This is a genomic window from Parazoarcus communis SWub3 = DSM 12120, assembly GCF_003226565.1.
Lineage (GTDB): Bacteria > Pseudomonadota > Gammaproteobacteria > Burkholderiales > Rhodocyclaceae > Parazoarcus > Parazoarcus communis.
The window spans coordinates 230397-286113 of the sequence record NZ_QKOE01000005.1 but is presented as its reverse complement, the minus strand read 5'-3'; the positions used below and the strand labels follow the sequence as shown (position 1 = coordinate 286113).

General features: G+C 60.6%; 63 protein-coding genes and 1 tRNA gene (2 of these 64 only partly in view). 12 read left to right on the top strand and 52 right to left on the bottom strand.

All coding sequences use genetic code 11. From position 1 onward, the window contains the following. The 10 genes from flgK to flgB all read right to left on the bottom strand — a co-directional run. Window positions 1-1046, bottom strand: partial view of a flagellar hook-associated protein FlgK gene (gene flgK / locus DNK49_RS09895; RefSeq protein WP_207806938.1) — the 5' portion only. The gene continues 316 nt to the left of window position 1, outside the view; the window shows 1046 of its 1362 coding nt (coding positions 1-1046); it begins with the start codon at window positions 1044-1046; its stop codon lies beyond the left edge, outside the window. A 2-nt stretch (window positions 1047-1048) separates the two neighbouring features. Further along, window positions 1049-2065: a lytic transglycosylase domain-containing protein gene (locus DNK49_RS09890; RefSeq protein WP_110524168.1), complete on the bottom strand. Its 1017-nt coding sequence runs from the start codon at window positions 2063-2065 to the stop codon at window positions 1049-1051. Between the two features lie 14 nt (window positions 2066-2079). Beyond that, the gene (locus tag DNK49_RS09885; RefSeq protein ID WP_165843301.1) at window positions 2080-3240 is read right to left on the bottom strand and encodes a flagellar basal body P-ring protein FlgI; all 1161 of its coding nucleotides are present in this window, start codon (window positions 3238-3240) and stop codon (window positions 2080-2082) included. Continuing rightward, the gene (gene flgH, locus DNK49_RS09880) at window positions 3237-3896 is read right to left on the bottom strand and encodes a flagellar basal body L-ring protein FlgH (protein ID WP_110524167.1); all 660 of its coding nucleotides are present in this window, start codon (window positions 3894-3896) and stop codon (window positions 3237-3239) included. The genes DNK49_RS09885 and flgH overlap by 4 nt, the downstream gene beginning before the upstream one ends. Before the next feature lie 4 nt (window positions 3897-3900). Next, a complete protein-coding gene (flgG, locus tag DNK49_RS09875) occupies window positions 3901-4686 on the bottom strand; it encodes a flagellar basal-body rod protein FlgG (RefSeq protein ID WP_110524166.1) in 786 nt (261 codons plus the stop codon). A gap of 13 nt (window positions 4687-4699) precedes the next feature. Then, complete coding sequence (locus DNK49_RS09870) at window positions 4700-5428, bottom strand: flagellar basal body rod protein FlgF (protein ID WP_110524165.1); 729 nt, start codon at window positions 5426-5428, stop codon at window positions 4700-4702. Window positions 5429-5436: 8 nt separating this feature from the next. Further along, a complete protein-coding gene (gene flgE / locus DNK49_RS09865) occupies window positions 5437-6624 on the bottom strand; it encodes a flagellar hook protein FlgE (protein WP_110524164.1) in 1188 nt (395 codons plus the stop codon). 72 nt (window positions 6625-6696) lie between these two features. Continuing rightward, on the bottom strand, window positions 6697-7362 hold the full coding sequence (locus DNK49_RS09860) for a flagellar hook capping FlgD N-terminal domain-containing protein (RefSeq protein ID WP_110524163.1): 666 nt from the start codon (window positions 7360-7362) through the stop codon (window positions 6697-6699). Then, window positions 7362-7790, bottom strand: coding sequence for a flagellar basal body rod protein FlgC (gene flgC / locus DNK49_RS09855; protein WP_110524162.1), 429 nt, complete (start codon window positions 7788-7790; stop codon window positions 7362-7364). Before flgC ends, DNK49_RS09860 begins: the two co-directional genes overlap by 1 nt. Further along, window positions 7790-8146, bottom strand: a complete 357-nt coding sequence (flgB, locus tag DNK49_RS09850; protein ID WP_110524161.1) for a flagellar basal body rod protein FlgB — start codon at window positions 8144-8146, stop codon at window positions 7790-7792. The genes flgC and flgB overlap by 1 nt, the downstream gene beginning before the upstream one ends. 247 nt (window positions 8147-8393) lie before the next feature. Between flgB and flgA the strand changes: the two genes are divergently transcribed. The 5 genes from flgA (at window position 8394) to DNK49_RS09825 (ending at window position 12561) form a co-directional block, all read left to right on the top strand. Then, window positions 8394-9092: a flagellar basal body P-ring formation chaperone FlgA gene (gene flgA, locus DNK49_RS09845; RefSeq protein WP_165843300.1), complete on the top strand. Its 699-nt coding sequence runs from the start codon at window positions 8394-8396 to the stop codon at window positions 9090-9092. Window positions 9093-9204: 112 nt separating this feature from the next. Continuing rightward, the gene (gene lafA, locus DNK49_RS09840) at window positions 9205-10113 is read left to right on the top strand and encodes a lateral flagellin LafA (protein WP_110524159.1); all 909 of its coding nucleotides are present in this window, start codon (window positions 9205-9207) and stop codon (window positions 10111-10113) included. 112 nt (window positions 10114-10225) lie between these two features. Beyond that, window positions 10226-11065 carry a lateral flagellin LafA gene (gene lafA, locus DNK49_RS09835; protein ID WP_110524158.1) on the top strand — a complete coding sequence of 280 codons (840 nt, stop codon included), beginning with the start codon at window positions 10226-10228 and terminating at the stop codon, window positions 11063-11065. A 186-nt stretch (window positions 11066-11251) separates the two neighbouring features. Continuing rightward, window positions 11252-12103 carry a transcriptional regulator gene (locus tag DNK49_RS09830; RefSeq protein WP_110524157.1) on the top strand — a complete coding sequence of 284 codons (852 nt, stop codon included), beginning with the start codon at window positions 11252-11254 and terminating at the stop codon, window positions 12101-12103. Further along, window positions 12091-12561, top strand: a complete 471-nt coding sequence (locus DNK49_RS09825) for a hypothetical protein (RefSeq protein WP_133255101.1) — start codon at window positions 12091-12093, stop codon at window positions 12559-12561. The genes DNK49_RS09830 and DNK49_RS09825 overlap by 13 nt, the downstream gene beginning before the upstream one ends. 16 nt (window positions 12562-12577) lie before the next feature. Here DNK49_RS09825 and DNK49_RS09820 read toward each other — a convergent pair whose 3' ends face one another. From DNK49_RS09820 to DNK49_RS09740, 17 genes are all read right to left on the bottom strand, one after another. Next, window positions 12578-13504 (bottom strand): OmpA family protein, encoded by a 927-nt coding sequence (locus DNK49_RS09820; RefSeq protein ID WP_110524155.1) that lies wholly within the window; start codon window positions 13502-13504, stop codon window positions 12578-12580. Continuing rightward, window positions 13501-14373: a flagellar motor stator protein MotA gene (motA, locus tag DNK49_RS09815; protein WP_110524154.1), complete on the bottom strand. Its 873-nt coding sequence runs from the start codon at window positions 14371-14373 to the stop codon at window positions 13501-13503. The genes DNK49_RS09820 and motA overlap by 4 nt, the downstream gene beginning before the upstream one ends. A 13-nt stretch (window positions 14374-14386) precedes the next feature. Beyond that, window positions 14387-15118: a FliA/WhiG family RNA polymerase sigma factor gene (locus DNK49_RS09810; RefSeq protein WP_207806937.1), complete on the bottom strand. Its 732-nt coding sequence runs from the start codon at window positions 15116-15118 to the stop codon at window positions 14387-14389. A gap of 10 nt (window positions 15119-15128) precedes the next feature. After that, window positions 15129-15605: a flagellar basal body-associated FliL family protein gene (locus tag DNK49_RS09805; protein WP_110524153.1), complete on the bottom strand. Its 477-nt coding sequence runs from the start codon at window positions 15603-15605 to the stop codon at window positions 15129-15131. Between the two features lie 42 nt (window positions 15606-15647). Continuing rightward, window positions 15648-16685 (bottom strand): flagellar hook-length control protein FliK, encoded by a 1038-nt coding sequence (locus tag DNK49_RS09800; RefSeq protein WP_165843299.1) that lies wholly within the window; start codon window positions 16683-16685, stop codon window positions 15648-15650. Window positions 16686-16734: 49 nt separating this feature from the next. Beyond that, the gene (locus DNK49_RS09795; protein ID WP_207806936.1) at window positions 16735-17073 is read right to left on the bottom strand and encodes a hypothetical protein; all 339 of its coding nucleotides are present in this window, start codon (window positions 17071-17073) and stop codon (window positions 16735-16737) included. Next, complete coding sequence (gene fliS / locus DNK49_RS09790) at window positions 17045-17446, bottom strand: flagellar export chaperone FliS (protein ID WP_110524150.1); 402 nt, start codon at window positions 17444-17446, stop codon at window positions 17045-17047. Before fliS ends, DNK49_RS09795 begins: the two co-directional genes overlap by 29 nt. Beyond that, entirely contained in the window at window positions 17446-18780 is a 1335-nt protein-coding gene (gene fliD / locus DNK49_RS09785) for a flagellar filament capping protein FliD (protein ID WP_110524149.1), read from the bottom strand. The genes fliS and fliD overlap by 1 nt, the downstream gene beginning before the upstream one ends. Before the next feature lie 337 nt (window positions 18781-19117). Next, entirely contained in the window at window positions 19118-19564 is a 447-nt protein-coding gene (locus tag DNK49_RS09780) for a flagellar export chaperone FlgN (RefSeq protein WP_110524148.1), read from the bottom strand. After that, complete coding sequence (gene flgM, locus DNK49_RS09775; protein ID WP_110524147.1) at window positions 19561-19836, bottom strand: flagellar biosynthesis anti-sigma factor FlgM; 276 nt, start codon at window positions 19834-19836, stop codon at window positions 19561-19563. Before flgM ends, DNK49_RS09780 begins: the two co-directional genes overlap by 4 nt. 139 nt (window positions 19837-19975) lie before the next feature. After that, the gene (locus tag DNK49_RS09770) at window positions 19976-20410 is read right to left on the bottom strand and encodes a flagellar FliJ family protein (RefSeq protein WP_110524146.1); all 435 of its coding nucleotides are present in this window, start codon (window positions 20408-20410) and stop codon (window positions 19976-19978) included. Continuing rightward, window positions 20407-21741 carry a flagellar protein export ATPase FliI gene (gene fliI, locus DNK49_RS09765; RefSeq protein ID WP_110524145.1) on the bottom strand — a complete coding sequence of 445 codons (1335 nt, stop codon included), beginning with the start codon at window positions 21739-21741 and terminating at the stop codon, window positions 20407-20409. The genes DNK49_RS09770 and fliI overlap by 4 nt, the downstream gene beginning before the upstream one ends. Beyond that, on the bottom strand, window positions 21738-22415 hold the full coding sequence (fliH, locus tag DNK49_RS09760; protein ID WP_110524144.1) for a flagellar assembly protein FliH: 678 nt from the start codon (window positions 22413-22415) through the stop codon (window positions 21738-21740). Before fliH ends, fliI begins: the two co-directional genes overlap by 4 nt. Before the next feature lie 7 nt (window positions 22416-22422). Further along, window positions 22423-23457 (bottom strand): FliG C-terminal domain-containing protein, encoded by a 1035-nt coding sequence (locus DNK49_RS09755; protein WP_110524143.1) that lies wholly within the window; start codon window positions 23455-23457, stop codon window positions 22423-22425. Between the two features lie 15 nt (window positions 23458-23472). Further along, window positions 23473-25128: a flagellar basal-body MS-ring/collar protein FliF gene (gene fliF / locus DNK49_RS09750; RefSeq protein WP_110524142.1), complete on the bottom strand. Its 1656-nt coding sequence runs from the start codon at window positions 25126-25128 to the stop codon at window positions 23473-23475. Between the two features lie 18 nt (window positions 25129-25146). Then, entirely contained in the window at window positions 25147-25476 is a 330-nt protein-coding gene (gene fliE, locus DNK49_RS09745) for a flagellar hook-basal body complex protein FliE (protein ID WP_110524141.1), read from the bottom strand. A gap of 13 nt (window positions 25477-25489) precedes the next feature. Next, window positions 25490-26905, bottom strand: a complete 1416-nt coding sequence (locus tag DNK49_RS09740; RefSeq protein WP_207806934.1) for a sigma-54-dependent transcriptional regulator — start codon at window positions 26903-26905, stop codon at window positions 25490-25492. Between the two features lie 375 nt (window positions 26906-27280). Between DNK49_RS09740 and DNK49_RS09735 the strand changes: the two genes are divergently transcribed. The 7 genes from DNK49_RS09735 to DNK49_RS09705 are packed head-to-tail and all read left to right on the top strand — an operon-like array spanning window position 27281 to window position 33551. After that, on the top strand, window positions 27281-28126 hold the full coding sequence (locus DNK49_RS09735; RefSeq protein WP_110524140.1) for a FliM/FliN family flagellar motor switch protein: 846 nt from the start codon (window positions 27281-27283) through the stop codon (window positions 28124-28126). Window positions 28127-28137: 11 nt separating this feature from the next. Continuing rightward, entirely contained in the window at window positions 28138-28491 is a 354-nt protein-coding gene (gene fliN / locus DNK49_RS09730; RefSeq protein WP_279386413.1) for a flagellar motor switch protein FliN, read from the top strand. Further along, window positions 28488-29231 (top strand): flagellar type III secretion system pore protein FliP, encoded by a 744-nt coding sequence (gene fliP, locus DNK49_RS09725; RefSeq protein ID WP_207806933.1) that lies wholly within the window; start codon window positions 28488-28490, stop codon window positions 29229-29231. Before fliN ends, fliP begins: the two co-directional genes overlap by 4 nt. A 13-nt stretch (window positions 29232-29244) precedes the next feature. Further along, on the top strand, window positions 29245-29517 hold the full coding sequence (locus tag DNK49_RS09720) for a flagellar biosynthetic protein FliQ (RefSeq protein ID WP_110524137.1): 273 nt from the start codon (window positions 29245-29247) through the stop codon (window positions 29515-29517). A 7-nt stretch (window positions 29518-29524) separates the two neighbouring features. Beyond that, entirely contained in the window at window positions 29525-30313 is a 789-nt protein-coding gene (gene fliR / locus DNK49_RS09715) for a flagellar biosynthetic protein FliR (RefSeq protein WP_110524136.1), read from the top strand. A gap of 2 nt (window positions 30314-30315) precedes the next feature. Next, window positions 30316-31458, top strand: a complete 1143-nt coding sequence (locus DNK49_RS09710) for an EscU/YscU/HrcU family type III secretion system export apparatus switch protein (protein ID WP_110524135.1) — start codon at window positions 30316-30318, stop codon at window positions 31456-31458. Beyond that, window positions 31455-33551, top strand: a complete 2097-nt coding sequence (locus DNK49_RS09705; protein WP_110524134.1) for a flagellar biosynthesis protein FlhA — start codon at window positions 31455-31457, stop codon at window positions 33549-33551. Before DNK49_RS09710 ends, DNK49_RS09705 begins: the two co-directional genes overlap by 4 nt. On the opposite strand, the gene DNK49_RS09700 is transcribed toward DNK49_RS09705, so the two are convergent. The 25 genes from DNK49_RS09700 to DNK49_RS09580 all read right to left on the bottom strand — a co-directional run. Then, complete coding sequence (locus DNK49_RS09700) at window positions 33552-33887, bottom strand: PilZ domain-containing protein (RefSeq protein WP_110524133.1); 336 nt, start codon at window positions 33885-33887, stop codon at window positions 33552-33554. A 176-nt stretch (window positions 33888-34063) separates the two neighbouring features. Next, complete coding sequence (locus DNK49_RS09695; protein WP_243632298.1) at window positions 34064-34639, bottom strand: NUDIX domain-containing protein; 576 nt, start codon at window positions 34637-34639, stop codon at window positions 34064-34066. Between the two features lie 37 nt (window positions 34640-34676). Then, a complete protein-coding gene (gene nuoN / locus DNK49_RS09690; RefSeq protein WP_110524132.1) occupies window positions 34677-36146 on the bottom strand; it encodes an NADH-quinone oxidoreductase subunit NuoN in 1470 nt (489 codons plus the stop codon). 37 nt (window positions 36147-36183) lie between these two features. Continuing rightward, entirely contained in the window at window positions 36184-37665 is a 1482-nt protein-coding gene (locus tag DNK49_RS09685; protein WP_110524131.1) for an NADH-quinone oxidoreductase subunit M, read from the bottom strand. Window positions 37666-37741: 76 nt separating this feature from the next. Further along, window positions 37742-39787, bottom strand: coding sequence for an NADH-quinone oxidoreductase subunit L (nuoL, locus tag DNK49_RS09680; RefSeq protein ID WP_110524130.1), 2046 nt, complete (start codon window positions 39785-39787; stop codon window positions 37742-37744). Window positions 39788-39799: 12 nt separating this feature from the next. Further along, complete coding sequence (gene nuoK, locus DNK49_RS09675; RefSeq protein WP_110524129.1) at window positions 39800-40105, bottom strand: NADH-quinone oxidoreductase subunit NuoK; 306 nt, start codon at window positions 40103-40105, stop codon at window positions 39800-39802. Between the two features lie 57 nt (window positions 40106-40162). Then, window positions 40163-40765, bottom strand: a complete 603-nt coding sequence (locus DNK49_RS09670) for an NADH-quinone oxidoreductase subunit J (protein ID WP_110524128.1) — start codon at window positions 40763-40765, stop codon at window positions 40163-40165. A gap of 30 nt (window positions 40766-40795) precedes the next feature. After that, window positions 40796-41281: an NADH-quinone oxidoreductase subunit NuoI gene (gene nuoI / locus DNK49_RS09665; RefSeq protein WP_110524127.1), complete on the bottom strand. Its 486-nt coding sequence runs from the start codon at window positions 41279-41281 to the stop codon at window positions 40796-40798. Between the two features lie 13 nt (window positions 41282-41294). Further along, window positions 41295-42344, bottom strand: coding sequence for an NADH-quinone oxidoreductase subunit NuoH (gene nuoH / locus DNK49_RS09660; protein WP_110524126.1), 1050 nt, complete (start codon window positions 42342-42344; stop codon window positions 41295-41297). Continuing rightward, window positions 42344-44677: an NADH-quinone oxidoreductase subunit NuoG gene (gene nuoG, locus DNK49_RS09655; protein ID WP_110524125.1), complete on the bottom strand. Its 2334-nt coding sequence runs from the start codon at window positions 44675-44677 to the stop codon at window positions 42344-42346. Before nuoG ends, nuoH begins: the two co-directional genes overlap by 1 nt. Further along, on the bottom strand, window positions 44671-45990 hold the full coding sequence (gene nuoF, locus DNK49_RS09650; RefSeq protein ID WP_207806932.1) for an NADH-quinone oxidoreductase subunit NuoF: 1320 nt from the start codon (window positions 45988-45990) through the stop codon (window positions 44671-44673). Before nuoF ends, nuoG begins: the two co-directional genes overlap by 7 nt. Further along, window positions 45987-46466: an NADH-quinone oxidoreductase subunit NuoE gene (gene nuoE, locus DNK49_RS09645; protein ID WP_110524124.1), complete on the bottom strand. Its 480-nt coding sequence runs from the start codon at window positions 46464-46466 to the stop codon at window positions 45987-45989. The genes nuoF and nuoE overlap by 4 nt, the downstream gene beginning before the upstream one ends. Window positions 46467-46533: 67 nt before the next feature. Continuing rightward, complete coding sequence (locus tag DNK49_RS09640; RefSeq protein WP_110524123.1) at window positions 46534-47787, bottom strand: NADH-quinone oxidoreductase subunit D; 1254 nt, start codon at window positions 47785-47787, stop codon at window positions 46534-46536. Beyond that, window positions 47780-48385, bottom strand: coding sequence for an NADH-quinone oxidoreductase subunit C (locus DNK49_RS09635; RefSeq protein ID WP_110524122.1), 606 nt, complete (start codon window positions 48383-48385; stop codon window positions 47780-47782). Before DNK49_RS09635 ends, DNK49_RS09640 begins: the two co-directional genes overlap by 8 nt. Window positions 48386-48399: 14 nt before the next feature. Continuing rightward, entirely contained in the window at window positions 48400-48876 is a 477-nt protein-coding gene (locus tag DNK49_RS09630; protein ID WP_011765130.1) for a NuoB/complex I 20 kDa subunit family protein, read from the bottom strand. A gap of 3 nt (window positions 48877-48879) precedes the next feature. Continuing rightward, on the bottom strand, window positions 48880-49254 hold the full coding sequence (gene ndhC / locus DNK49_RS09625; protein ID WP_110524121.1) for an NADH-quinone oxidoreductase subunit A: 375 nt from the start codon (window positions 49252-49254) through the stop codon (window positions 48880-48882). Window positions 49255-49353: 99 nt separating this feature from the next. Further along, window positions 49354-49438, bottom strand: a tRNA-Leu gene (locus tag DNK49_RS09620). A 65-nt stretch (window positions 49439-49503) separates the two neighbouring features. Continuing rightward, entirely contained in the window at window positions 49504-49869 is a 366-nt protein-coding gene (gene secG / locus DNK49_RS09615) for a preprotein translocase subunit SecG (RefSeq protein WP_110524120.1), read from the bottom strand. A 36-nt stretch (window positions 49870-49905) separates the two neighbouring features. After that, complete coding sequence (gene tpiA, locus DNK49_RS09610) at window positions 49906-50640, bottom strand: triose-phosphate isomerase (protein WP_110524119.1); 735 nt, start codon at window positions 50638-50640, stop codon at window positions 49906-49908. A gap of 141 nt (window positions 50641-50781) precedes the next feature. Further along, complete coding sequence (gene arsH / locus DNK49_RS09605) at window positions 50782-51519, bottom strand: arsenical resistance protein ArsH (protein ID WP_110524118.1); 738 nt, start codon at window positions 51517-51519, stop codon at window positions 50782-50784. Next, window positions 51497-51919: an arsenate reductase (glutaredoxin) gene (gene arsC, locus DNK49_RS09600; protein ID WP_110524117.1), complete on the bottom strand. Its 423-nt coding sequence runs from the start codon at window positions 51917-51919 to the stop codon at window positions 51497-51499. The genes arsH and arsC overlap by 23 nt, the downstream gene beginning before the upstream one ends. After that, the gene (gene arsB / locus DNK49_RS09595; protein ID WP_110524116.1) at window positions 51916-52974 is read right to left on the bottom strand and encodes an ACR3 family arsenite efflux transporter; all 1059 of its coding nucleotides are present in this window, start codon (window positions 52972-52974) and stop codon (window positions 51916-51918) included. Before arsB ends, arsC begins: the two co-directional genes overlap by 4 nt. Window positions 52975-53054: 80 nt before the next feature. Next, window positions 53055-53393, bottom strand: a complete 339-nt coding sequence (locus DNK49_RS09590) for an ArsR/SmtB family transcription factor (RefSeq protein WP_110524224.1) — start codon at window positions 53391-53393, stop codon at window positions 53055-53057. A 65-nt stretch (window positions 53394-53458) separates the two neighbouring features. After that, the gene (gene arsJ, locus DNK49_RS09585; RefSeq protein WP_110524115.1) at window positions 53459-54700 is read right to left on the bottom strand and encodes an organoarsenical effux MFS transporter ArsJ; all 1242 of its coding nucleotides are present in this window, start codon (window positions 54698-54700) and stop codon (window positions 53459-53461) included. A gap of 4 nt (window positions 54701-54704) precedes the next feature. Continuing rightward, a protein-coding gene (locus DNK49_RS09580) for an ArsJ-associated glyceraldehyde-3-phosphate dehydrogenase (RefSeq protein WP_110524114.1) crosses the window boundary here: on the bottom strand, window positions 54705-55717 show its 3' portion. Its footprint extends 31 nt past the window's final position; 1013 of the gene's 1044 nt are visible here — the last part of the coding sequence; its start codon lies off the right edge, out of view — the gene reads right to left on this strand; the stop codon is at window positions 54705-54707.

Genomic DNA, 55717 nt, shown 5'->3' with positions numbered 1-55717 from the left:
CCAACCTCATCGGCTACGCCAGATAAGGCCAGGTCGGCAGCCGACAGCGGCTGAACCGACAACATGCCGGTGATGCTGCTCGGGTCATAGCTGAACAAGGCGGCGCCCGGATTGCCGTTCAAGTCATAACCCGTCGCCAGGGTATCGTTGACCGTTTGGGATAGGGCCGACGCCATATCGTGCAGGTTATTCAGGACGGACTTCAACGAACCTTGCTCGACCCTGTGCAAACCGCCCAGAGCTCCGCCCAGTCGCGATTGCTGCAGCGGAAACTGAGTCGTCGAAAACGCCAGCGACAGCGCCTGATCACCCGATGGCAAGGTGGCGAGTTCCAGCGTGCTGGCCAAACTGCCCGCCACCAGAGGCTGACCATTGTCGAGAGACACCGTGATCGAGCCATCCTGTGCCTCGAGCACCCTGACGCTGGCGTAGGTGCTGAGATCTTGAACCAGGATGTCGCGATGATCACGCAGCGCCTTCGAGTCCCCCCCCACCGACTCGACCTCAACGATCTGCTGATTGAGCGCGGCAACATTGCTCATCAAGCGATTGGCACCATCGACCATGGCCGATCGCTGTGCTTGCAAGGAGCGGACCTGCGCATCGACATTACCTGCCAGAAGATTGAATCTCGCCGCCAGATTTCCTGCCTCGGAGACCACCTGCTGGCGTAGCGCAGTCGACTCGGGCGTTGTACTCAATTCACTCAGCGCAGCGAAGAAGCGATCCAGCCCCACGCTGATACTGGCCCCATCGCCTGCCATCACCCCTTCCAATGCACTGAGGTATTGCTGGGTGTTGTCGTGATACGACTTCTCAGAGGTCGCGCGCCACAGTTGGTGATTGTAGAAGTCGCTGGAGATACGTCGGATGCCTACCACCTGCACCCCCCCACCGGCACTCAGTCCGCCATAGCCCGGCGTTGATCCCATCACTGTCCCGACACGACTGAACCCTGGCGTATTGACGTTGGCAACGTTGTGGGCCGTCCCGCTCAGTGCCAGCTGGGTGGCGTGCAGTCCGGAATAGGCTATCTGGCTCAGCATGGTCATTGCGACAAGTCCTCGGTTACGATGCGCACGCTCTGGGCAAAAGCCGCCGAACGGGGCGCACCGGCATCTGTTCTTGAAGTCAGGGCGACCGAATGCACGCTGGGCTTAAACCGATCAGCAGAAAGCCCGCCACCCAGTGCACGCCTCGCCATATTCGACTCTCCACCCGGCTCAAGCCCCTGACCACGCAGGCCATCCAGTATGCTGCGGGTGTAGTCGCGGGTTTCCTTGAAGGGAATACGCTCGACCCATTCCGCGACGCCGATCGCACCACTGCGCGGATCACCAAAACGCTGCAGCCATTCGTCCACCCGGCCTGGCCCGGCATTGTATGCAGCCACCGCGAGAGGGCCGGCACCCTCATAACGTTCAAGCATCTTACCCAGGTAGGCCGTGCCCAATTGCTTGTTGTATTCACGATCGGACAACAGGCGGGGCTCGTCATACTCCAACCCCAACGCCTGTGCCATTTCGCGCGCAGTGGCTGGCATCAATTGCATCAGCCCGCGCGCCCCCCGCGGAGAAACCGCGTCGATCCGCCCGCCGGACTCATGAGCAATCACACTATCGACCAGTGCCCGAAAAGCACGACTGCCCTGCTCCCAGACCCGCATCGCGCCTTCCGCACCACGCCGCCAGGTGGCTGCCAGTGGCTGTACCACACTGGCCTGCATGCGCGGCATTGTCGCCACTGCGAGCGGAGCGGGTGCCGGCGCCACCGGCGCCCCTTCACCCGTCAGCTGACGCACGATCATGTCGGCTATGCCCGTCTGGCGCCTGACCGCAAGCTCGTCGGCCAGCGCATCGTCCTGCATATCGCGCAAGGTATCGAGCGAACGGCTACGCATCGGATTATCGGCACCCAATACATCACTGGCTTTACGCATCTGTTTGAGCAACTGACGCAAGAACATTGCCTCGAACTGCTCGGCCACTGCCTCCAGCCGGTTACGCCCGACCGACACCTCGCCCTGCAGACGTGCCGGCGCGGCTGAAAGAAAATGCACGTTCATCGCCCGCCCAACTCCTACATCACAATCAGTTCAGCATTGAGCGCACCGGCGCGCTCGAGCGATTGCAGGATGCTCATGATGTCATCCGGGCTTGCCCCCAGGCTGTTTACCGTATTGACGATGGTTTCCAGATTCGCGCCCTCGGGCCACTGAATCATCGGCTTCACGTCCTGACTCACGGATACATCGCTGCGTGGCACCACCGCCGTCTCTCCTTGGCGGGAGAACGGCGCTGGCTGGCTGACCTGCGGGGTCTCACTGACTGTCACGGTCAAGCTGCCATGCGCAACCGCGGCAGCCTTCACCTTTACCCCCTGACCAATGACAACGGTACCCGTCCGGCTGTTGAACACCACACGCGGCCGGCTACGGCCTTGCGCCACCTGCATGTTCTCCAAGAGCGCCATGAAGGCAGTACGCTGCGAACTGTCGTACGGCGCGCGCACCGAGACCTTTGTTGCGTTGAGGGCAACCGCCGTGTCGGCCCCAAAACGCGTGTTGATCTCATCCATGATTGCATTTGCCGTCTGAAAACTTGGTCGCCGCAAGTTCAGCATGACATCCGGACGTTCAGCAAAATCGCTCGGAATCATGCGTTCTATCGTCGCACCGTTGGGAATCAGGCCGGTATTGGAGCTATTGACCGCCACGCTTGAGCCACTGGCACCTGAAGCATTGACCCCGCCCACAACCAGATCTCCCTGCGCCAGTGCATAAATTTCGCCATCCACCCCGCGCAACGGCGTCATCAGCAACTGCCCGCCACGCAAACTCTTGGCATCGCCAAGTGAAGACACGCTCACGTCCAGCGTCTGCCCAGGGCTATATCCTGGCGGCATGGTCGCGGTTACCGTCACCGCGGCCGCGTTCTTGAGATTGGGGTTGATGTTCGGTGGCAGACTGACACCGAACTCACGCAGCATGTTCGCCACTGACTGCCCGGTAAAACGTACCTGACCGCGGTCACCGGTACCATCAAGCCCGACGACGAGTCCGTACCCAACCAGCTGGTTGTCCCGAATGCCCTCGACGTCGACCAGGTCCATCAAGGCCGAGCGGTCGGCCTGCACCGGCGCAGCGCGTGCAGCTGTACGACCGGATTGCGCATGGCTGTTCAAGACAAACAATCCGATGACGATGGTCATCATGACGTGGCGGATGCGATTCGGCTTCATAACGGGAACCACGGACTGTTGAAGAATCGGGTCAGCCAGCCGGCCGCATTGCTGTCGGCCAGGGCACCACGCCCAGCGTAGGACACCCGGGCATTGGCCACCCGCTGCGAGGACACTTGATTGTGGCGATCGATATCGTCCGGACGCACCAGCCCGCTGAGGCGGATGATCTCGTCACCCTGGTTGAGTTGCAGCACCTTCTCCCCCCTAACCATCAGCGTGCCATCCGGCAACACCCTGTGCACCACCACTGAAATGGATCCACGCAACACGTTTTGCTGTGAGCTGCTGGCCGTGCCTTCGAAACCCCGTGAAGCGGATGCCGAACTCTCCAGCCGGTCGTACTGCTTGCCAAGCACGTTCGGAATACCGACAGACAGATCCGAACTCTTATCGAATGAAGTCCCTGCGCTCTTGCTCGATTGCGTCGCTTCATTAAGCAGGACGGTGACGATATCGCCCAGACGGCCAGCGCGGCGATCCCTGACCAGGGAGTTGCCTTGACCGGCGCGCAGCAAACCACCAGCGGTCGCCTGAGGCACTTCGATCCGGGGCTCGGGCGGTTCGTACAACGCGGAGTCGTCTGGGGACAGCAGCCCATAGGGCTGGCACCCCCCCAGCAACAGCGACACCATCAGCAATACGAAAACCTTCATTTCATCAGACCGTCTGATTGAGGAACTGCTGCATACCCGAGGCCGCATCCAGCACCTTCGCCGACGACTCGTAGGCCCGCTGGATGGCAATCATTGAAACCATTGCCTCCACCACCTGCACGTTCGAGCCTTCAAGCACACCTTGCTTGATCTGCCCCAGGCCATCCTCACCCGGTGCGCCCTCGACCGGCTCACCGCTGGCAATCGTCTCGCGATACAAGTTGCCGCCCAAGGCCTCCAGCCCACCGGGGTTGGCGAAGTTCACCAACCTGATCTGGCCCAGTTCCACAGGCTGGGTCTCTCCTGCCAGCACCGCAGTCACCACCCCGTCGCTACCAACGGTAAAGCGGCTGCTGCCCGCAGGCACTTCGATCGCTGGAACCAGCGGCAAACCCTGGGTGTTCACAAGCATGCCTTCAGCATTGAGCTGCAGCTGGCCGTTTTCGGTGTACAGAACCTCACCCGTTGGCGACTCAACTTGAAAGAAACCCGAGCCCAGAACCGCCAGATCCATCGGCTGCCCGGTTGTCTGCATGCTGCCCTCGGTGAACACCTTCTGCGTGCCCGCCACCCGCACACCGCTGCCAAGCTGAATGCCGGACGGTACGGTATTGACCTGGTCAGCCTGCGCACCCGGCTGACGCTCAATGGTGTAGAACAGATCCTCAAACACCACCCGATCGCTCTTGAAGCCCACGGTATTGACATTGGCGAGATTGTTGGCCACGGTTGCCAACGCCTTGTCCTGAGCCGCCAGACCGGTCTTGCTCACCCACAATGCAGAACTCATTTTCAGGACTCCCTTAACTGCCACGCAGCATGCGGTTGCCGGCGGAGGACAGATCCTCGGCCGCCTTCATCATCTTGACCTGCGCCTCAAACTGGCGACTCAGGCTCATCGTCGTGGTCAATTGTTCGATCGCGGAAACATTGCTCGACTCAAGATATCCGGACTGCAGACGCACCGCGTCGTCCACCACGAAGGGCCGGCCGTCAGTCCGCCCGAGCAGACCATCCAGTCGCTTGCTCACCTCAATCGCAGGAGGATTGACCAGCTTGATCCGACCGACCTCCGCCATTTCCTGCTCACCCCGTGCCAGCACGCTGATCGTGCCATCCGGAGCGATTTCGATCCGGTCATGCGCAGGCAGCACAATCGGACCACCGTCACCAATCACTGCCCGACCGCCAATGGTCAGCGTCATGTCGGCATCCAGCTGCATCGCTCCATTGCGGGTGTAGGCCTCGCCGGTGGCGGTTTCGACGGCGATCAAGCCATTGCCGGCGATGGCAACATCCAGCGGCCGCCCGGTCTGCATCGCCGCACCCGGACGCATGTCCACGCCGACGCCACGCGTCGTCACAAGATGCCGACTGTCATAGCCGTAGCCTTCCACAGCCACCGCCTCGGCACTATCCATATCGGCTCGAAAGCCGGCGGTATTCACGTTGGCCAAGTTGTTGGCCTGCACCTGCAGCGACATCATCGTGCGTGCCGCTGCAGTCATTGCGGTATAGCCGAGCTTATCCACGACCGACCTCAGATGGCATTGAACAGGACCTGGTTGAGCTCCTTACCGGTACTCAACACCCGCGTAGTCGCCTGATAGTTGCGCTGCGCCTCCATCAGCCCCACCAACTGCTGGGTCAGATCGACGTTGGAGCTTTCCAGCGTGCCCGAGCTGATCGACCCGTTCTGACCGGTGCCTGGCACGCCGACCAGCGCTGCGCCGGAATCTTCGGTCTCGGTCCACGCGGTGCCGCCGGCATTGCTTAGCCCCTGCAAGTTGACAAAGTTGGCCAACACGAGCTGCCCCTGCAGCATGCGCTGACCATTGCTATAGGTTGCATAGATCTGCCCATTGGACTCGATTGCCAGTCCGGTCCGTTCGCCCGCGGTATAGCCGCTGGCCGCATTGCGGGTCACGAGGAAGTTGGAGCCGAACTGAGTGCTACCGGTATAGTCCAGCGCCACCGTCATCGGATCTGCGCCAGTCGGAGTGAAGTTCACCGTCGCCGGACCTACCGGAGTGGTCAGTACGCCGCCGGTGCTGAACTCGATCGCCTGAGTCACCCCAAGGGCAGCGCCGTCCACGTAGTAATGCGCATCCCACTGGTTGTCAGCAGTCTTGACGAAGTACTGGGTCAGCGTGTGTTCAATGCCCAAGGAGTCGTAAACCCGGGTGGTGTAGGTGGAATTGTAGGACTCAGCATCTGCAGCATCGAACGGCACCACTGCCGGCACCGACTCGTTGGCGTCAAGGTTGGCAATGAAAGCCAGTGAGTTGGTCGCCTTGGCCGCCAGGTTGCCGTTCTGCAACTGAATGTCGCCCAGCGCGCCGGTCTGCAGATTGCCATCGGCATCGACCGGATAGCCCTGCACCCGGAAACCCGACGCGTTCACCAGATAATTATTGACGTCGGTATTGAGCACACCCGCCCGGGTAAAGACCTGCTCACCGTTACCCGAGCGCATGATCAGAAAGCCCCCACCAGCGATGGCCACATCCAGTGTGCGCCCGGTGGTCGATAGCGTGCCATTCTGCGTCATGCTCTGAGTCTGGCCGATCACCTCCACCCCAATCGCCTGAGACTCGGCATACAGTGCGCCGAAGTTGGTTCGCGAGGACTTGAAACCAGTGGTCGCCGCGTTGGCAATGTTGTTGCTGATCGTGCCGAGTTGCTCGGTCACCGCCTGAAGACTGGAAAGTGCAATATTGAAACTCATGAGGATAGACCTCCGAAGTAATGAGATATTCGATCTGGATGGGGGGGCGCGAAGCGCAGGACCGACTGCGACTCAGGGTGTCTGGCCAAATGCGGCGATCTGATAGAAGGGCACTGAACCGATCCCGCTGACCTCAAGCACCGGCCCCTGCTGACTGACCAGTACCCTATCCACCTCGCCAGCCACGCGCACTGCCGGATACTCCCCGCCGTCAGTCAGTGCCTCGATCTGGTAGCTGCCTGGCGCCAGCCCCAGCGCAAGCGGATCAATATCGAAAGGAACCAGCCCCGGTGCCTGCCCACCCAGACGAACTTCCGTCACGACACCGGCAGCGCTGGTCAGACGGACGACGCTGTCATTGGACGCATAACGCTGATCAAGCATACCGGTCAGCCTCCCCTCGCCGACCTGCACCGACTCCGCCTCCACCGTCACGGTCTTGCCAACCAGTCCGGCCGCCGTCAGCATCTGCAGATTGTCAAGCAGGATCATATTGTTGCGAGTCATCGAGGCCATGTTCTCCATACTGCGAACCTGGGCCATCGCCGCGTACTGGCTCATCATCTGCGTGCTATCCAGCGGGTTGGTGGGGTCCTGGTTGCTGATCTGTGCGGTCAGCAAAGTCAGGAAAGTGTTTTCCACCTGCTGCGCATCGCTCAGGTCCGCTGCCTGCATCACCGCACCGGTCGAGCTTGAGGACTGGCTGCTGGTCGAGGTGCTGTCATATACCGTCGACATCACGCCTCTCCCAGTCGCAGCAAACCCTGCTGCATGCTCTTGACCCGGTTCAGCACCTCCACCCCGGTCTCGAACGAGCGTGATGCAGACATCATGTCGGTCATCTCTTCAATCGCATTCACATCTGCGTAATAGACATAGCCGTTCGCGTCGGCCAGCGGATTGCCTGGCTCATAGCGCTGCGGCACCTCACGCCCTGTCGTCACCACGTCCAGCACCTGTACATGCGCCCCACCCATTCCGAGCGGCCGGGTCAGCTCGCCGTTCTCGTACACCGCGGCAAAGACCGGCTTGCGTGCCCGATACACCGAGTCGGCACTGGATGCGGCAGATTCCGCGTTGGCCAGATTGCTGGCGATGGTGTTGAGCCGGACTGTCTGGGCATTCATTGCCGTACCGGCAATACGGTAGATCGAATCAAATGACATCACTGCCCCTCAATGGCCTGCTTAAGACCACGAAACTTCATGGTCAGAAATGTCAGGCTGGTCTGGAAATCCATGGCATTGCGTGAGAACTCGGCCTGTTCCACATTCAACTCGACCGTGTTGCCATCAAGCGAGGCCTGTGCCGGAACGCGGTACATCAACTCGGGCGCAGCATCGGGTAAACCGGACATGCCGGAGCCGAGCCGTTGCATCTCTCGGGAAAAGTCGATGTCTCGCGCCTGAAATGCGGGGGTTCCCTCATTGGCCAGATTGGCCGCAAGAATCTCACTGCGTTGCATGCGCAGCTCCAGCGCCCGCACATGGACGCTCAGGGATTGTTCAACCGGTATACTCATTGCTTGAACGCCTTGCCGTTATGGACCGCGCCTCGTGCGCGCCAGTGCTGTCTCAGCAGGGTTCGTGCCAGACCTGGATATAATTCATATCCAATTGAATTTAAAGCGATTTAAACCCATGCTCAGACACTACGGCGCATCTGACTTTCCGCGTTCGGGCCGCCGGCAATCCAAAAGGGGAAATCCTGTTTCCGCCTTCCGCAAGGAACCAGAGCTGAGACCCGGTCACCTCTTGGTTGCGCTGAGCATGGTCGCCACCCTGCTGCCCGTTCCAGTCGCAGCCGAAGCAGGCGCCCGTCAGCAGATCGAAACGGCAGTCAGCGCCCATGTCGGCGCGTTGATTGCCGAAACAGCACACAAGGAGGGCTGGCGCGAGGTGCGTCACAACCTGACGATGACACCACTGAGCAACCCGGACGGACTGCCACGATGCTCGACTCCGCTGGAGATCGTGCAGACCAGTGCCCGGCCCTCACCGCTGGACAGGTTGCGCCTGGACGTCCGCTGTCCAGACACCCCAGGCTGGAGCCTGACCGTCAGCACTCAGCAGAACATCGCCCTTGCGGTGCAGACAGTCGCAACATCAGTGGATCGCGGCCAGACCATCGAGGCTCGCCACCTCACCGAGGAAACCATCAACGTCAGTCGGGCACAACGTGGTTTCCTGACCTCCGCCGACCAAGCCATCGGCATGGTTGCCAAGCGCAGACTGCGCGCTGGCCAGGTGCTGACACCCAACCTGCTGGATGCCCCCTTGCCGGTACGTAAGGGCCAGCAGATCCGATTGGTGGCGCAGGACCAAGGCGTTGCGGCCACGACCCTGGGCGAGGCACTGGCCGACGGCCATGTCGGGGAAACCATCAAGGTTCGTAACCTCGCCAGCAACAAGGTAGTGGACGCACGCATCGTGGAACCCGGCATTGCCTCTACCCTGATCCAGCCCTGACGCGACTCACATTCAACGCCATTCGATTTAAGTCGATCCTGGACGCGGTCGCCCTTCGCACTCAGCAGGCGACATCCGCCGGCTCTCGCGACCAACCGCTAAGGGTCAGATCATGGCACTCTCGATTCATACCAACTACGCCTCACTGGTCACTCAGACCAACCTGGGCAAGACCAACAACACCCTGGGCACCAACCAGCAACGCCTGGGTACCGGGTTCCGCATCAACTCCGCCGCCGACGACGCCGCCGGCCTGCAGATTGCCACCCGCCTCACCGCCCAGTCGCGCGGCATGGACGTGGCCATGCGCAACGCCAGCGACTCGATCTCGATGCTGCAGACCGCTGAAGGCGCCTTCAACGAGGCTACCGACATCCTGCAACGCATGAAGGACCTGACCACCCAGGGCGCCAACGCCACAAACAGCGGCGCCGACCTGATCGCACTGCAAAGTGAATACGACGAACTGGGCAAGGAACTGGCCAACATCGTCAAGAACACCAAGTATGCCGGTGAGAACCTGTTCAGCGACGGCACCAACACCGACGGTACCGGCGGCAAGTTCGAGAACGCGGCGACCTTCCAGATTGGCGCGAGCTCGTCCGAAACCCTCTCCTTCGATGTCGGCACCGCCCTCGGCACCCTCGCCAGTGCACTCGCCGCCGCATCCAGTGCCTACGACGACGGTACGGCCGGCACCGAGATCGCGTCGACCGACGACCCTGACACGGCAACCAACGCAACGGCAGGCGCCACCATCACCCTGCTGGAGACCGCGCTAGACGAGGTCGGCGCCATGCGTGCGCAGTTTGGCGCCAACATCAACCGCCTGAACCACACCATCAACAACCTGGCCAACATGAAGGACAACACCGAGACCGCCACCGGGCGCATCAAGGATGCCGACATCGCCAAGGAAAGCGCGGCCATGACGAAGAACTCGATGCTGATGCAATCCGGCATCGCCATGCTCAAGCAGACCGGCCAGATGCCCGGCCTGGTCATGTCCCTGCTCGGCTGAACACAGGACCAGGTCGGCGCACCGTCCATTTAAGTCCTAGCCCGGAACAGTCGCCCTATCTGGTCATAGCAGTCACCCGGCACGTTTTCCATTTACTGCAGAGGATTCCATCATGGCACTCTCGATTCATACCAACTACGCCTCGCTGGTCACTCAGACCAATCTGGGCAAGACCAACAACACCCTGGGTACCAACCAGCAACGCCTGGGTACCGGGTTCCGCATCAACTCGGCCGCCGACGACGCTGCCGGCCTGCAGATCGCCACCCGCCTCACCGCCCAGTCGCGCGGCATGGACGTGGCCATGCGCAACGCCAGCGATTCGATCTCCCTGTTGCAGACTGGCGAGGGCGCACTCAACGAGATGACCGACATCCTGCAGCGCATGAAGGATCTGGCCACCCAAGCCGCCAACGACACCAACAGCGACGACGACCGTACCGCGCTCCAGGCCGAGTACGACGAACTGGGCAACGAACTGACCAACATCGTCAGCAACACCAAGTATGCAGGCGACGCACTGTTTGCTGCTGGCGGAAAGTTCACCGCGGCCATCACGTTCCAGATTGGAGCCAGCAGCGCCGAAACCCTATCGTTCAACGCTGCCACCGAACTCGGCGAGGTCAATACGGCCATCACCACGGTCAAGGCCGAAACGCTGGACGATGCCACCAACGCCGCCAGCGCCATGGACGAGCTGGAAACCGCACTGGATGCCGTCGGTGCCTTGCGCGCGCAGTTTGGCGCCAACATCAACCGCCTGAACCACACCATCAACAACCTGGCCAACATGAAGGACAACACCGAGACCGCCACCGGGCGCATCAAGGATGCCGACATCGCCAAGGAAAGCGCGGCCATGACGAAGAACTCGATGCTGATGCAGTCCGGCATCGCCATGCTCAAGCAAACCGGTCAGATGCCCGGCCTGGTCATGTCCCTGCTCGGCTAATTTCGCAGGGAGCAAGGCGTCAAGGCCCACCATAGTAAGGTGGGCCTTTTTTCCGTTCACGTCGTGAAATGTGAATTGAGTACGCTCGGACTCAATCTCAATCGCCCTCTCCACAGGGGGGCTATCGTAATTACTCTCATATGCGGTTACACTTTGCCGCACCACACCATTCCGAGCCCTTTCTTCATGGACGCAGCACTCGATGCGCTGCCCGCCCACGATCCAAGCAGTGATGACAAGATCATCCGAATTCGCTTTGGTCCGGCAGGCAAGTGCTTCGCCTTCGATCCCGCCTTGTACCGTCTGACCCAGGGCCAGGGTGAAGACAGCAAGAGCATCGACCTGGGCTATGCTGGCAGCCGCCTGCTGCAACGCTTGCTTGAATGCCCTGGCGAGGTTGTGTCACGCGAGGACCTGATGGAGTACGCCTGGCCCGGACGCGTCGTCGGCCAAGGCAGCCTCAATCAGCAGATCTACGCCTTGCGCCAGGTCCTGGGTGACGAAAGCGGGCGCGAAGTCATCCAGACCGTGCCTCGCCGGGGCTATCAGTTCAACGCCCGCTTTCTGGAGCAGCAGGCAACGTCGGCGCCCAACCCAACGCCTGCGCCGATGCCGCAACCTCCGCTGAGTACCCTCACTTCGCCTCATCCAGCCATCCTGCAACGGCGGGTCCTGCCTGCATGGATGTGGCCAGGTGCGTTCATCTCGCTCGCATGTGCGCTTGCAGCAAGCCTGTTCATCCTTCAGTCACCCTCGCCTGCACCCACCCCCTCGATCGCATTTGAACACGGCAGGATAGAAGTCATCGTTGATGTGCGGGACACGCCCGAACTGGAAGCGGGAGCCCGCCATATCCGACAACTCGTCGAACGCCTGTCCACCAGCGCGGGAGACGGCGTCCGAATCACGTTCGGTCGCCGAGACAACTACTTCGAACTCTACTGCGAACGTGCACACCAACCAGTATCTTGGCTACTGCTACATCGCAGCCAACTAGACGGCCTCTCGGAGGACCATCTGCGCAAATGTCTATCCTGAGACGGCATGGCGTGTCCTTGACACGTCGCGCGATCGGGACGGCGCTTCTGGTGGTGTTAACAGGTACCCTGGCTGCAGCGCTGTTCCATCGCCAGTTCTACGATCCGCCGCTCAAGAACGGCTATTACAAGTCGCAGGGGCAGATCCTGCTCGCGGACGGACGGCTCATCGAGGCGACACACCTCCTTCGCATCACTGGCCAGCACTTTCATGCTGTGACGCGGCAAGGTGACACCGTACTTGAGCATTCGGGCACCATCAGTACCCGTGGTGGCGTGTATCTGCTTGTGGACTCCGGATCGGTTCAGCAACTGTCCGGAACCCTCGACGACGACATGATCTTCGGCATGCTATATGGGCAGCGTAGCGGCGCCCGTATTCAGCTCATCCGGCGCGGCCCCTGCCTGTATGCCCTTGAGACCGGCCAGATATTCTGCCCCGTTGTCGAGGCTCGCTGATTGAGAATGCCGCACGTCAGGGCTGGGGCTGCGCTTCGACCCCTTCAAGGTAGCGCGCACCATCCCTGCCGAAACTTGCGCGTGGCGCATTGGTACCGAACAGCTGTTGATACAGACGTTCAGCCTGCTCGGTCAGCACCAGCAACTCAATCCGCCGGTTGGCGCCGTTCGTCGTGTCCTGCGGCAACAAGGGCATGCCGTCGGCCTGCGCGGAAACCTGCAACACCTTGCCTGGTGGCATACCGGCATTGACCATCACCAGTCGGGCACGCAGGGCACGATCACCCGACAGATTCCAGTTGTCGTAGGCAGAGCGCCCTGCATAAGGGGTCGAGTCGGTATGGCCACTGATCACCAGCTTGTTATCCACCTGTACCAGCAAGGCCGACAAAGCGGCCAGCAGCGCTTCGAACTGCCCCTCCAGTACGGCACTGCCACGGCGGAACATATGCCGGTCACCCTCATCACGGATCAGGATGCGCAGGCCTTGTGGCACGACCTGGACCTCTACATTGGCCAGCGCATCAAAGTCGCCAGCCAGCTTCAACAAAGTGCGAGCCAGTTCGGCCAGCTCCCCCAGACCAGCGTGCCCACGCGCGCCCTGTGGGTTCTCGATCTCCTGCTCACCCTCGCGCTTTTCAGGCGCATCGACCGGCCCTGGCATGGGCACTCCGCCCAAATCCACCGCCATGGCACTGGTGCCATCGAATATCCCGGCCCCACCATCCAGAATCGGGTTTGCCAGATGCTCTGAACGCCCAGGCATTTCGTGACGCGCCTGTGGCTGAACGATCCACAGCACCATGAACAAGGCCATCATCGCCATGGTGAAGTCGGCAAAGGCGACTTTCCAGGCACCACCATGTGCATCGCCATGCCCTTTCTTGACACGACGCTTGATGATGGTGATTTCGTCATCACCGCCCTTGCCACGCCTGCTCATGCTGCGTCCCGCCCTTCCTCATACTCGTTGACCCAGATCTCCAGCTGCTTGAAGGCAGGCTTGACATCTTGCTCGATCAGTTTGCGACCGGCATCAACCGCAAGCAAGGTCGGCTTGCCGGCAAGGTGGGCAACCAGTGTGGTGCGCACACACTCGAGTGCGGACAGCTCGGTCTTGACCCTTTGCCCCATTGCGGTGCTCAGCGGCCCCATCAGGCAATAACAGAAGAAGATGCCGATGAAGGTTCCTACCAACGCGGCGGCAACATGGTGGCCGATCTCGGAAACCGAACCGTCGATGTGCCCCATCGTGATGATGATGCCCATGATCGCCGCCAGAATGCCGAAACCCGGCATCGCCTCGGCCACGCTGTAGAGCGAGCGCGACGGCTGCATCAGCGCATGCTCCATGGCATCGAGCTCTTGCTCCAGAAAGCCTTCAAGCTCATGAGCGCTGATCTTGCCCATCGCCATTAGGCGGAAGTTGTCCGCGATGAAGGCCATCAGATTACGCTCCTGACTGATCAAGGGATACTTGTTGAACAGCGAGCTGTTCTCCGGATCCTCGATATGCTCGTCCAGCGCCTTCAAGCCACCCACCTCGACGGTTTCCAGCAGTTCGTAAAGCAGCATCAGTAATTGGCGCTGGAACTCCTCGGCACGACGCTTGAAGACAAAGACACCCTTGATCTGGTGAAGCATCTCAATCAGCACCTCCTTGGGATTCCCCACGATCAGGCTGCCAATACCCGCCCCGAGAATGATGATGCCCTCGGCAGGCTGCCAGAGCATGCCCAGATCGCCATTGGCCATCGAATATCCACCCAGCACACCGGCCAGGATGATGAAGGAACCCAGTATCTTCAGCATGATGTCTCGATCATTATGATTCAGTCAGAAAGGCACGCGTCTTTGCCAGCGCCTGTTTGCTCAGCTGGCAGACCCGCGCTTCGGTCACGGTCAGTACCAACGCGATCTCCTTGAGGGTGAGTTCGTGCTGGTAGTAGAGGGTCAGGATCAGGCGTTCACGCTCGTCAAGCCGGGCCAGCGCCTGCTCCAGCGTGCGGCGATCCACGAATGCGTCTTCCAGCGAGCGGCCACCATCACTGAACTGCGCATGGCCATCCTGCAGGATCGCGTCGAGGCTTTCGATCTCTTCGAATGCCTCGGCCTGCACAAAAGCGAGATAGCCCTCATCATCCAGCCCTGCCCTGGCCTGAACCTCTGCATCGGTCGGCTCGCGACCCAGCTCGCGGCGCAGCACGCGGACGACATCCCGGACCTTGTGTGCCTGCTGGCGTACCGTACGCGGACGCCAATCCATTCGGCGCAATTCGTCGAGGATTGCCCCGCGTACGCGCAAGGCAGCAAAGCGACCAAAACCCTCGTCCGGCGCCCCATAGCGTCGCAAACACTCAAGCAGGCCAATCAGGCCAATTTGTTCCATGTCCTTGCGATCCATGGCCTGTGAGGCTTGCAGCGCGAGTTGCCCGACGATACGTTTCACCAAGGGCAGGTAGTCGCGCAAATAGCGCTGCTCCTGCACTGGGCTCAAGGGGGGCGGCCCGACTGGGCCAAAGCCGTGATCCAGAACCGGGGCGGACGAGCACATCATGATCGCTGGCTCACTGTACGATCAGTTTGCTGACCAGCACACTGGCAAAAGGCTGGGGCAGCTTACGCTCGGCCAGATCCGCCGCAAGTACACTCTCCAGGCGCGACTGCAGTTCGCTGATCGGCATTTCCCGCAACTCCTGAAAACTGAGCGCGGACAGACTGGCCACGACCGAGTTGCGCACAATGGGCTCGATCTGGTCTATCCGCGGCTTGTCCACCCCCAGCGGCGCCTGCAGGGCCAGGTCGAGCACGAAGTAGTGCTCGCGGTTCTGGTTTCCACGCAGATTGACGATGATCTTTTCGATTGGGAAGAACTGGTATTCCGGCGTTGCGGGCAGCGCCTCTGCAATCGCTTGCGGCGCACGTGCCGCAAGCGCCCCGGACGAAGCCCCGCCCGTCAGCAAGTAGTAGTTCAAGCCAGTGCTACCCAGCAGGATCAGCGTGTTGAGGATCAGGACGATCAGAAGAATCCGTGGCATAGCCATGCTTTTTTGCTCACATTGAAGAAAGGGCGCCCGGAGGCGGGTCTATACGCTGATTAGAAGGTCGTCACGTGGCGTCTGACGTGCCTCGTGGGCCTGCTCTGGAAGCACGTTGGCCAGCACCGGATCAGATCTGCTGTCCGCGTCGCGGCCACGCCCGTCGCGGCTCTGCCCGCTCCCACCGCCGAACTTGAGGTCCACCTGTTCGAACTGCTGGGCGAGCAAGTCCGAACGCAGACGATCCACCATCAGATTCAACAGTCGGGCCACATCAGGCTGAGCCGCGTGAATCTGCACCTGCAATCGCCCCTGTTCGTGGCTGACACGAATCTCGACCTGCCCCAGTTCGGGCGGGTCAAGGCGGATGGTTGCGGTCTGCGTGCCTTGACGAACCTGTAGGTGGACCTGCTCCTGCAAGGTACGGACAAACTGCTCGCCCCATCGAGCATCGCCGAGCTGAGCCACACGCGGCGGATCACCGAACTCGCCGGCGTTCACGGTGCCCAACGAACCAGCCGTCACCACTGGAATGCCCGGAAGCGATGCAGATGACCGAACAGCCAGGGATTCTGCAGTTACCGTCTTTTCGAACTGTCCCTCAGTATCCGCGGCAATCAGTTGCGGAATCTCAAGCGGCGTCACCCGAGCCATGACTGGGTCGTCGCTCAAGCTGAAGGACGGAGCAGCCCCCCCCCGCTGGAGCGGCCACAGTCCAGGATTCTGTGCGACATCAGGGCGCCCCGTCGCAATCACCTGCGGCAGTGCCTGTTCTGTGGCCTCCCACCCGGAGCCAGCCTGCACACCCACGCTTATGAGTTGCTGACTGTCAAACTGCCGCAAAGCCTGCTCCACCTCGACAAGCTGGATGTCTGCGACGACCTCGCCAGCTACAGCCTGCGCATCGATCGCTACGGTTGGCGACGCAGCAGACAGCATCATTGAGGAAAGGTCTGCCGGCGCTTCCGTGCTCCCGGCCTCAACCTCTCCAAGGATGAGCTCCAGCGCGGGCAGCTCGAAGTTCAGCCCGAGGCCCTCCTGCACGTTCTCAAGCACCGCCTCACCGTCGCTCCCGTGAATCTGCATTGGCAGTACTGCGCTTTGTGACCATCCGCTAACGTTCACCATACAAACCTCATTCCCCGGTCATTCCGTCCAACTGCCGGTAGGCCGCCCAACCATCGGCCTGTGCCACATGTCGTGCCAGTACATCGCGAAGCCGGGCGCATTCGGCACGGCATCGCTCCATTGCTTCGGCATGGATGCTGGCCAGACGACGGCGTGCCGCCAGCAGCTCCGGACTGGGCGTCAGACCATCCGCGTGCAGGGCGTCGATGTCGCACAGCAAACTGCGAGTCTCACTGTCGAGCTCACCGACACGCGTCCAGTCATCAGCCTCAAGCGCGCGCTGCAAACGCCCGCACAAGACGATCAGCTGACGCAGTTCATGACTGGCGTGCGGCATTGACACCATGCCAGCCCTCGCGCAAGGTCCCGACCAACTCCACGACCTCATCGAGCTCGCGCAAGGACAAGGACACGCTGACTTCCGAAAGCCGATAGATGCAGTAGTCGTAGAGCCGGGCCAGGCCCGCTACGACTTCTCCGCCCTGATCAACGTCAAGCACGCCATTCAGTCCGTTGAGGATGTTGATGCACTTCTCGATCGAGGCACCCTTGTGTTCAAAACGTTTGGCCTCGATATGCCCACGCACACGAGCGAGCTCATCCACCAAGCCGTCAAAAAGCACCAGAACGAGTTCATAGGGGGAGGCAGCGGCCGCCCGGGCCTCGAGATCCACCGAGCGATACTGCTCAAAGCCATTGTCGATGTAATAGTCGTTCATCAGAACATTCCCTGGGTCTGCTCCATCGAGGCCATGATCTGCATCATGCTGGTGTACTGCCTCAGATATCGCGTGTAATAACGTTCGTACTGCTGGTCGAGCTGGGTCGATTGCTGATCGAGTCGCTTGAGCTGCGCGTTGAGCGACTCCTTGCGGTTGGCCAGTACGCCATTCGTGCTTGAGGTATAGATCTGAACGGTCTTGTCGAGCGATTCGAGCATGCCGCCCTTGGAGGCGAACAGTTTGTCGAGCCCTTCCGGGTTGGACGCCACGGCCTTCTCGAAGGCTGCCGTGTCCAATGTCAGCAACCCATTACGTCCTGCGGTGACACCGAAATCGGTCAGGCGCTGACCGGCAAAGGTTTCGCGCAAGATCCGGTTCACCTGAGACTGAATCGCGCGAGTGCCCGCATCACCCGCAAGCGCCCCACGGCTGGTGGTTTCGCCACCACTTGCGGTCAACGAGGCCACAGAACTCAACAGGGCATTGACCGCACTGACGAACTTCCTTGCCTTGTCCTGCATTGCCGTGTTGTCCTGACCAACCTCCAGGCTCAGCGGCGAATCACCCGCCGCATGCGCACGGGTAAAGGTCAAAGTGACACCGTCAATCAGCTCATCAAAGGTATTACCCGAGTTGGTCAGCAACATGCCACCTTCCCCACCCAGGCGCACCTTTGCATCACGTGCTTCGGAGAGTTGCTGACGGTTGGCCAGCGCGTCATGAAAAACCGTATCCGCCGGATTGGTACCGCTCGTAGCGACACCAATGGCATGATCAGCACCCGTCTTCTCGCTGGTCAGCACCAGGCTGACGTTGCCATTACTACGAACCAGCGTCGCCCGCACACCCGTATTGGCAGTTGCACCGTTGATCGCTGAAGCCAGCTCTGCCAGTGACAGCGTACCGTCACCATCGGTGTCCGCGTCCGACAGCGATACCGAAAAGCCCTCGCTACCGACCATCAAATCAAGCGACCCCTGCGCACTGACGTCGCCATCCTGAATCCCGCTGATCGCCACCTGATGTGCGCTGGCCAACTGTTCGACAAAGAACTGATAGTTGCCAGCCACAGCCTTGCTCCCCACTGTCGCAGTGGCATAGCCTTCGCTGCTGAAGCTGGCTTTGTTGACCACCATGCTGCCGGTCGTACCGCCCTTGATGTCACGCATCGCGTCTCGAAAGGTACGCAAGGCACTCTCGAGCTTGGCGACCGCATCGAGCCGCGCCTTGTAATTCGACTGACTGCGGCTGATGCGGGTCTGCATCGGCGCAATGTCGTAACTGGCGAGCTGCTGGGCCATATAGCGTGCGTATTCGGTATCTATGCTCATCGTCGGGACCTTTTGAATCCAAGTTAGCAAGTCCGATGCCAGCCCGAACCGCATCTCTATCTGACTGTTTTTAAATACTTATTTATCAGATCAACGATACAAGGCAGAGAAATCGGAAGAACAGGGGAAATCGCATTTCCCCAGTGAGGAACAATCTGCTTCCTGGACAAGGCGACTGGAATGGACGCTTGCTTAAGCCCGCAGGGGAGACCTTACTGCCTGTCGTGCAGCCCCATGATCCGAGCATGCAGACATACCGGATTCGATAACACCGACTGCGCCGGCAGGCGTTACGCGGCCGGCACGGCATACCCCGGCCACAAGCCAGGGAATTACATCAGGGATATGGCGGGGAGTAGACCAGCGGCGTATCAGCCGCCCGCAGGACGTGGGCAAGCAAGTCATGCTGGGTCGCGAGAATGCGCCCATTGCGGGCATTCAGATCCCGGCACTCACGGGCTCGGCGACCAATCAACTGCCAACGGGTTTTGAGCACATCGCGTTGTGCAGGCGGTGCCTCGCCAATCAATCCTGGCACGGCGGCTGGTCCGGGTGCAACGGAAAGCACCTCAAAAATGCGGCTGCGTCTGAGCGCCCGCGCCTCCAGCCGCAATGACACCGTACTGATGCCTTGATTGCAGCACTGCACCTCGACCGCCTCATGCGCCAGCAGATGACGCTGCAGGTTCAGCATGCACTCATGCAACTCGGCCAGATCGGCAAGCTCATCGTCGAACTCGCGCCATATCAGCGCCAGCAAACGCCCGCGCCGAGCATCACTCACAATTGAGCGCCTCGATGATAGGCCAGCATGCTGGCGGCAAGCTCAGCCGGATCGGTGGACAGCTTGCCGTCCGCAAGTGCTTGCCTGATCGCTGCGACGCGGTCCAGATCCACATCGGCGGCACCGGCCAACGAGGCCTGCAAGCGCTCCAGCGGCAAACTTTCGGTCGTTGCCGGTCGACGGCCAGCGGTCGTCTGCGCCGTGGGCTCACTCATGCGCCGCGCCTCGCTCGACGCGAATTGAGCAGCGGTATTGATTCTGCTGATTTCCATGTTCCTACCCAAGGGGTGATCGGTCTACCCGGACAAGGCGACTGCGAAGTTCAACAACTTAAATCGCCTCTCGATCGTTACGGCGGTGGCACCCGGACACCGCATCGACAGCCTTCGCAAAGGCAGGCCTCAAGCCCGATCATACCCCGCCCGCCCCCTGCATTCGCCACCACGATTGCGCAGCCAACCCATCCTGAATCTTCTGCTCCTGCACCGCAAGGACTTGCTGCCACTGCGCAATTTTGCCCGCGAGCACATGAGCGATCACCTTCTCATTGCGCATTGCCAGCATCAGGTCGCCGCGAATGCGCCCCAGCGACTCCTCGGCCACTGCCAGTTCCCGCCGCTGCTGCGCGAGCATGCTGTGTAGCGTCCCCTTGTAGCGCTGTTGATTGTCCCGCTGCAAGGACGTGTCACTATTGACCACATACTCACACAACCGGCTCAAGCCTTCGATGTTCGCCCGGTAGCGACGACACAGTTGTTCCTGATATTGAATCCGGCTGAGCGTTTCGTTGACCCGCATGCCACGCAGACGGGCAAGTTGAGATAAGGTCTGGATCTGTTGCTTCATGCTGTCCTCCCGACAAGTTTCGTCAACATTGCGAGGCTTTGTTGCAAGTCCGCACCTTCATTCACATCCTGGCGCAAGAAGCGCTCGATTACCGGAGCCAGTTGCACTGCGCGGTCGGTCCGACCATCCTGACCGGGGGTGTACCCCCCTAACGGGATCAACTCGCGTATCTTGTCGTACGCCGTCTGCATTTCCTTTAACTGACGTGCTGCTGCCTGATGGGCCGCTGAGGTCACATGGCTCATGCAACGACTGACCGACGCTGCAACGTCGATCGCCGGGTAGTGCCCCATGTCGGCCAGGCGCCGCGACAACACAATGTGCCCGTCCAGAATCGCACGCGCACAATCGACGATTGGATCCTGATGATCGTCCCCTTCGGCAAGCACGGTGTAGAGCGCGCTCAGGCTGCCTCGGTCCGAGGCACCATTTCCGGCGCTCTCAACCAACTCCGGCAGCATGCCGAACACCGAAGGTGGGTAGCCCTTGGTCGCCGGTGGCTCGCCCAGTGCCAAAGCAATTTCGCGCTGAGCCATGGCATAGCGGGTGAGCGAGTCGACCAGCAACAGCACGTCACTACCCTGATCACGAAAATAGGCGGCAATGCGATGACACAACTCGGTGGCCTTGAGCCGCATCAGCGGCGACTCATTGGCCGGGGCCACCACCACCACCGCCTTACGCAGGCCCTCGGGGCCGAGCGATTCAGTCAGGAACTCCTGCACCTCGCGCCCACGCTCACCGATCAAGCCCACCACCACGACTTCGGCCGTGGTCTGCCGGGTGATCATGCCAAGCAGTACACTCTTGCCCACCCCACTGCCGGCAAACAGACCCACCCGCTGCCCCTTGCCCAAGGTCAGCATCGCGTTGATCGCCCTCACGCCAACGTCGAGTGGCGCCGAAACTGGCCGCCTGCGCAGCGGATTGACGTTGGGCAGCTCGGGAGACAGGGTATCACTGCCACCGAGCCGGCCCCGATCATCCAGCGGCTCACCCAGCCCATTGACCACACGCCCCAGCCAGGAGGCATCGATGTTCAGCACCCCCTCGTCACGCGCAGGAAAGACGCGCGAGCCAGTGATCAGCCCCACCGGCTTCTTGAACGGCATCAAATAGGTGATGTCGCGATTGAACCCAACCACCTGAGCCTCGAGCATGGAGCCATCGGCCTGCTCGATGCGGCAACGCTGTCCGGTCATTCGCCTGCAGCCCAGGCTCTCCAGCAACAAGCCGGATACCCGTACCAGGCGCCCGCTTACCGTGGCCAACTGCACACCCTCGATGGAACGCAGGGCATCGTCCAGACAAAAGGATTCCCGTGCGCTCATGATGGCTCCACAGTCAGATGCTGTGCCAATGCGTCCATGCACGAATCCAGCCGCTGCTGGCAACCGATGTCGGCCTCGGCCTGAGGGGTCAACACCCGACACTCGCCCAGTTCAAGGCGCGGATCGGGCACCAGCCGCCAGCGCTGGGCCCTTTCAGGTGCAACATCGCGAATACGGGCGAACTCCTCCGGATTGAGGCGTACCTCGATCTCATCCTCGCCACTGGCCGGCATCGCCGTAAGTGCCTCCTCGACCAAGGTGAGAAGCTGTGCCGGATTCAGCGTCAGCTCACAGCGGATGACCTGACGTGCCACCTTGCGTACCAGCTCCAGCAGCTCCTGCCGTCGGCGCGCCTCGTATGCATCGACGTGCTCGCGAAACGCAGCCTGGATCGCCTCCAACGGCCGTACTGCAAGCTCGAACTCGTGGCGGCCGTCACGCCGCCCCTCTTCCTGACCCTGGCGCAAACCCTCGGCACGCCCGACGTTGAAGCCCTCGCTGTGCCCAGCCTGCTGCCCCTGATCCAGACCCTCCTGATAGCCCTTCTCCATCCCCTCGCGGAAACCCTCGCTGACCGCCTGCTGCACATCGGCCAGATCGAACGCCTGTTCGCCCTGCGCGGTCTTCAGTGGCGGGAAGCGAAACGGTCGCCACGGCTTCATGTTTGCGCTCATGCCGGCCTCACTCCACGGTCTGCTCGCGGAACAACTGGATCTGCAGCTCCCCAGCCTCACTCATCTCACGTACGGTGGCCATGATGTCCTTACGCACCTGCTCCACCCGACTGATGGGTACCGGCCCCTGGCGACGGCGGATGGCATCCATCTGCTGACGCTGGCGGCGGGGCATCGCCTCTTGTACCGCCCTCACCAGCTCACTCTCTGCCCCCTTCAGCGCGACCACCCACTCTTCCAGTGGAATCGTCTCGAGCAGCACCTGCAGAACCTCGTCGGACTGGCGCGAGAGGATGAAGAAGTCGTACATCTGGTCCTCGATCTTGTCGACCAGTTGCTGATCGTGGGTGCGCAGCAGATCGAACATCTGTGCGCGATCGCCCTTGAACCGGTTCATGATGTCCGCAACCTGCTTCAGACCACGCACCTGCGAACCCTGATTGGTCAGCACATTGACGCTGCGATCAATCAGCTGTTCGACCTCCCGGATCACCTCACTGCTGACCTCGGACAGGTTAGCAACACGGAACAGCAGTTCGTCCTGCCGCTCAGGCGGAATATGTCCCAGCACATCTGCAGCCATCGCCGGCGGCAGGAAGGCGAGGAACACGGCCTGCATCTGCGCATGCTCCTTGGCGATCAGCGCAGCAAACTGCTGTGGATCGATCCACTCCATCTTGGCCATCTTGGCGCGAATTTCCTCGCCATAGATGCTGTCGAGCAAGTTGCGGGTAATGTCGCTACCCAGCGCCTTGCCCAGCATGCTGTCCAGATAGCCGCGAGAAGCACCCTTGATGCTGCTCTGCTCGCGATAGTCATCAAAGAAGCGGGCAATCACGCCCTGCACCATCGGCTGCTTGATGTTATTGAGGCGCGCCATCGCCTGACTGATACTGACGATCTCCTCACGCGAGAAGTGGCGCAGCACACTGGCCGAGGTCTCGTCATCCATGCTGAGCATCAGCACGGCAGCCTGCTCCAGCGAGCTCAGACTACGTTCTGGTCGCTCAGCCACTGCGTTCTTGGCATCCTTGGTCGTCATCGCGCCCTCCTTGGATCAAGCGGGATTGAGATCATGATCATTGCGTCCGATCCAGTGCTTGAGCACCTCGGACACCCGCTCGGGCTCGGTTCGGGCGAGCATGCGCAGGTGCTCGACCTGCAGTTCCAGCCCGGAGTCCGGCGCAGGCAGGCGAATTTCCGAAAGTGGGCTCAATTCGCTCAGCACCGTCAGTGCAGCATGTTCGCCGGGGCGTGCCAGACGCGGATGTGGCATCAGGTCGGACGGGCCGCTGTCGTCGACCACCTGCTCGAGATCAGTGATTTCACGTTCGGCCTCCCGCTTTGCCGTGGCCATCCTGATTGCAGGACGCACCACCAGCAGCAGGACCAGAACGGCAATCAGCAACAGACCGGCAAGGCGGGCGTACTCGCGGATTGCCGGGTTTTCCCACCAGGCAGCAGCGACCGCATCGGCGGGCGGGGCAAATGGCAACACGCTCAGGCTGAGCTGATCACCCCGGGCACCATTGAAGCCGACTGCGTTGCGCACCATGGCAAGGACTTCTTCCCGAAGCTCGGGCGTCCATCCACCTTCCGGGCCACTCTGGGCATTGAGCACCACCGCGACGCTCTGCTGACGCAGCTCAAACGGAGCGTGCCTGACATGCATGACCGACTGACCATAGTCGAGCTGACGTACCGACTCTTCGCGTAAGGATGTCGCACCTCGATTCTCGCCGTCGCCACCATTTTGCTGTCCCTGCGGACGCTGCACCGGCAGATTGCTCAGCGAGCCGGGCACACCTAGCGCCAGCCGATCCAGCGCACTCTCGCTGCGCACGGTCTCGTTGCGTATGCGTGGGTCGGATGCGTAGGTTTGAGTGGTTTCCTCACGCTGGCTCAGATCGAAGTCGGGCGTGATGCTGACTCGAAAATTGCCAGCACCAATGACCGGCGCCAATACCTGTTCAACATTGCCGATCGCCGAGTTGCGATAGTCCTCGACCACCTTGGCGCTGCGCTGTGAAGCACCGCTGTCACCCAGGCCACGGGACAGCAGCGTGCCGTACTGATCAACCACGCTGACGTCGGCGGGCGCGAGTTTGGGCACGCTGTTGGAAACCAGGTTGACGATGGCGGTAACCTGCTCTTCCCCCAGTTTGTGTCCGGGCACCAACTGCAACATCACCGACGCCTTTGCCGGTTCACGCCGGCCGACGACAAAGGACCGGCTTTCCTCACGGGCGACATGTACCCGTGCCTGATCAACTCCGCGCAGACTCATGATGGTACGTGCGAGTTCGCCTTCGAGACTGCGCTTGAGCCGCACATCCTGAACGAACTGGCTGGTACCGAGCGGATCCTCACGATCAAACAGTTCATAGCCGGGCGGAACCGCCACCTCCACACCCCGGGCGGAAAGTTGCATGCGGGCTGACGCAAGCTGGTCGTCTCGCACCAGCACCTGACCACTCTGCGGATGCAAGCGGTAAGGCACCGCCTCAGCCTCCAGCACCTGGATGACCTCGGCGGCGCGATAGGCCTCACCCGCGCCGTAAAGGGGGCGGTAGGATGAGGGCTCGCTCCAGATATAGATGCCGATGCCAATGGAAGCCGCCGCCGCAAGCGCAGCAATGGCCAGGGTCACGGTCCGTTGATCGAACGCAAAGCCGCTCATCGGCGGCAATTTGGTCTTGATGGTTTGCAGCACGGTCAGTCACCCCGCCGGTCAGACCGGCATCCTCATGATTTCATCAAAAGCGCTGCTGACCTTGTTACGCACCTGCAGCAGCGCAGAAAAGGACAGGCTCGCCTTCTGGCTGAGGATCATGGCGCCGACCAGATCCTTGCTCTTGCCGGAGTCCACATCAGCCTGGGCTTGGCCCGCGCGGTGCTGCTCAGCGTCGATGGAACGCAGTACCTGCTCGAAAGCTTGCGATATACCGCCGATCTGCGTCGGGGGCTCGAAGGCGCCGCGTACGGCTGCGCCAGTCGAGGCCAGCTTCATGGCCGACATGCGCTCGATCAGATCAAGCTGAACGGATTGCATCGAATTCATTGACTTGTATCTCCTAGACTGGGACCTGGACACCCTGCTCGCGCATGGCATTGAGGCGATAGCGCAAGGCACGTGGCGTCATGCCAAGACGCTCTGCAGCCTTGCTCTTGTGGCCACCACATTGGCGGATGGTCTCGATTACATGCTGGTATTCGGCCCATTTGCCGCTGGCTCGCAGCGCGGCCTTGCCCTGCTCCCCAGGCATGGACGGCAGCACGTCTTGCTCCTTCGCCTCGGCACACGGGTTAGCTGACATTGGCAGGCGCAGGTCACGCGGCTGGATGAACAGACCGTTGCGCAGCACCAGTGCGCGCTGCAAGGTATTCTCCAGTTCGCGAACATTGCCCGGCCAGTCATGTGCCAGCAGGGCCGCACGGGCAGACGGGGTGAGCAGTTCGGCCGCAGGCTCGCCCGGCGCGTACTTCTCGATGAACCGTTCGGCCAGCGCAATGACATCCTCGGTCCGCTCGCGTAACGGCGCGACATGCAGGCTGAGCACATCGAGGCGAAACAACAAGTCAGCACGAAACCGCCCTTGCTCCACTTCCTGCCACAAGTCACGGTTGGTCGCCGCAATCACCCGGACGTCCAGGGCAAGATCGCGCTGAGCCCCCAGGCGCTCGACGCGCTGCTCCTGCAACACTCGCAACAACTTTGCCTGCAGCGGCAGGCTGAGCTCGCCGATTTCATCAAGCAGCAAGGTGCCGCCATTTGCCTGCTCAAACTTGCCGGGCTGGGCAGTAACCGCTCCGGTAAAAGCGCCGCGCTCGTGACCGAACAGAATGGATTCGAGCATGGCCTCTGGAATGGCCGCACAATTCACCGCGACAAACGGCGAACCGTCCATCGCGGAGAAGCGATGAATGTAGCGCGCCATCATTTCCTTGCCGGTACCCGTCTCCCCGGTTATCAAAATGGGCGCACGCGCCATTGCCACGCGCTGGGCCATGGCCAACAGACGACGACCGGCATGCGAACGGGACACGAAAAACTCATCAGCATGCTCAACATGGTCGAGCCTGCGCATCAACTGGATTAACTGATGGCCGCTGAAGGGTGACAACAGGTAATCCACACAACCCAGTTCGAGCAGTCGAGCCGCCTGCTCCTGATCGTCATAGCCAACCACCGGCACCACCGCGATACGCGGCCAACGATTGGCCAGGCGTTCGATCCACCGATACAGGACAGCCGCCTCAACCCCCTCGAGCGCGACAAAGACGATGTCTACGCCGCCAAGCTCGCTCGGTACGGGCAGCCCGGCAGGCGGGCTGCTGAGGAGTTCGTAACCCTGATTGGACAGTTGTTGACGAACCGCCGACAGACTACCTTCAATCCCATGCTCCATCAGGAGCACGGTCCGCCCGCCGGGGAGTTCATCCCCGATCGGTACGTCCGCATGGACCCTCGCCTGGCTGGTCGTGTTCACGCTGGCACTCTCCTGAGATATCTGATTTAAGCCTTGGCACGGGTTTGTCGCCTCATCACGCTATCGCCTCATGCGACTGATCAAGGGCAACACCCGCCTCCTGTGTGCAATGCAGCAAACACAGGCGCGATGCCTGCGGACCATAACAACAACACCCCACCAGGGCCGAATCACTTTTGATCAAATGATCTCAATCGACTCAAAAGCCATGTAATAAACGGCTTTTGATATCTTTTGATTTAATTTTCATTAGCCCACACCCTAGACTTCGTGCGTCTCCCGCGGTCTGGCATCGACTGTCTGCTGTCCGCGCAGGCTGAACTCACCCACTCGTTTAATGCAGCGCAACATTCCATTCCAGGAGCACCGCCGTTCATGACTGCCGGAAAATCGAAAGTCCAGCACGACGTTCCGCCCGATGCGCTGGTGCGGCTCAAACCTCATAAACTGGGCAGGCACTATCACAAGGTGCCGCAATACATCAGCGAGACGGTGAACAAGTATCCTCGGCTGATCAGCGACTACTTCCTGCGCAACTTCCGCATCAACCTCGAGTCGGGCCGGATGGCGGTGCATGAACAGGTTGATCTGGAGCCTGATTGCCTGTTTCGCAACCGGGTCGGCAAATTCGGTTTCGCTATCGATCGCGAACTGCTGGGCGAAGCGCTCGAGTGCTATTACGGCGGGGTGCGGGTACGCGCCAAGGAAGGCCTGCCCAACATCAGCACCTCGGAGCAACGTCTTCGTGACCGGTTGGGCCGCGATCTGGTCGACATCGTCGTCCATGCGCTGATGGCAGGCGGCGCTGCTGGCGAGATCGAACCTCACCTCGACGCCTACGATCAGCCTCAATGGGAACAGGTGATCGAGTATGTGCTGACCAGCCATCTGAGCGGACAGACTGCATCGCTGCACATCTTTCTCGATAGCCGTGCCTGCGACACCCTGACCACGCGTCTTGCCGGCAAGACTGCCGTCTCCACCGGGGTCGTTGCGGACGACAGTATCAAACGTCTGCCGCTGCGTCTCGAATGCGTACTGGCATCCGCGCAACTTCCCCTCGCCGGGGTGATGGCTTTGCAACCCGGCGATGTACTGCCCATACGCCTGCGCGAACGCTGCGAGGTGCGGATCAACCGCCACCCCCTTTTTTCCGGCGCCATCTATGAACATGCTGGCGCGCTTTGTCTGACTTCACTCGAGAGCGTGTCAAACCCATGAACGACGCAACGATGGATACTGAACTGGACAGCCTGATCAACGGCGTAGACCTTGACGCTACGTTCGCGCAGCCCCAGGCAGCAGATGAGGTACGCCCACGCCTGCCGCAACAGGACCTGAGCTTCTTCGGCAAGATACCGGTCCAGGTCACGCTGGAGGTCGCTTCGGTGGAGCTACCTCTCAAGGACCTGATGGAAGTGGACGCCAACAGCGTGATCACGCTCGACAAGCTCGCCGGCGAGCCGCTCGATGTCAAGGTCAATGGCAATCTCTTTGCCAAGGCCGAAGTTGTGGTAACCAGTGGCAACTACGGTTTGCGCATCATCGAGCTGGCAGGTCCGGGGCTAAAGGGCATTGCATCGTGAAGCGACTGCTGCACCTGGTCTGGCTGCTGGCCGTGCCAGGCACCGTGCTGGCGCAAACCGGTGGTGATATCACGTTATTGTCGCTGAATACTGTGGAAGGCGGACAGGAGCTGAGCGTCAAGCTACAGATCCTGATCGTCATGACCCTGCTCGGCTTTTTGCCGGCAATGCTGATGCTGACCACCTGCTTTACCCGCTTCATCATCGTCCTGGCAATTCTGCGCCAGGCCATCGGTCTGCAGCAGACACCGCCGAACAATGTGCTGATTGGCATCGCGCTATGTCTGACGCTGCTGGTGATGCGCCCTGTCTGGCAGGAGATGTATCAGGACGCTTATCAACCGTTTCAGTCGAATCAGATCACCCTGGAGCAGGGCCTGACAAAGGGTCGCGACGTCTTGAGCCGTTTCATGCTTGCCCAGACCGATGAGGTCGCGTTGCAGACCATCGTCGGGCTGGCCAACGAGACGGTACCGCCCCAACTCTCGGACCTGGATTTCACCCTGCTCCTGCCCGCCTTCGTGCTCAGTGAGCTGAAGACGGCCTTCCAGCTCGGTTTCATGATCTTCGTACCCTTCCTCGTCATCGATCTGGTGGTGGCCAGCGTGTTGATGGCAATGGGCATGATGATGTTGTCGCCGATGATGGTGTCGCTGCCATTCAAGTTGATGATCTTCGTGCTGGTGGATGGCTGGTCGCTGCTGATGGGCACGCTCAGCTCCAGTGTGCAGGCCTATTGAGACGGAGCACGCAATGCTGACGCCTGAAGCTACCGTTGCGATCGTCTCGAACGCGGTCTATACGATCACGATCATCGTCTGCGTACTGATCATCCCGAGCCTGCTCGGCGGGCTGATTGTCAGCATCTTCCAGGCCGCAACCCAGATCAACGAGCAGATGCTCAGCTTCCTGCCACGCCTGCTGATAACCCTGGGCATGCTGGTGTTTGCGGGCAACTGGATCCAGCGTACGCTGGCCGAGTTGTTCATCGAGATCTTCCAGCAAGCCGGCCGCATGGTCGGCTGAACAGGCCATGGGCACAACCGAGGCCTTGTTCGATGCCAATCGCCTGTTGTTGCAGGCGCAGGCCTATTGGTGGCCGTTCTGCCGCATTCTGGCTGTGCTCACCCTGGCACCGGTGTTCAGCCACAGCGCGGTGTCGATCCGTATCCGCGTCCTGCTTGCACTCGCCCTCACGCTCGCACTGGGGGGCGCCCTGCCCGCCCCACCTACGCTGGAGGCATTGTCGCTTGCCGGCATTCTCGCCACGCTGGAGCAACTCGCCTTCGGTGTCATGCTGGGACTGGCGCTGCAACTGGTGTTCACGGTGTATAGCGTGATCGGCGAAACCATCTCCACCCAGATGGGGATGAGCATGGCGCGCTACAACGACCCACAGAACGGCGTGTCATCGTCGTCGGTGCTGTACCAGGTCTATTACACCATGCTGGTGCTGATGTTCTTCGCCATCGATGGTCATCTTGTCCTGATCAGCGTGCTGTACCAGAGCTTCATCTTCTGGCCGATCGGCGCGGGCATCCACTTCACCGGCCTCACCAGCACCTTGCAGGCGCTGAGCTGGGCCCTGTCTGCTGCGGTCATGGTGTCCCTGCCGCTGGTGTTCTGCATGACCCTGGTCCTGTTCGGTTTCGGCTTGCTAAACCGCATCTCGCCAGCAATGAACCTGTTTGCCCTCGGCTTCCCGATTGCGATCCTGACCGGCTGGATCGGCATCTTCCTGACCCTGCCCAATCTGGCCGAAACCTATCTGCTGCTTACCCGCCAGATGCTCGATAATCTGAATGAAGTGCTGCGGAGCTGACCATGGCGGATCCGAACGACAGCGCTCAGGAAAAGACCGAACAGGCCACCCCCCACAAGCTCGACAAGAGCCGCAAGGAGGGGCAGGTCGCGCGCTCCAAGGATCTGGCGACTACCGTATCCCTACTGGTGACACTGCTGGCACTGAAGTTCAGCTTTCCGATGTTCTACCAGGGCTTGCAGGATCTGTTCCGGATTGCCTATATCGACTTCTCGCAAAGCGAGATCCGGCCTGCCGACAGTGCGATGGTCATCGGTCACGGTCTTGGCATCCTGGCCTGGTTGATGATGCCGTTGCTGATCACCCCGCTGCTGGTAATCGCACTGTCGCTGATACCCGGTGGCTGGGTATGTTCGTCCGCCAACTTCATGCCCAAGCTGAGCCGGCTCAACCCGATCAGCGGTCTGGGCCGCATCGTGTCAGCACAAAACTGGACGGAACTGGCTAAATCCATCCTGAAGATTACCGCGCTCACTGCCACAGCCGCCTACCTTCTGTCAGTGGCCGCACCCAGTTTCATCGCACTGCAGCGTGGCGACATCTACAGCGCAACCGCGGGAGCCATGAGTCAGGCCTTCTACATCGCGCTGACGCTCATCCTGATCTTTGTGCTGTTTTCCTTCATCGACATCCCACTGCAACGCTTCTTCTTTCTGAAAAAGATGCGCATGAGCAAGCAGGAGGTCAAGGAAGAGCAGAAAAATCGCGAGGGTCGCCCGGAGGTCAAGGCTCGTATCAAGCAACTGCAGCGTCAACTCCTGCAGCGCCAGATCGCACGCGTGATCAAGGACGCCAACGTTGTCGTGGTGAACCCCGAACACTATGCCGTTGCCTTGCGCTACGACATCCGGAAGGCTGAAGCCCCCTATGTGATCGCCAAAGGCACCGACGAAATCGCACTTTACATCCGGGAGCTTGCAGCCAGCCACGGTCTCGAAGTGGTGGAAGCACCGCCGCTGGCCCGCGCGGTGTACTTCACCACCCAGATCAACCAGCAGATCCCCGCCCAGCTCTATGCAGCCGTTGCCCATGTGCTGACTTACGTGCTGCAACTCAAGGCCCACCGCGCCGGACGCAGAACCCGTCCGGTGCTGCCATCGAAACTGCCCATCCCCGAATCCATGAGCCGTTACGCCAGATCATGAAAGCACTCAAACCCCTGCTGCCCATCCTCACCAGCGGCCAGATCGGCATTCCGGTGATCATCCTCTCGATCCTGGCGATGATCATCCTGCCCCTGCCCCCGCTGGTGCTGGACATGTTGTTTACTTTCAACATTTCGGTCGCCATCCTGGTGCTGATGGTCAGCGTCTCGGCCAAGCGACCGCTTGATTTCTCGTTGTTTCCCACCATCATCCTGATCACCACACTGATGCGGCTGACGCTCAATGTGGCCTCTACCCGCGTGGTCCTGCTCGAGGGACACACCGGTAGCGCCGCCGCCGGCAAGGTCATCGAAGCTTTTGGTGAAGTGGTGATCGGTGGCAACTTCATCGTCGGTCTGATCGTGTTCGTGATCCTGATGGTGATCAACTTCATGGTCGTCACCAAGGGTGGCGAGCGGATCTCGGAGGTAACCGCCCGCTTCACCCTGGACGCGCTGCCCGGCAAGCAGATGGCGATTGACGCCGACCTCAACGCCGGCCTCATCAGCCAGGAAGAAGCCAAGCAAAGGCGCAAGGACGTCGGCAAGGAAGCGGACTTCTACGGTGCGATGGACGGCGCTGCGAAGTTCGTGCGTGGCGATGCGGTTGCCGGCATCCTGATCCTGCTGATCAACCTGATCGGCGGCTTTGCAATCGGGCTGTTCATCCATGACCTGGGGGCAGGTGACGCCTTCCGCCAGTATGCCCTGCTCACCATCGGTGACGGTCTGGTGGCACAGATCCCGGCCTTGCTGCTGTCGACAGCGGCGGCGATCATCGTCACCCGGATCAATGAGTCCGCTGCGATGCCATCGCAGATCCGCCAGCAGTTGCTGGTTTCGCCCAGCCTGATCTACACCGTGGCAGGCATCCTGTTCGTGCTGGCCATCGTACCGGGGATGCCGCACCTGGCGTTTCTGGGCTTCTCCGCACTGATCGCGATGATCGGGTGGGCTGTCTCGCGCTTCCAGCCTGTCACCGACAACGAAAGTCATGAGAACGCCAGTGCCATTGCCAAGGCCATGGATGCCGAACACGCACAGAAACTCGACTGGCAAGATATCCCGCTGGTGGACAGCATCTCGATCTCGCTCGGTTACAAACTGGTCGGGTTGGTCAGTCCCGAGGCTGGTGCCCCGCTGCCTCAGCGCGTACGCGGCGTACGCCAGACATTGTCAGAGACTTTCGGCTTCCTGCTGCCGGAAGTTCAGATCCGCGACAGCCTGCGCCTGAAGCCCCAGCAGTACCAATTGTTCATCAATGGTGAGAAGGTCGAGGACACCGAGATCCATCCCGAGCATCTCATGGCCATTCCCTCGCCCAATCTCTACGGCGAAATCGATGGCATCATCGGCATTGACCCTGCCTATGCGATGCCGGTGGTCTGGATTCGCCCCGAGGACAAGACCCACGCCCTCAACCTGGGCTACCAGGTCATCGATCCGTCCGGCGTCATTGCAACGCATCTGAACAAGATTGTCCGCGAGCACCTGCCCGAACTATTCACCCACGACGACGTCGAGCAACTGCTGCAACGCCTCTCGGTGCAATCTCCAAAGCTGACCGAGAGCCTGCGCGCCCAACTCTCCCACACGGTTCAGCACCGGGTATACCGCATGCTGTTGCAGGAGCAGGTGTCGCTAAAGGACATCAACACCATCGCCACCGCATTGGTGGAGAGCAGCGAGATCTCGAAGGACCCCATCCTGCTGGCCTCCGACGTCCGCTTCGCCCTGCGCCGCAGCATCCTGTCCAGTGTCGCAGGCGACCGCAAGGATCTATCGATCTTCGTTCTCGACAACACGCTGGAGAACACCTTGATGGGCGCCCTTACCGCAGCCCAGCAAGCCGGCCAGGTCAGCCTGGACAGCATTCCGGTTGATCCAAGCCTGCTCGGCCAATTGCAATCGAGCATGCCGGTCGTGAAGGAGAAGCTGCGGGCTGCGGGTCAGCCACCGATTTTGGTAGTGTTGCCGCAACTGCGCCCGCTACTGGCCCGCTACGCACGGGTTTTCAGTCCAGGGTTGCACGTCCTGTCACAGAACGAGATCCCGGACCGCGTGTCGGTCAGCCTGTATGGAACATTGGGCTGATCAGCCCTTGCCGCGCCGTCGCATGCCACGTATCAAGGCGGAATAGGCCGAAGACGGCACATCCACCCTCAGGCCCGACTCGACATGACCGCTGCGTGCACCTCGCTGACTCCAGCAGCACAGGCCGTCGACCTCGGTGGCTCTGAGTTCACCGTCCAGCCCCCGCATGCGCAGGCTGAGGGCATACTGCGCCCCAACATCCAGGGGGTCATCGGTCAGCAGTTTGAGCCCACTCTCCGACAGGTCACCGACGTAGCCAATCATGCGGTTCTCGGTCCGTAGATAGACCTTGATTCTGAACATCGAGCGCATGACGATCCGGCTCAACTCACGCATGTACCGCCTCCAGGAAATGCATGGCGAGGCCATGCAAGTCATGAAGAGGCGACTGTCTGCACTCAAACCTTAACTGGAGGAGGAATCTAGCCTCAAACCACCTTCAAACTTCGCTTCGCTCCAATGATACGAAATGCATTGAGGACCGTGACCGAAGGCCTGCACGCAGTGAGAAATCACCCCCCCAGTCGGGGGAGGACGTGAAACAAGGTGGTAATGGTCTTGCTATCGGTGATCCGGCCATCAAGCACGGCCGCCCGCGCGTCTTCCGGCTGGAACTGGAGAATTTCGAGAAACTCGCCTTCATCCCAGCAATGACCAACGTGGGTGAGATCGGTGGCGAGGAACATCTCGATGCGCTCATCGGAATAGCCGATGCAGGCGTGCATCACGCCAAGGTATTCCCAGTGGGCGGCCTCGTAGCCGGTTTCCTCGCGCAACTCGCGAATGGCACAGGCGAGGATGTCCTCACCCGGATCAATCTTGCCAGCCGGCAACTCAAGAAAGCTGCGGTGCAGCGGATAACGGAACTGTCGTTCAAACACCAGGCTGCCGTCAGGCAGCACCGCGGCCACGACGACTGCACCCGGGTGCTTGACATACTCCCGCCACGACTGCCCGCCATCGGGCAGCGTGACGCGGTCTCTCCAGACCTTCAGCATCCCCCCATCGAAAACCTGCTCGGTGGTGATGCAGGTCTCGGTCAGCGGATCCTGTTGCTCAGGTACTGAGGGCTTGGCCGACGGGCTCATGGCATGCATGTCCACCGACGACAAGCTTCAGTCCCGATCAGAGCGAGGCAAGCAGCGCGTATGCGCACAACGACATCAGCATCTGCGGTGCCAGACCCAGCGCGGCAATCGCGATGCCGTTGGCCGACAGCATCACACGCAGTTCTGCCGGCGCCTGGATGGGGGTGGTGTCCTCCGGCTCGTCGAAGTACATGATCTTGACGATCCGCAGGTAGTAGTAGGCGCCGATCACCGACATGACCACTGCAACCGCAGCCAGCCAGAAGTAGCCAGCAGCCACCACGGCCTGCAGCACCGACAGCTTGGCAAAGAAGCCAATGAAGAACGGAATACCGGCCATCGAGAACATCACGAACATCATTACCGCAGCAAACCACGGGCTGCGCTTGTTCAGACCCTTGAAGTCATCGATGCGCTCGGCCTCGAAGCCCGCACGCGACAGCAGGATGACCATGCCGAAGGACGCGAGGCTCATGATCACGTAGGACACCGCATAGAACATCGCCGAACTGTAGGCATTGAGCGCAAAGTGACGGTCACCTTCGACCACACCGGCAAGCAAGCCCAGCAGCATGAAGCCCATGTGCGAGATACCCGAGTAGGCCAGCATGCGCTTGATGTTGCTTTGTGCAATCGCAGCCAGGTTGCCAAGGATGATCGACGCAACCGCGACGAACATCAGCATGGTCTGCCATTGGTCGGCAATCTCGAACAAGCCCCAGATCAGCAAGCGCACGGCCATTGCAAAAGCGGCCAGCTTGGGCGCAGTCGCGATGATCAAGGTCACCGCGGTAGAGGCCCCCTGATAGACGTCAGGCACCCACATGTGGAACGGCACCACACCCAGCTTGAAGCAGATGCCCGCCACCAGGAAAACCAGGCCGAACAGCAGCACCGAGCTGTTTGCCGACTGGTTGTAGACAGCTTGCGCCACGCCGGAGAACTCGAGCGTACCGGTGGCGCCATACACCATCGACATGCCATACAGCAGCAGGCCGGAAGCCAGCGCGCCCAGCACGAAATACTTCATGCCGGCTTCGGTGGAGCGCGCGGAATCGCGATCGAAAGCAACCAGCGCATACAACGCGAGCGACATCATCTCCAGGCCGATGTACATCGTCAGCATGTGGTTGGAGGTGACCATCACCATCATGCCCAGCGTCATCAACACGGACAGCAGGTAATACTCCGGCTTGTCGATGTTGCGGTCGGCAAGGTAGCTGCGTCCGTACAGCAGCGCGATCGCCATGGAGAAGTAGATCATCAGCTTCAGGAAGTCGCCCATCAGGTCGCTGATGAACATGTTGCTGAAGGTGTAGCTGACCTGACCATCCATGGTGAAGATGGTGATGAAGGCCGCCGCGATCAATGTGATCTGCGTCAGTGCGTAGCCGAGCGTACGGGCGATCCGGCGGGCAAAGGTGGTTGCCAGCATGATCACGAGCGCCATCACGGCGACGAAGATCTCGGCCGCTGCGGGGTAGAAGTCGGGGACAACAAAGTTCATCTTCTGACCAGTCCGTTCAAATGTCTCGCCCGCTCGCTCAGAGCTTGCTCACGGCAACATGCCGCAGGAGTTCTTCCACCGAGGCATGCATCACTTCGGTGAAGGGGAAGGGATACAGACCCATGCCGAGCACGCACAAGGCCAGAATGCCGAGGATGGCAAACTCGCGGGCGTTGATGTCCTCGAGTTCGGCAACGTGCTTGTTGGCCACCGCTCCGAAGATCACCCGCTTGTACATCCACAAGGTGTAGGCCGCGCCGACGATCAGCGTGGTTGCCGCAAGGAAGGCAATCCAGAAGTTGTACTGCACTGCGGCCAGGATCACCATGAACTCACCGACAAAGCCACTGGTGGCCGGCAGGCCGGCATTGGCCATCGAAAACAGCATGAAGAAGGCGGCAAACTTGGGCATCGAGTGCACCACACCACCGTAATCGGCAATCTGGCGCGAGTGCATGCGGTCGTAGAGCACCCCAATACAAAGGAACATCGCGCCGGACACGAAACCGTGGGAAATCATCTGTACCAGCGCACCTTCGATACCCAGCGGGTTGAGCATGAAGAAGCCAAGGGTGACGAAACCCATGTGGGCAATCGACGAATAGGCCACCAGTTTTTTCATGTCGGCCTGAACCAGCGCGACGAAACCGATGTACACCACCGCGATCAACGACAGCGTGATGACCAGCGGCGCCAGTTCCTGCGCGGCATCCGGCAGGATCGGCAGCGAGAAACGCAGGAAGCCGTAGGCGCCCAACTTCAGGCCGATTGCTGCCAGCACCACCGAACCCCCGGTGGGCGCCTCGACGTGGGCGTCGGGCAGCCAGGTATGCACCGGCCACATCGGTACCTTGACCCCGAAGGCGATCAGGAAGGCAAAGAAGATCAGCATCTGCGGTTCGATGCCCAGCGGCAACTGGTGCCAGTCGAGGATGCTGAAGCTGCCACCCGACTCCATGAACAGGTAGAGCAATGCGATCAGCATCAGCAGCGAGCCAAACAGCGTGTAGAGGAAGAACTTGATCGCCGCATAAACGCGGTTCGGCCCGCCCCAGATGCCGATGATCAGATACAGCGGGATCAGCGAAGCTTCGAAGAACACGTAGAACAGCACGCCATCCAGCGCGGAGAAGATACCGTTCATCAGGCCCGACATGATCAGGAAGGCCGCCATGTACTGGGCCACCTTCTCCTCGATCACCTGCCAGCCAGCCCCCACGACCAGAATGGTGATGAAGGCGTTGAGGATCACGAACAGCACCGAGATGCCGTCAACCCCGAGGTGGTAGTTGATGTTGAAGCGCGGCACCCAAGGCGAGATCTCGACGAACTGCATCGCGCTGGTCGAGAGATCAAATCCGGTGTAGAGCGGAATGGTCACGACGAAGCCGACGATCGCCACCAACAGCGCAAGCGCTCGCGCCATCGGGGCGTTTCGGTCGGAACCGGTGGCGAGCACCAGCAGCCCGCCAATAATCGGCACCCAGATCGCCAGACTGAGGTAGGGAATGTCCGTCATCGTTGCTTTCCGTTCCATGCGCCGCACGCGGCGCGTCGATCTTGTAGTTTGAAATCCCTGCGTTTCACGTGCCGACTCAGGCCTTGTTCAGCCAGTAAGTCAGCAGGATGAACACGCCAATGATCATGGTGAAGGCGTACTGGTACAGGTGCCCGGTCTGGAACAGACGCGAGATCTGCGCAATCCAGCCCACCAGCTTCGCCGTGCCATTGATCGCAACACCATCGATCAGGGCCTGATCACCGCCCTTCCACAAGCCCTTGCCCAGCAGGCGTGCACCTGCAGCAAAGAAGATCTCGTTGAAGCGGTCGAAGTAGTACTTGTTCTCCAGCACCGTGTTCAGCGGCTTGAAGGTGCGCTGGATGGCTGCCGGAATCTCCGGCTTGACCATGTAGAAGAACCAGGCCACTGCGACACCCGCCATTGCCAGCCAGAACGGTGCGGTCTGCAGACCGTGGATCGCCATGCCCACCGGACCGTGGAAAGCTTCCGCAAGCTCCTTCAGGCCCACATGGTTTTCACCGACGAAGATCACGTTCTTGAACCAGTCACCGAACAGCATCGGCTCGATGGTGAAGAAGCCGATCAACACCGAGGGGATCGCGAGCAGGATCAGCGGCAGGGTGACCACCAGCGGCGACTCGTGTGGCTTCTGGCCCGGAGCAAGGCCATGGTGGTGATGATCGTCATGACCATGATCGTCGTGCCCGTCGCCATGGTCACCATGCGCGTCAGCATGGGCATGATCATCATGATGTGCCTGACCGAAGCGCTCCTTGCCGTGGAATACCAGGAAATACATACGGAAGGAGTAGAACGCGGTCACGAACACGCCGAGCAACACGCAAACCATTGCGTACCCTGCTCCCGGGATGGTCGAGGCATGCACCGCCTCGATGATCGAGTCCTTGGAGTAGAAGCCGGAGAAGAACGGGAAACCAATCAGCGCCAGCGAACCGAGCAGCGACGTCAGCCAGGTGATGGGCATGTACTTCCACAGGCCGCCCATGTTGCGGATGTCCTGATCATGGTGCATGCCGATGATCACCGAGCCCGCCCCCAGGAACAACAGGGCTTTGAAGAAGGCGTGGGTCATCAGGTGGAACACCGCTGCCGAGTAGGCGGACACACCGAGCGCAACCGTCATGTAACCCAGCTGGGACAGCGTCGAATACGCCACAACGCGCTTGATGTCATTCTGGATGATGCCGAGGAAGCCCATGAACAGTGCCGTGGTGGCACCGATGACCAGTACGAAGGACAGTGCGACATCGGACAGTTCGAACAGCGGCGACATGCGCGCCACCATGAAGATGCCTGCGGTCACCATGGTCGCGGCGTGAATCAGTGCCGAAATTGGAGTCGGGCCTTCCATCGAATCCGGTAGCCAGACGTGCAGCGGCACCTGTGCCGATTTACCCATCGCGCCAATGAACAGGCAGATACAGATTGCGGTGAGCAGCGGCCAGCCGGTGTAGGCCATTTCGGTCACCGACAGTTCCTGCGCCTTGGCAAACACTTCCGCGTAGTTGAGGCTGCCGGTGTAGGCCACGATCAGGCCAATACCGAGCAGGAAGCCGAAGTCGCCGACGCGGTTGACCAGGAAGGCCTTCATGTTGGCGTAGATCGCAGTCGGGCGCTCATACCAGAAGCCGATCAGCAGGTAGGACACCAGGCCCACCGCCTCCCAGCCGAAGAACAACTGCAGGAAGTTGTTCGACATCACCAGCATCAGCATGGAGAAGGTGAACAAGGAGATATAGCTGAAGAAGCGCTGGTAACCAGGATCCTCCGACATGTAGCCGATGGTGTAGATGTGCACCATCAGCGACACGAAGGTCACCACCAGCATCATCATCACGGTCAGGCTGTCAATCTGGAAACCGACTTCAAACGTGATGCCCGCCGCCTGCATCCAGGTGTAAACCGTGCCGTTGAAGGTGTTGCCTGCGGCCACATCCTGATAGATGACCACCGACGCGGCAAAGGCGATCGCCACCCCCAGGATGGTGGCAATGTGCGCGCCGGTTCGGCCGATCAGCTTGCCGAACAGACCGGCCAGGATGGCGCCGACCAGCGGCGCCAGCGGCACGAGGAGATAGAGCTTCTGCATGTCCGTCATCGTGACGCTTCCTTAACCCTTGAGGCTGTCCAGATCATCAACGTGGATGGTGCGCAGGTTGCGGAACAGCACAACCAGGATCGCAAGACCGATGGCCGATTCGGCCGCCGCCACGGTGAGGATGAAGAAAACGAAGATCTGGCCGGCGATGTCGCCCAGATAGTGCGAGAACGCGATGAAGTTGAGATTGACCGCGAGCAGCATCAGCTCGATGGCCATCAACAGCACGATGAGGTTCTTCCGGTTGAGGAAGATCCCGACCACGCTGATCGCGAACAGGATCGCGCCCAGGATGAGGTAATGGGAAAGCGAAAGCATCTATGACTACTCCCTGATCGCGCCGGACACCGCCGGCGCGGTTTTTGTTCGCGCTTGTTATTCCTTCTCGGCCTGCATCTTGACCAGTTCCACGCGACCTTCGCGCTTCACAGCCACCTGCAGGGCCGGATCGATGTACTTGGTTCCCTTGCGCTTGCGCAACGTCAGCGACACCGCGGCGACCATTGCCACCAGCAACACCAGTGATGCAAGCTCGAACGGATAGACGTAATCGGTGTAGAGCACACGCCCGATCTCGCGGGTGTTGCTGTAACCCTCACCCGGCGCAGGCGGCGCCGGCATCGCTTCAAGACCGAAGTACTGACCACCCAGCACCAATGCCATTTCGATCACCAGCAGGATGCCGATCATCGCGCCCAGCGGCAGGTAACTCCAGAAGCCCTGACGAAGGCGGTCGAGGTTGATGTCCAGCATCATCACCACGAACAGGAACAACACCATCACCGCGCCGACATAGACCATCACCAGGGTGATGGCGAGGAACTCGGCGTGCAGCAGCAGCCAGATACCGCCCGCATTGAAGAAGGCCAGCACCAGATAAAGTGCAGCGTGCACCGGGTTTCGGGCAGTGATGACTCTCAGTGCGGCGAACACCAGGATCGCCGCCAGAAAGTAGAACACGAAGGTCTTGAATTCCATTTTTCGCTGGCGCCCTCGGGCGCCCTCCCCTTATCGGTACTTGGCGTCCTGTTCGCGGTCTGCAGCAATCTGCGCCTCGTTGCGATCCCCCACCGCCAGCAGCATCTGCTTGGTGTAGTAGAGATCGCCGCGCTGTTCGCCGTGATACTCGAAAATGCGTGTCTCGACGATGGCATCGACTGGACAGGCCTCTTCGCAGAAGCCGCAGAAGATGCACTTGGTCAAGTCGATGTCGTAGCGCGTGGTGCGGCGCGAACCGTCATCACGCTGATCCGACTCGATGGTGATCGCCATCGCCGGGCAGATCGCCTCACACAGCTTGCAGGCAATGCAACGCTCTTCCCCGTTGGGGTAGCGGCGCAGCGCATGCAGCCCGCGGAAACGATTGCTCTGCGGCGTCTTCTCCTCGGGAAACTGCACCGTGATCTTGCGCTGGAAGAAGTGGCGGCCGGTCAGGGCCATGCCCTTGACCAGTTCCGTCAGGAACAGACTTCCGAAGTAATCCTTGGCACCCATGATCGTTCCTACCTCAGTTCCAGATCGACAGCGGGGACATCATCCACACCGCCACCACAACCACCCACACCAGGGTGACCGGGATGAAGACCTTCCAGCCCAGACGCATGATGTGGTCATAGCGGAAGCGCGGGAAGGTTGCACGTGCCCACAGGAAGATGAACAGGATCATCGCCGTCTTCAACGCCAGCCAGTGGAAGCCGTCCGGCAGGAAGCCCACCGGCGAGAGCCAGCCACCGAGGAACAGGATCGAGGTCAGGATCGAGACCAGGATCATGTTGGCGTACTCGGCCAGGAAGAACAACGCGAAGGTCATGCCCGAATACTCGACCATGTGACCCGCAACAACCTCGGCCTCACCTTCGACAACGTCGAACGGTGCGCGGTTGGTTTCGGCAATGCCGGAAATCACATAGACGACGAACATCGGGAACAGCGGAATCCAGTTCCACGACAGGAAGCTCAGGCCCATGTCATGGAAACGCCCCTGCGCCTGGGTGGTGACGATGTCGGTCAGGTTGAGGCTGGCCGAGATCAACAACACGCAGATCAGGGCGAAACCCATCGATACCTCGTACGACACCATCTGCGCGGCAGCACGCATCGACCCGAGGAAGGGATATTTGGAGTTCGACGCCCAGCCCGCGACGATGACGCCGTACACTTCCATCGACGTGATCGCCAACAGGAACAACAGACCGGCATTGACGTTGGCCAACACCAGACCGTCGTCAAATGGCACGACGGCCCACGCCACCAGCGACGGCGCCAGCGCAAGGATGGGGCCGAGGATGAACAGCCCCTTGTTGGCTCCACTGGGGACGATGATTTCCTTCAGCAGCAGCTTGATGCCGTCAGCCATTGGCTGCAGCAGCCCCATCGGCCCTACTCGGTTAGGGCCGATACGGACCTGCATGTAGCCGATCACCTTGCGCTCGGCCAGCGTCAGGTAGGCAACGCAGATCATCAGCGGGGCGATGATGGCGATGATCTTGACCAGGGTCCACACCGCTGGCCAGATCGGTCCGAACAAGTCGGCAACGGGTTGCAGCATTGCTTCCATCAGACGCGCTCCACACTCAGTTCGCCGAACATCGGACCCAGACCGACCGTCGACACATGCGCTGCGGCAACCCGCACGCACGCGTTGGCGACGCTGTCGTCGACTACTGCGGTCAATTCAACCCGGCCGCTACCCGATACACGCACACGATCGCCGGACTGGATGCCCAAGCTCGCCGCCGTGGCCGCAGACATGCGGGCGAGCGGCACCGCGGCATCCTTGGCTTTCTGCAGCGACGGCGCACGACGGACCAGCGGATCGGCAAAATAGATCGGCACATCGGCAACACGTTGCAGCCCGACAGCAGCGGCTGTCGGGACCGCCTCGACCGCACCCAGCCCGTTGTCCAGATCTGCCACCTTGCCGTCGACCAGCACCTCGGCCCGCACGGCCTCGGAATCGCCTTGGGCGAAGCCTGTCAGATCCAGCAGGTTGGCAATGACACGCAACACCTTCCAGCCCGGCCGCGTCTCGCCCAGCGGACGCGCAACCGCGTTGAAGCTCTGTGCCGTCCCTTCACAATTGACGAAGGTTCCCGAGGTTTCCGAGAAAGGCGCGATCGGCAGCAGTACGTTTGCGGTTTCACGCAGCGACTCTGCGTCGAAGGCAGACAGCGCAATCACCAACTGGGCACTGCCCAATGCCGCAACCGCCGCCACACCATCGGCAAAATCGAGCGCAGGCTCGGCGCCGAGCAACACATAAGCCTTGCGTGGCTGCTCGATCATTGCACGCGCATCCAGACCGCCCGCACGGGGCGTCGCCCCCGCAGCATAGCCACCCACGCTGTTGGCCGCTTCGCCGATGAACCCGGCAACGCCGCCGCACAAACGGGCAATCTCGTTGGCCAACTGCTGCAGTTCTGCAGCACGCGGATGCTGTACGGCCAGACTACCCAGCCACACCGCGACCTTCTGTCCGCTTGCCAGGCTCTGCGCAATGGCGCGAGCCTCGTCCGAGACCTGAGCAGGCAGACCCGCTGCGAGCGACTCGGTAACGGCGAGTCCCTTCTCTGCCGCCACGGCAACGACAACCTGAGCCAGCGTCGACACCATGTCCGCCGGTGCCACCAGGGCACGGTGACGAACCTTGATCAACCACTCTTCAGCATTCGGACCGACTGCGCTGACGTGCAGACCGCGCTTGGCCGCCTGACGCACACGCTGAGCCAGCAGCGGCGCATCCTTGCGCAGGAAGCTGCCCACCACCAGCAAGCGGTTCAGATCGGCTACGGCGGCAACCGGCATACCCAGCCAGGGAATGCCCGCACGGCTCGTGTCGGCGCGGAAATCGACTTGACGCAGGCGAAAATCGACGTTGTCCGAACCGAGGCCGCGTACCAGTTTCTGCAGCAGATGCAGCTCTTCAAGCGTGGCATGCGGCGAGGCCAGACCACCAATTGCGGCGGGACCGTGATCGCGCACGATGCCCTTCAGACCGTTGGCCGCGAACTCGAGCGCAGTCTGCCAATCGACGGTCTTCCACTCTCCGCCCTGCTTGACCATCGGCCGGGTCAGACGCTGATCGGAGCTCAGCGCTTCGTAAGAAAAGCGGTCCTTGTCCGACAGCCAGCATTCGTTGAGGGCCTCGTTTTCCAGCGGCAGCACACGCTTGACCACGTCATGCTTGGTCTGCACGATCAGGTTCGCACCCAGCGCATCGTGCGGACTGACCGACTTGCGACGCGACAACTCCCAGGTACGGGCAGCGAAGCGGAACGGCTTGGAGGTGAGCGCGCCCACCGGGCACAAATCAATGATGTTGCCCGACAGCTCGGAATCCACTGTCTTCTCGACAAACGGCATGATCTCGGCATGCTCGCCGCGGAAAGCCTGGCCAAGTTCCATCTCGCCGGCGATCTCGGTCGTGAAACGCACGCAGCGGGTGCAATTGATGCACCGGGTCATGTCGGTGGAAACCAACGCGCCGAGGTTCTTGTTGAACACCACGCGTTTTTCTTCCTGGTAACGCGACTTGCTGTCGCCATACCCCACGGCAAGATCCTGCAACTGGCACTCGCCGCCCTGATCGCAGATCGGGCAATCGAGCGGATGGTTGATCAGCAGGAACTCCATCACGCCCTTCTGAGCCTTGACCGCGAGCTCGGACTGAGTCCACACCTTCATGCCATTGGTCACCGGCGTCGCACAGGCCGGCAGCGGCTTGGGCGCTTTCTCGACCTGGACCAGGCACATCCGGCAGTTGGCTGCGATGGACAGTTTCTTGTGGTAGCAGAAATGCGGGATGTAGGCGCCAGCCTCGGTGGCGGCTTCCATCACCGTGCTGCCGTCCGGCACCTGGATCGGCTTGCCGTCGATTTCGATCTCTAGCATGAGGGGCTCACGTAGATTTGACTGCCGGCGTACTGCACTTCAGGCGGCACGAGGCACTTCTTGTTTTCGATGTGATAGGCGAACTCGTCGCCGAAATGCTTGATGAAACTCTGCACTGGCATCGAGGCCGCATCGCCGAGCGCACAGATCGTCCGCCCCATGATGTTGCCGGTCACCGAGTTGAGCAGATCGAGGTCGTCCGGGCGCCCCAGACCGTTCTCGATACGGTGGACCACCCGATAGAGCCAGCCAGTGCCTTCGCGGCAGGGGGTACATTGGCCGCAGGACTCTTCGAAGTAGAAGTAGGACAGGCGCTCCAGCGCCTTGACCATGCAGGTGGTCTCGTCCATGACGATCACCGCACCCGAACCCAGCATCGACCCCGCCTTGGAGATCGAGTCATAGTCCATGGTGCAGTCCATCATGACGTCACCCGGCAACACCGGAGACGAGGAGCCACCCGGGATCACACCCTTGATCTTGCGGCCACCCCGCATGCCGCCCGCCATTTCCAGCAGTTCGGAGAACGGGGTACCGAGGTTGATCTCGTAGTTGCCCGGACGATTGACGTGACCGGAAATGGAGAACAGCTTGGTGCCGCCATTGTTCGGCTTGCCGAGTTCAAGGAAGCCGTTGCCGCCCATGTTCATGATGAACGGAACGGAGGCGAAGGTCTCGGTGTTGTTGATCGTCGTCGGTTTGCCATACAGACCGTAGCTGGCCGGAAATGGCGGCTTGAAGCGTGGCTGGCCCTTCTTGCCCTCGATCGACTCGAGCAAGGCGGTTTCTTCACCGCAGATGTAGGCGCCATAGCCATGATGGGCGAACAGCTCGAAGGAAAAGTCCGAACCGAGGATGTTCTGACCGATCAGGCCGGCAGCACGTGCCTCATCCAGTGCCTCTTCAAAGCGCTGGTAGATCTCGAAGATCTCGCCGTGGATATAGTTGTAACCACGGGCGCACCCCATCGCATAGGCTGCAATCGCCATGCCTTCGATGACGGTATGCGGGTTGTAACGCAGGATGTCGCGATCCTTGAAGGTACCCGGTTCGCCTTCGTCCGAATTACAGGCCAGATACTTGTCGCCCGGAAACGAACGCGGCATGAAGGACCACTTCAGGCCAGTCGGAAAACCTGCACCGCCCCGGCCGCGCAGCACCGATGCCTTGAGCTCGGCGATGATGGTTTCCGGCGGCGTCTTCTCCGCAATGATCTTGCGCAGCGCGGCATAACCACCGCGCGCGACATAGTCCTGTAGCCGCCAGGTGCGGTCGCCGTCGACACCGGCGAGAATCAGTCCGTGGGCGCTCATTTGTTTTCCAGCTCGGCCAGCAGTTGGTCGATCTTCTCGGTGGTCATCCAGCTACACATCTTGTGATTGTTGTGCAGCAGGACCGGGGCATCACCACAGGCACCCATGCACTCGCCCTCTTTAAGGGTGAACTTGCCGTCGGCAGTGGTTTCGTTGAAATCGATGCCCAGCTTCTGCTTGATGTACTCCGCAGCATGCACACCGCCGGACAGGGCACAGGGCAGATTGGTGCACACCGTGATCTTGTGGCGACCAACCGGTTCGAGGTCATACATGTTGTAGAAGCTGGCAACCTCGTATGCCGCAATGGCCGGCATCTCGAGGTAGGCAGCCACGAACTCGATCAGATCGCGCGGCAGCCAGCCCTTCTCGACCTGGGCAATGCGCAGCGCCGCCATGACGGCAGACTGCTTCTGATCAGACGGATATTTAGCGATCTCGCGATCGATTTGTTGCAGCGATTCCTGGCTCAGCATGTCGTGCTCGTCTTCCGGATAGCCCGCCGTGTATTCGTATTGGTTTGCCCGCTTCGCATAAGGCCGATCATCGGTCGATTTCGCCGAACACCACGTCCATGGTGCCGATGATCGCCACCACGTCGGCAATCATGTGACCACGCGTCAACTCGTCCATGGCTGCAAGGTGAGCAAAACCCGGTGCGCGCAGCTTGAGGCGATAAGGCTTGTTCGCACCATCGGACACCGCATACACGCCGAACTCGCCCTTCGGATGCTCGACTGCGGCATAGACCTCGCCCTTGGGAACATGCATGCCTTCAGTGAAGAGCTTGAAGTGATGGATCAGCTCTTCCATGTTGGACTTCATGTTCTCGCGCTGCGGCGGTGCAACCTTATGATTGTCAGTGATGACCGGGCCGGGATTCTTGCGCAACCAGTCGATGCACTGACGGATGATGCGATTGGACTGGCGCATCTCTTCCATACGGCACAGATAACGGTCATAGCAGTCGCCGTTCTTGCCCACCGGAATGTCGAAATCGAGCCGGTCGTACACTTCGTAAGGCTGCTTCTTACGCAAATCCCAGGCAATACCGGAACCACGCAACATCGGGCCGGTAAAACCCCAGGTAAGCGCCTGCTCGGGCGATACGACGCCGATACCTACGGTACGCTGCTTCCAGATGCGGTTGTCGGTCAGCAGGGTCTCGTATTCGTCGCAATAGCGCGGGAATCGCTCGGTGAAATCCTCGAGGAAGTCCAGCAACGACCCCTGACGATTGGCATTCAGGTCAGCGATGGCCTTGGCATTCTTGAACTTGTTTGCCTGGTACTGCGGCATGCGGTCCGGCAGATCACGATAGACCCCACCCGGACGATAATAAGCCGCATGCAAGCGCGCCCCCGACACTGCCTCGTAAGCATCCATGAGATCTTCACGCTCACGGAAGGTATACAGCACCATCGTCATCGCGCCGATATCGAGCGCATGCGTACCGATGTTCAGCAGATGATTGAGGATGCGGGTGATTTCGTCGAACATCACCCGGATGTACTGCGCACGCTCGGGCACCTGCACGCCCAGCAGACGCTCGATCGCCATACAGTAGGCGTGTTCGTTGCACATCATCGACACGTAGTCGAGGCGATCCATGTAAGGCACGGATTGCACCCAGGTACGGGTCTCGGCAAGCTTTTCGGTGCCACGATGCAGCAGACCGATGTGCGGGTCAGCACGCTCAACGACTTCGCCGTCAAGTTCGAGCACCAGACGGAGCACACCGTGCGCAGACGGATGCTGCGGGCCAAAGTTGATGGTGTAGTTGCGGATCTCAGCCATGGCCGACGTCCCCGTAGCTGTCTTCGCGCACAATGCGCGGGGTGTTTTCACGCGGCTCGATGGTCACCGGCTGATAGACCACGCGCCCCTGCTCCGGGTCGTAACGCATCTCGACATAGCCGGAAATCGGGAAATCCTTGCGGAAGGGATGACCAACAAAACCATAGTCGGTCAGGATACGACGCAGATCGGGATGACCGGCATACATGATGCCGTACAGATCAAAGGACTCGCGCTCGTACCAGTTGGCACTGGCCCACAGCTCACATACCGAGTCCAGCACCGGAAAGCCGTCATCCTCGGCAAACACACGCAGACGCAAACGCCAGTTGTAGCGCACCGACATCAGATGAGCGACCGAGGCAAATCGCTTGCCGGCCCACTCGGCATTGCCGTAAGTGGAATAGTCGAGACCAGAGAGGTCAATCAACTGTTCGAAATGAAGGTCTTCGTGGTCACGCAGATTGCGCGCCACTTCAAGATAATCCGCAGCGGAGACTTCAATCGTCACCTCACCGCGATCCAGGACCAGCGACTGCAAGGTATCACCAAAGACCTGCTGCAGGGTCTGGCTCAGGCGTTCAAGCTTGGAACTCATGTTCTGGAGCCTCGTCAGCGCGCGATGGTATTGGTGCGCTTGATCTTGTTCTGGAGCTGGATGATGCCGTAGAGCAAGGCCTCGGCCGTCGGCGGACAGCCTGGCACGTAAACATCGACGGGCACGATTCGGTCACACCCACGCACAACGGAATAGGAATAGTGGTAGTAACCACCTCCGTTGGCACAGGAACCCATGGAGATAACCCAGCGCGGCTCTGCCATCTGGTCGTACACCTTGCGCAGCGCGGGTGCCATCTTGTTGCACAGCGTACCCGCCACGATCATCAGATCGGACTGCCGCGGACTGGGCCGGAACACCACGCCAAAACGGTCAAGGTCATAACGCGAACAGCCTGCGTGAATCATTTCCACCGCACAGCAAGCCAGACCAAACGTCATCGGCCACAAGGAACCGGTGCGCGTCCAGTTGATGACCGCATCGAGCGAGGTGGTCACAAATCCCTCGCGAAAGACGCCCTCAATACTCATGCCTTACTCCCAGTCGAGTGCGCCGTTTTTCCACTCGACGATGTAGCCGATAACCAGAATGGCAAGAAACACCATGACCGAACCGAACACGAACCAGGCCTGCTCGCCAGCGGCGATGAACTCCTGGAACACGGTCGCCCACGGAAAGAGGAAGGCGATTTCGAGATCGAACAGGATGAAGAGAATGGCGATGAGATAGTAGCGAACGTCGAACTTCATGCGGGCGTCTTCAAACGCCTCGAAGCCACATTCGTAGGGAGAGGTTTTTTCGCTATCGGGACGATAGGGGGCAACCAGACGACCAAGGACGATGGGAACCACACCAAAGCCCAGACCTACAAGAACGAACAGCAATACGGGAAAATAATTTTCCAGCATCTCAATACCCCTATTGAGTAAGGCAACTTATTGCTGCCATTATTGTTTTAGCTGCCCTTCATGGAAACGCCCGCTTACGCGGGCGCCCTCTGCATTCTGTGGTGCCGACGATGAGACTCGAACTCATACGGCTTTCGCCACTACCCCCTCAAGATAGCGTGTCTACCAATTTCACCACGTCGGCACTGCGCTTGTTACAGCAAGCGGATTATACGGCTTTTTGCGCACTGCGCAAAGTCGTGGATGCACTTATTTGGGGATTGCCTGCGCCTTGGAATCGTCTGCCGGCGCGGCTGGCGCGGGCACTGCAGTACCGGCTGCCGGCACCGTCGGAACAGCGCCTTCCATGATGCTGGAGGGGGCTGCCGGCTTGTTGCTGGCAAGGTAGGCCAGGCTCAGGCTGGTAATGAAGAAAACCGTCGCAAGCACCGCGGTGGTGCGACTGAGAAAGTTGGCCGACCCCGAAGAACCGAACAAGCTACCCGAGGACGCACCACCCCCGAAAGCAGCACCCGCATCAGCCCCCTTGCCGTGCTGCACCAGCACCAGACCGATCACCCCAAGACCCACCAGCACATGAACCGTCAGCACCAGCGAAAAAAGCATGTCACTCATCACGAACAACCTTGAAAGAAACTGAATACAGTTGAATTAAGCCACTGCCGCCCGGCAGATGGACATGAAATCTTCGGCCACCAGCGACGCCCCGCCGATCAGACCACCATCGACATCGGCAAGCGCAAACAATTCGGCCGCGTTACCCGGCTTGACGCTGCCGCCATACAGGATGCGCACGCCATCGGCTGCCACGCCCTGATCACGCAACCAGGCACGAATCAGACCGTGCACCTCAGCCACCTGATCAGCCGATGCCGACCGCCCGGTACCGATCGCCCAGACCGGTTCGTAAGCCAGCACCACCTGCCCCATGGCCTCGACACCCAATACATCGAGCACCGCAGCCAGTTGACGCCCTACCACCGCCATCACCTGACCGGCTTCGCGCTCATCCAGCGTCTCACCAATACAGACGATGGGCACAAGGCGACCGGACAGCGCAGCCGCGGCCTTGCGACCGATTGCAGCATCGCTCTCGGCAAACAAGGCCCGCCGCTCGGAGTGACCAACAATGACATAGTGGCATCCGAACTCGGCCAGCATCGATGCACTGACCTCACCGGTGTAGGCGCCGCGATCATACTCACTGACGTCCTGCGCCCCCAGGGCAATGCCCTTGAGCAACAGCCCCGCCTGCGCCAGATACGGATAGGGCACGCAGACCGCAACCTCCACTCCGTCCGGAGACTGCAGACCGTCCAGCAAGACCTTGTTTTCGGCAAGGCTGCCGTTCAGCTTCCAGTTGCCAGCGACGAGTTTGTTCGACATGCGGAAAACCGTCCGATAAATCGCGAGATTATATGCCGAGCCAGGCCTGGCGGCAAAACATCCTCATCGCGTCACGACCGGTGCATGGGCGCACATGGAGAAGATGCGCCGAAGCAGATTGGGTTTCAGCCGGTACGACTGTCAGATCGAGCGCTGGTTCACACGCTGCGACAAGGCCTCTGCACTTTCCTTGCGCTCGCTGTAGCGATCGACCAGATAGGGCGCGATATCGCGGGTCAGCAGGGTGAACTTGAGCAGCTCTTCCATCACATCCACCACCCTGTCGTAGTAGGCAGAAGGCTTCATGCGGTCGTGCTCGTCGAACTCCAGGAAGGCCTTTGCCACCGAAGACTGATTGGGGATGGTCAGCATCCGCATCCATCGCCCAAGCACCCGCATCTGGTTGACCGCATTGAATGATTGCGATCCGCCGCAGACCTGCATCAGCGCCAGGGTCTTGCCCTGGGTCGGCCGTACCGCGCCAACCGACAGCGGAATCCAGTCGATCTGTGCCTTCATGATGCCGGTCATTGCGCCATGACGCTCGGGCGAGCACCACACCATGCCCTCCGCCCATTGGGTCAGCTCACGCAGCTCCGCCACCTTGGGGTGGGTGTCCGGCGCATCGTCCGGCAAGGGCAGACCACTGGGATTGAAGATACGCGTCTCGGCGCCCATGGCGCGCAACAGACGGGCCGCCTCTTCGGTCATCAGACGACTGAACGAACGCGCCCGCAAGGACCCATAGAGCAGCAGGATGCGCGGCGGATGCGTCGACGCCGGCGTCGCACACAGTTGTGCAGGATTCGGGATACGGAAGAGCCCTGCATCGATATTGGGCAGATCGCCAGCAAGATCAGACACGACGCCCCTCCCCATCAACCACCTGTTCGCCGTCTTCCTTGGTGAAGGCACCCCGCTGCGGCTGCGGCAGGATGTCGAGCACCACCTCTGACGGCCGGCACAAGCGGGTACCCAGCTGCGTCACCACAATCGGGCGGTTGATCAGGATCGGATGCGCCATCATCGCATCGATCAGCGCCTCGTCGCTTACAGCCGGATCGGCAAGCCCGAGCTCGCCAAACAACTTCTCCTTGGCGCGCATGATGCCGCGCACGCCCAACCCAGCTGCAGCGATCAACGCGACCAACTGGTCACGCGTCGGCGGGGTCTTCAGATACTCGATGATGACCGGCTCTTCGCCGCTGTTGCGGATCATCGCCAGGGTGTTGCGGGATGTGCCGCAACGTGGATTGTGATAGATCGTGATGCTGCTCATGAACGTGCTCCCTTGCTCAGCGGCCCTTGCCCGGCATGCGTGTGGATGAACCAGTGCGGGGTACGATTGATGATCGCGACCAGCGACAGCATGACCGGCACCTCCACCAGCACCCCGACCACGGTTGCGAGTGCCGCACCGGAGTTGAGCCCGAACAGCGAGATAGCCACCGCCACCGCAAGCTCGAAGAAATTGGAGGTGCCAATCAGGCAGGCAGGCCCGGCGACATTGTGCGGCAATTTCAACACCCTCGCCGCCACGTAGGAGATCGCGAAGATGCCATAGGTCTGCACCATCAGCGGCACCGCGATCATGGCGATCACCAGCGGCTTGTCGATGATGGTCTGCGCCTGGAAGCCAAACAGCAGCACCACGGTGGCAATCAGACCCACAATGGACCACGGCTTCAACTGCCCGACGAAATCCGCTACCGCATGGGGTGACCGGCGCTCAAGCAGATGCCGCGTCGCCATGCCGGCAAGCAAGGGCAGCACCACATACAACACGGTGGACAGCACCAGCGTCTCCCACGGCACGGTAATCCGGGTCACGCCCAGCAAGAAGGCGGCGATGGGGGCAAACGCAAAGATCATGATGATGTCGTTCACGGACACCTGCACCAGCGTGTAATTGGCATCACCCTTAACCAGTTGACTCCACACAAACACCATCGCGGTGCAAGGTGCCACGCCCAGCAGGATCATGCCGGCGATGTACTCGCTGGCCGATTGCGGATCAACCCAGGGCGCAAACAGGTAGTGGAAGAACAGCACCCCCAGCGCAGCCATGGTGAAGGGCTTGATCAGCCAGTTGACCACCAGGGTCAGGATCAGGCCACGTGGCTTGCGCCCCACGTCCTTCACTGCATGCCAGTCGATCTGGATCATCATCGGGTAGATCATCACCCAGATGAAGATGGCAACGACCAGGTTCACATGGGCGAACTCGATCGCCGCAATCCCTTGAAATACACCCGGTACCACCAGACCGAGCCCCACACCCACCAGGATGCCAAGACCCACCCAGACGGTCAGAAACCGTTCGAACAAACCCATATCCGTTCCCGATGCGCCATCCGGCGCAAGATGATTGCAATCGTTACATTACTGGAGCGCACCACGACGTCCGTCGGGCATCAACACTTGAGCCCATCCGCGCACACCCCGCGCGTTTCCTCACAACGCTCTGGCATCCCTTCACAACATTCGGCGGTAAGGTAGTCGATCAGGTCGCGCATCAGCGGCAGATTGGCGCGATAACGCTGATAGCGCCCTTCCTGCTCCACCGACAACAGACCGGCATGGGTCAGCGCCTTCAAATGAAATGAGGCATTGGTCGGCGGCAGATCCAGAGCCAGTGCAATCTCACCCGCCACCAGCCCATCCGGCCCCTTGCGCACTAGCAGACGGAAGACATCCAGCCGGATACCCGAGGACAGCGATTCAAAGACAGCCAGTGCAGCAGATTTTTCCATGATCATTCTCTCGAGCGGCTCAACAGGGTTGCGACGGGCGACACCCGCCTCACGGACGGCACGGATCATGATAGCGGCCGGCCCATCAGCACAAGTCGTGTCGGCAACATCAGCGTAATCAGCCAGCACGCCAGCAGCATCAGCGCGGACCCGCCAAGCGCCCAGCTCAACCCGCCCCACTGGTACAGCACGCCGGATAACAAGGTGCCGATGAAGCGCCCCAGAGCATTGGCAGCGTAATAGAAGCCCACATCCTCCGCCGCCTTCTCAGACCCCGCATACGCCAGGATCAGGTAAGAATGCACCGAGGAATTGATTGCGAACACAAAGCCGAACAGACTCAGCCCTCCGACCACCACCCACTCCAGGTTCGGCACCTCGAACCACACTGCACCCACCAGTGCAGCGGGAATCAAGGCCAGCAACACTGACCAATGGCGTGCCGCCGGCACCTCCTGGCTCAAGCCATCGGCGCTACGCTTCACCACATGTGGCGTCAGTGCCTGCACCACCCCGTAGGCGATCGTCCATGCAGCGAGAAAGGTGCCCACCATGGTGAAGGTCCACCCCGCCGAATACAGGAACACGGGCACGCCGACCACAAACCACACATCACGCGCACCGAACAGCGCCACGCGAGCGGCCGCCAATGCATTGATGCCGGGATTCTTGGCAAACAATTCGCGTACCGAGCGGGAGGCTTTCGCCTTGCCCATCATCGGTGGCAGCGAACTCACCACGCCCACCAGCACCAGCGCAAGCAAGCCGGCCATCGCACACAATGCCCCGCGGAACCCCAGCACCTCCAGCAACAAACCACCCAGAAAGAAACCGATACCTTTCATCGCGTTCTTGCTGCCGGTAAACCACGCCACCCATTTGAACAACTGGCCGGCGCCCTGCTCCCTGGCCTCGGCCTGCGTGACCTTGATCGCTGACTTGCTGGCGGTCTTGGTCAAGTCCTTGGCCACACCGCAGATACCCTGCGCCACCACCACCCAGGCCACCGCCATCGCCGCGGACCATCCGGGGTCGAGCATTGACAGCAACAGAAAACCGGCAATCTGCGTCACCAGCCCCACCGTCAACATGCGTGCAATACCATAACGCGTCGCCAGCCAGCCGCCGATCAAATTGGCCAGCACCCCCGCTGCCTCGTACAGCAGGAACAGGAAGGCCAGCGTAAACGGGGAATACCCCAGACGGTAGAAATGCAGCAATACCAGCATGCGCAACGCGCCATCGGTGAGCGTAAAGCCCCAATAGGCGGCAGTGACAATGGCGTAGTTGCGCGCAGCGTGTTGCATGGCTTCAGAGCCCCCTGGCGTCCATATAGCAGGCCAGGTCGACCATACGGCAGGCATAGCCCATCTCGTTGTCGTACCAGGCATACACCTTCAGCAAGGTGCCATCGGTCACCATCGTCGACAATGCATCGATGATGGCGCTGCGCGTATCGCGGGCGTAGTCGACGCTGACCAGCGGACGCGTCTCATAGCCGAGAATGCCCGCCAAAGGTCCCGCCGCCGCCGCCTCGAACAAGGCATTCACCTCCTCCGCGGTGGTCTCGCGCTTCAGTTCGAACACGCAGTCAGTCAGCGAGGCGTTGAGCACCGGCGCGCGCACCGCATGGCCATTGAGCTTGCCCTTAAGTTCCGGGTAGATCAACGCAATTGCGGTCGCGCTACCCGTGGTCGTCGGCGCCAGACTCATCAGCGAACTGCGGGCACGGCGCAGGTCCTTGTGCGGCGCATCGACCACCAGGTTGGTATTGGTGGGATCGTGAATGGTGGTGATCTGCCCATGGCGGATACCCAGGTTCTCATGCACGACCTTGACCACCGGTGCGAGGCAATTGGTGGTGCACGACGCCGCAGTGACAATGCGGTCACGTGCCGGGTCGTACAGTTCGTGATTGATGCCGACCACGATGTTAAGCACGCCGCCGGTTTTCACCGGGGCAGCGACGATCACCCGCTTGGCACCACGATCCAGATGGCCCTGCAGGGTTTCAGGCGTCAGGAACTTGCCGGTGCACTCCAGCACCACATCCACACCCAATTCCCCCCAGGGGATTTCGGCGGCAGTGGCGTGAGACGAGAAGGACAGCTTGCGTTCGTCGATCCGGATCGTATCCTCGCCCTCGGCACGGATGTCGGCACGCCACTTGCCCTGCACGCTGTCAAAGGCCAGCAGGTGCGCCGTGGCTGCTGCCCCACCCTTCAACTCGTTGAGGTGCACGACCTCGAGCCGGTTGCCCGCACGCGGATCGTCCGCCTGCCGGTCCGCCGCCCCCATCGCCGCACGAAGTGCCAGACGCCCGA

Excerpts from the sequence above, each read along its gene's own strand:
- DNK49_RS09890 (WP_110524168.1), bottom strand. The coding sequence starts at position 2,065 with ATGAACGTGCATTTTCTTTCAGCCGCGCCGGCACGTCTGCAGGGCGAG.
- DNK49_RS09885 (WP_165843301.1), bottom strand. The coding sequence starts at position 3,240 with ATGAAGCCGAATCGCATCCGCCACGTCATGATGACCATCGTCATCGGA.
- flgH (WP_110524167.1), bottom strand. The coding sequence starts at position 3,896 with ATGAAGGTTTTCGTATTGCTGATGGTGTCGCTGTTGCTGGGGGGGTGC.
- flgG (WP_110524166.1), bottom strand. The coding sequence starts at position 4,686 with ATGAGTTCTGCATTGTGGGTGAGCAAGACCGGTCTGGCGGCTCAGGAC.
- flgE (WP_110524164.1), bottom strand. The coding sequence starts at position 6,624 with ATGAGTTTCAATATTGCACTTTCCAGTCTTCAGGCGGTGACCGAGCAA.
- DNK49_RS09860 (WP_110524163.1), bottom strand. The coding sequence starts at position 7,362 with ATGTCGACGGTATATGACAGCACCTCGACCAGCAGCCAGTCCTCAAGC.
- flgC (WP_110524162.1), bottom strand. The coding sequence starts at position 7,790 with ATGTCATTTGATTCGATCTACCGTATTGCCGGTACGGCAATGAATGCC.
- flgB (WP_110524161.1), bottom strand. The coding sequence starts at position 8,146 with ATGAGTATACCGGTTGAACAATCCCTGAGCGTCCATGTGCGGGCGCTG.
- flgA (WP_165843300.1), top strand. The coding sequence starts at position 8,394 with ATGGTCGCCACCCTGCTGCCCGTTCCAGTCGCAGCCGAAGCAGGCGCC.
- lafA (WP_110524159.1), top strand. The coding sequence starts at position 9,205 with ATGGCACTCTCGATTCATACCAACTACGCCTCACTGGTCACTCAGACC.
- lafA (WP_110524158.1), top strand. The coding sequence starts at position 10,226 with ATGGCACTCTCGATTCATACCAACTACGCCTCGCTGGTCACTCAGACC.
- DNK49_RS09830 (WP_110524157.1), top strand. The coding sequence starts at position 11,252 with ATGGACGCAGCACTCGATGCGCTGCCCGCCCACGATCCAAGCAGTGAT.
- DNK49_RS09825 (WP_133255101.1), top strand. The coding sequence starts at position 12,091 with ATGTCTATCCTGAGACGGCATGGCGTGTCCTTGACACGTCGCGCGATC.
- DNK49_RS09820 (WP_110524155.1), bottom strand. The coding sequence starts at position 13,504 with ATGAGCAGGCGTGGCAAGGGCGGTGATGACGAAATCACCATCATCAAG.
- motA (WP_110524154.1), bottom strand. The coding sequence starts at position 14,373 with ATGCTGAAGATACTGGGTTCCTTCATCATCCTGGCCGGTGTGCTGGGT.
- DNK49_RS09810 (WP_207806937.1), bottom strand. The coding sequence starts at position 15,118 with ATGATGTGCTCGTCCGCCCCGGTTCTGGATCACGGCTTTGGCCCAGTC.
- DNK49_RS09805 (WP_110524153.1), bottom strand. The coding sequence starts at position 15,605 with ATGGCTATGCCACGGATTCTTCTGATCGTCCTGATCCTCAACACGCTG.
- DNK49_RS09800 (WP_165843299.1), bottom strand. The coding sequence starts at position 16,685 with ATGCAGATTCACGGGAGCGACGGTGAGGCGGTGCTTGAGAACGTGCAG.
- DNK49_RS09795 (WP_207806936.1), bottom strand. The coding sequence starts at position 17,073 with ATGGTGTCAATGCCGCACGCCAGTCATGAACTGCGTCAGCTGATCGTC.
- fliS (WP_110524150.1), bottom strand. The coding sequence starts at position 17,446 with ATGAACGACTATTACATCGACAATGGCTTTGAGCAGTATCGCTCGGTG.
- fliD (WP_110524149.1), bottom strand. The coding sequence starts at position 18,780 with ATGAGCATAGATACCGAATACGCACGCTATATGGCCCAGCAGCTCGCC.
- flgM (WP_110524147.1), bottom strand. The coding sequence starts at position 19,836 with ATGGAAATCAGCAGAATCAATACCGCTGCTCAATTCGCGTCGAGCGAG.
- DNK49_RS09770 (WP_110524146.1), bottom strand. The coding sequence starts at position 20,410 with ATGAAGCAACAGATCCAGACCTTATCTCAACTTGCCCGTCTGCGTGGC.
- fliI (WP_110524145.1), bottom strand. The coding sequence starts at position 21,741 with ATGAGCGCACGGGAATCCTTTTGTCTGGACGATGCCCTGCGTTCCATC.
- fliH (WP_110524144.1), bottom strand. The coding sequence starts at position 22,415 with ATGAGCGCAAACATGAAGCCGTGGCGACCGTTTCGCTTCCCGCCACTG.
- DNK49_RS09755 (WP_110524143.1), bottom strand. The coding sequence starts at position 23,457 with ATGACGACCAAGGATGCCAAGAACGCAGTGGCTGAGCGACCAGAACGT.
- fliE (WP_110524141.1), bottom strand. The coding sequence starts at position 25,476 with ATGAATTCGATGCAATCCGTTCAGCTTGATCTGATCGAGCGCATGTCG.
- DNK49_RS09735 (WP_110524140.1), top strand. The coding sequence starts at position 27,281 with ATGACTGCCGGAAAATCGAAAGTCCAGCACGACGTTCCGCCCGATGCG.
- fliN (WP_279386413.1), top strand. The coding sequence starts at position 28,138 with ATGGATACTGAACTGGACAGCCTGATCAACGGCGTAGACCTTGACGCT.
- DNK49_RS09720 (WP_110524137.1), top strand. The coding sequence starts at position 29,245 with ATGCTGACGCCTGAAGCTACCGTTGCGATCGTCTCGAACGCGGTCTAT.
- fliR (WP_110524136.1), top strand. The coding sequence starts at position 29,525 with ATGGGCACAACCGAGGCCTTGTTCGATGCCAATCGCCTGTTGTTGCAG.
- DNK49_RS09710 (WP_110524135.1), top strand. The coding sequence starts at position 30,316 with ATGGCGGATCCGAACGACAGCGCTCAGGAAAAGACCGAACAGGCCACC.
- DNK49_RS09705 (WP_110524134.1), top strand. The coding sequence starts at position 31,455 with ATGAAAGCACTCAAACCCCTGCTGCCCATCCTCACCAGCGGCCAGATC.
- DNK49_RS09700 (WP_110524133.1), bottom strand. The coding sequence starts at position 33,887 with ATGCGTGAGTTGAGCCGGATCGTCATGCGCTCGATGTTCAGAATCAAG.
- DNK49_RS09695 (WP_243632298.1), bottom strand. The coding sequence starts at position 34,639 with ATGAGCCCGTCGGCCAAGCCCTCAGTACCTGAGCAACAGGATCCGCTG.
- nuoN (WP_110524132.1), bottom strand. The coding sequence starts at position 36,146 with ATGAACTTTGTTGTCCCCGACTTCTACCCCGCAGCGGCCGAGATCTTC.
- DNK49_RS09685 (WP_110524131.1), bottom strand. The coding sequence starts at position 37,665 with ATGACGGACATTCCCTACCTCAGTCTGGCGATCTGGGTGCCGATTATT.
- nuoL (WP_110524130.1), bottom strand. The coding sequence starts at position 39,787 with ATGACGGACATGCAGAAGCTCTATCTCCTCGTGCCGCTGGCGCCGCTG.
- nuoK (WP_110524129.1), bottom strand. The coding sequence starts at position 40,105 with ATGCTTTCGCTTTCCCATTACCTCATCCTGGGCGCGATCCTGTTCGCG.
- DNK49_RS09670 (WP_110524128.1), bottom strand. The coding sequence starts at position 40,765 with ATGGAATTCAAGACCTTCGTGTTCTACTTTCTGGCGGCGATCCTGGTG.
- nuoI (WP_110524127.1), bottom strand. The coding sequence starts at position 41,281 with ATGGGTGCCAAGGATTACTTCGGAAGTCTGTTCCTGACGGAACTGGTC.
- nuoH (WP_110524126.1), bottom strand. The coding sequence starts at position 42,344 with ATGGAAGCAATGCTGCAACCCGTTGCCGACTTGTTCGGACCGATCTGG.
- nuoG (WP_110524125.1), bottom strand. The coding sequence starts at position 44,677 with ATGCTAGAGATCGAAATCGACGGCAAGCCGATCCAGGTGCCGGACGGC.
- nuoF (WP_207806932.1), bottom strand. The coding sequence starts at position 45,990 with ATGAGCGCCCACGGACTGATTCTCGCCGGTGTCGACGGCGACCGCACC.
- nuoE (WP_110524124.1), bottom strand. The coding sequence starts at position 46,466 with ATGCTGAGCCAGGAATCGCTGCAACAAATCGATCGCGAGATCGCTAAA.
- DNK49_RS09640 (WP_110524123.1), bottom strand. The coding sequence starts at position 47,787 with ATGGCTGAGATCCGCAACTACACCATCAACTTTGGCCCGCAGCATCCG.
- DNK49_RS09635 (WP_110524122.1), bottom strand. The coding sequence starts at position 48,385 with ATGAGTTCCAAGCTTGAACGCCTGAGCCAGACCCTGCAGCAGGTCTTT.
- DNK49_RS09630 (WP_011765130.1), bottom strand. The coding sequence starts at position 48,876 with ATGAGTATTGAGGGCGTCTTTCGCGAGGGATTTGTGACCACCTCGCTC.
- ndhC (WP_110524121.1), bottom strand. The coding sequence starts at position 49,254 with ATGCTGGAAAATTATTTTCCCGTATTGCTGTTCGTTCTTGTAGGTCTG.
- secG (WP_110524120.1), bottom strand. The coding sequence starts at position 49,869 with ATGAGTGACATGCTTTTTTCGCTGGTGCTGACGGTTCATGTGCTGGTG.
- tpiA (WP_110524119.1), bottom strand. The coding sequence starts at position 50,640 with ATGTCGAACAAACTCGTCGCTGGCAACTGGAAGCTGAACGGCAGCCTT.
- arsH (WP_110524118.1), bottom strand. The coding sequence starts at position 51,519 with ATGGGGAGGGGCGTCGTGTCTGATCTTGCTGGCGATCTGCCCAATATC.
- arsC (WP_110524117.1), bottom strand. The coding sequence starts at position 51,919 with ATGAGCAGCATCACGATCTATCACAATCCACGTTGCGGCACATCCCGC.
- arsB (WP_110524116.1), bottom strand. The coding sequence starts at position 52,974 with ATGGGTTTGTTCGAACGGTTTCTGACCGTCTGGGTGGGTCTTGGCATC.
- DNK49_RS09590 (WP_110524224.1), bottom strand. The coding sequence starts at position 53,393 with ATGGAAAAATCTGCTGCACTGGCTGTCTTTGAATCGCTGTCCTCGGGT.
- arsJ (WP_110524115.1), bottom strand. The coding sequence starts at position 54,700 with ATGCAACACGCTGCGCGCAACTACGCCATTGTCACTGCCGCCTATTGG.